66 protein-coding genes (1 of these 66 running past the window's edge) are annotated in these 54,353 nt (G+C 63.3%); 55 read left to right on the top strand and 11 right to left on the bottom strand.

All coding sequences use genetic code 11. The features are described from left to right. From PGW49_RS05795 to PGW49_RS05780, 4 genes are all read right to left on the bottom strand, one after another. A protein-coding gene (locus PGW49_RS05795) for a site-specific integrase (RefSeq protein ID WP_270225894.1) crosses the window boundary here: on the bottom strand, positions 1-499 show its 5' end (the start). The gene continues 593 nt to the left of window position 1, outside the view; 499 of the gene's 1,092 nt are visible here — the first part of the coding sequence; it begins with the start codon at positions 497-499; its stop codon lies beyond the left edge, outside the window. A 445-nt stretch (positions 500-944) separates the two neighbouring features. Next, a complete protein-coding gene (locus PGW49_RS05790) occupies positions 945-1,484 on the bottom strand; it encodes a hypothetical protein (protein ID WP_270225893.1) in 540 nt (179 codons plus the stop codon). Continuing rightward, positions 1,484-2,182, bottom strand: a complete 699-nt coding sequence (locus PGW49_RS05785) for a DUF3800 domain-containing protein (RefSeq protein WP_270225892.1) — start codon at positions 2,180-2,182, stop codon at positions 1,484-1,486. The genes PGW49_RS05790 and PGW49_RS05785 overlap by 1 nt, the downstream gene beginning before the upstream one ends. Before the next feature lie 3 nt (positions 2,183-2,185). Next, positions 2,186-2,809, bottom strand: coding sequence for a helix-turn-helix domain-containing protein (locus tag PGW49_RS05780; protein WP_270225891.1), 624 nt, complete (start codon positions 2,807-2,809; stop codon positions 2,186-2,188). Positions 2,810-2,926: 117 nt separating this feature from the next. Here PGW49_RS05780 and PGW49_RS05775 point away from each other — a divergent pair, with 117 nt between their 5' ends. From PGW49_RS05775 to PGW49_RS05545, 47 genes are all read left to right on the top strand, one after another. Beyond that, positions 2,927-3,130, top strand: a complete 204-nt coding sequence (locus tag PGW49_RS05775; protein WP_270225890.1) for a helix-turn-helix domain-containing protein — start codon at positions 2,927-2,929, stop codon at positions 3,128-3,130. A 152-nt stretch (positions 3,131-3,282) separates the two neighbouring features. Further along, positions 3,283-4,254, top strand: coding sequence for a prohibitin family protein (locus PGW49_RS05770; RefSeq protein WP_270225888.1), 972 nt, complete (start codon positions 3,283-3,285; stop codon positions 4,252-4,254). Positions 4,255-4,265: 11 nt separating this feature from the next. Then, entirely contained in the window at positions 4,266-4,478 is a 213-nt protein-coding gene (locus PGW49_RS05765; protein WP_270225887.1) for a hypothetical protein, read from the top strand. Positions 4,479-4,761: 283 nt separating this feature from the next. Next, on the top strand, positions 4,762-5,010 hold the full coding sequence (locus PGW49_RS05760; protein WP_006234222.1) for a hypothetical protein: 249 nt from the start codon (positions 4,762-4,764) through the stop codon (positions 5,008-5,010). Further along, the gene (locus PGW49_RS05755; RefSeq protein ID WP_270225885.1) at positions 4,991-5,131 is read left to right on the top strand and encodes a hypothetical protein; all 141 of its coding nucleotides are present in this window, start codon (positions 4,991-4,993) and stop codon (positions 5,129-5,131) included. Before PGW49_RS05760 ends, PGW49_RS05755 begins: the two co-directional genes overlap by 20 nt. Beyond that, entirely contained in the window at positions 5,128-5,598 is a 471-nt protein-coding gene (locus PGW49_RS05750) for a RusA family crossover junction endodeoxyribonuclease (RefSeq protein ID WP_270225884.1), read from the top strand. The genes PGW49_RS05755 and PGW49_RS05750 overlap by 4 nt, the downstream gene beginning before the upstream one ends. A gap of 3 nt (positions 5,599-5,601) precedes the next feature. After that, positions 5,602-5,949: a hypothetical protein gene (locus PGW49_RS05745; protein WP_270225882.1), complete on the top strand. Its 348-nt coding sequence runs from the start codon at positions 5,602-5,604 to the stop codon at positions 5,947-5,949. Next, positions 5,942-6,841: a phage recombination protein Bet gene (gene bet, locus PGW49_RS05740; RefSeq protein WP_270225880.1), complete on the top strand. Its 900-nt coding sequence runs from the start codon at positions 5,942-5,944 to the stop codon at positions 6,839-6,841. Before PGW49_RS05745 ends, bet begins: the two co-directional genes overlap by 8 nt. After that, the gene (locus PGW49_RS05735) at positions 6,841-7,827 is read left to right on the top strand and encodes a DUF1351 domain-containing protein (protein ID WP_270225879.1); all 987 of its coding nucleotides are present in this window, start codon (positions 6,841-6,843) and stop codon (positions 7,825-7,827) included. The genes bet and PGW49_RS05735 overlap by 1 nt, the downstream gene beginning before the upstream one ends. Before the next feature lie 3 nt (positions 7,828-7,830). Continuing rightward, positions 7,831-8,172: an integration host factor, actinobacterial type gene (mihF, locus tag PGW49_RS05730; RefSeq protein WP_270225878.1), complete on the top strand. Its 342-nt coding sequence runs from the start codon at positions 7,831-7,833 to the stop codon at positions 8,170-8,172. After that, positions 8,169-8,645, top strand: coding sequence for a single-stranded DNA-binding protein (locus PGW49_RS05725; RefSeq protein ID WP_270225877.1), 477 nt, complete (start codon positions 8,169-8,171; stop codon positions 8,643-8,645). The genes mihF and PGW49_RS05725 overlap by 4 nt, the downstream gene beginning before the upstream one ends. Before the next feature lie 109 nt (positions 8,646-8,754). Continuing rightward, a complete protein-coding gene (locus tag PGW49_RS05720; protein ID WP_270225875.1) occupies positions 8,755-9,627 on the top strand; it encodes a hypothetical protein in 873 nt (290 codons plus the stop codon). Next, a complete protein-coding gene (locus PGW49_RS05715; RefSeq protein WP_270225874.1) occupies positions 9,624-9,866 on the top strand; it encodes a hypothetical protein in 243 nt (80 codons plus the stop codon). Before PGW49_RS05720 ends, PGW49_RS05715 begins: the two co-directional genes overlap by 4 nt. Positions 9,867-10,088: 222 nt before the next feature. Next, on the top strand, positions 10,089-10,391 hold the full coding sequence (locus tag PGW49_RS05710) for a hypothetical protein (RefSeq protein ID WP_270225873.1): 303 nt from the start codon (positions 10,089-10,091) through the stop codon (positions 10,389-10,391). Then, a complete protein-coding gene (locus PGW49_RS05705; protein ID WP_270225872.1) occupies positions 10,388-10,699 on the top strand; it encodes a hypothetical protein in 312 nt (103 codons plus the stop codon). Before PGW49_RS05710 ends, PGW49_RS05705 begins: the two co-directional genes overlap by 4 nt. Then, positions 10,692-10,997 (top strand): hypothetical protein, encoded by a 306-nt coding sequence (locus tag PGW49_RS05700; protein WP_270225871.1) that lies wholly within the window; start codon positions 10,692-10,694, stop codon positions 10,995-10,997. The genes PGW49_RS05705 and PGW49_RS05700 overlap by 8 nt, the downstream gene beginning before the upstream one ends. After that, positions 10,994-11,404 carry a hypothetical protein gene (locus tag PGW49_RS05695; protein ID WP_270225869.1) on the top strand — a complete coding sequence of 137 codons (411 nt, stop codon included), beginning with the start codon at positions 10,994-10,996 and terminating at the stop codon, positions 11,402-11,404. The genes PGW49_RS05700 and PGW49_RS05695 overlap by 4 nt, the downstream gene beginning before the upstream one ends. A gap of 61 nt (positions 11,405-11,465) precedes the next feature. Further along, positions 11,466-11,597, top strand: coding sequence for a hypothetical protein (locus PGW49_RS05690; protein ID WP_270225868.1), 132 nt, complete (start codon positions 11,466-11,468; stop codon positions 11,595-11,597). Beyond that, positions 11,587-12,072 carry a hypothetical protein gene (locus PGW49_RS05685; RefSeq protein WP_270225867.1) on the top strand — a complete coding sequence of 162 codons (486 nt, stop codon included), beginning with the start codon at positions 11,587-11,589 and terminating at the stop codon, positions 12,070-12,072. Before PGW49_RS05690 ends, PGW49_RS05685 begins: the two co-directional genes overlap by 11 nt. 122 nt (positions 12,073-12,194) lie before the next feature. Then, on the top strand, positions 12,195-12,548 hold the full coding sequence (locus PGW49_RS05680) for a hypothetical protein (protein ID WP_270225866.1): 354 nt from the start codon (positions 12,195-12,197) through the stop codon (positions 12,546-12,548). Between the two features lie 148 nt (positions 12,549-12,696). Then, positions 12,697-13,092, top strand: a complete 396-nt coding sequence (locus PGW49_RS05675) for a helix-turn-helix domain-containing protein (RefSeq protein WP_172678005.1) — start codon at positions 12,697-12,699, stop codon at positions 13,090-13,092. 3 nt (positions 13,093-13,095) lie between these two features. Then, positions 13,096-14,292: a PBSX family phage terminase large subunit gene (locus PGW49_RS05670; RefSeq protein WP_270225865.1), complete on the top strand. Its 1,197-nt coding sequence runs from the start codon at positions 13,096-13,098 to the stop codon at positions 14,290-14,292. Between the two features lie 4 nt (positions 14,293-14,296). After that, positions 14,297-15,739, top strand: coding sequence for a phage portal protein (locus PGW49_RS05665; RefSeq protein ID WP_270225863.1), 1,443 nt, complete (start codon positions 14,297-14,299; stop codon positions 15,737-15,739). Continuing rightward, entirely contained in the window at positions 15,739-16,641 is a 903-nt protein-coding gene (locus PGW49_RS05660; protein ID WP_270225862.1) for a hypothetical protein, read from the top strand. The genes PGW49_RS05665 and PGW49_RS05660 overlap by 1 nt, the downstream gene beginning before the upstream one ends. Further along, the gene (locus PGW49_RS05655; protein WP_270225861.1) at positions 16,642-18,279 is read left to right on the top strand and encodes a hypothetical protein; all 1,638 of its coding nucleotides are present in this window, start codon (positions 16,642-16,644) and stop codon (positions 18,277-18,279) included. A gap of 347 nt (positions 18,280-18,626) precedes the next feature. After that, positions 18,627-19,658, top strand: a complete 1,032-nt coding sequence (locus PGW49_RS05650) for an RNA-dependent RNA polymerase family protein (protein ID WP_270225860.1) — start codon at positions 18,627-18,629, stop codon at positions 19,656-19,658. A 10-nt stretch (positions 19,659-19,668) separates the two neighbouring features. After that, positions 19,669-20,010: a hypothetical protein gene (locus tag PGW49_RS05645; protein WP_117790599.1), complete on the top strand. Its 342-nt coding sequence runs from the start codon at positions 19,669-19,671 to the stop codon at positions 20,008-20,010. Between the two features lies 1 nt (position 20,011). Further along, on the top strand, positions 20,012-20,122 hold the full coding sequence (locus tag PGW49_RS05640; RefSeq protein WP_253279184.1) for a CD1375 family protein: 111 nt from the start codon (positions 20,012-20,014) through the stop codon (positions 20,120-20,122). 78 nt (positions 20,123-20,200) lie between these two features. Further along, the gene (locus PGW49_RS05635; RefSeq protein ID WP_270225855.1) at positions 20,201-21,946 is read left to right on the top strand and encodes a phage minor head protein; all 1,746 of its coding nucleotides are present in this window, start codon (positions 20,201-20,203) and stop codon (positions 21,944-21,946) included. After that, on the top strand, positions 21,939-22,172 hold the full coding sequence (locus PGW49_RS05630; RefSeq protein ID WP_117790601.1) for a hypothetical protein: 234 nt from the start codon (positions 21,939-21,941) through the stop codon (positions 22,170-22,172). The genes PGW49_RS05635 and PGW49_RS05630 overlap by 8 nt, the downstream gene beginning before the upstream one ends. Before the next feature lie 82 nt (positions 22,173-22,254). Next, entirely contained in the window at positions 22,255-22,476 is a 222-nt protein-coding gene (locus PGW49_RS05625; RefSeq protein WP_270225854.1) for a hypothetical protein, read from the top strand. Continuing rightward, positions 22,476-22,898, top strand: a complete 423-nt coding sequence (locus tag PGW49_RS05620; protein WP_270225853.1) for an HK97 gp10 family phage protein — start codon at positions 22,476-22,478, stop codon at positions 22,896-22,898. Before PGW49_RS05625 ends, PGW49_RS05620 begins: the two co-directional genes overlap by 1 nt. A 109-nt stretch (positions 22,899-23,007) precedes the next feature. Further along, complete coding sequence (locus tag PGW49_RS05615; RefSeq protein WP_270225852.1) at positions 23,008-23,571, top strand: phage scaffolding protein; 564 nt, start codon at positions 23,008-23,010, stop codon at positions 23,569-23,571. A gap of 9 nt (positions 23,572-23,580) precedes the next feature. After that, complete coding sequence (locus PGW49_RS05610) at positions 23,581-24,462, top strand: P22 phage major capsid protein family protein (protein WP_270225850.1); 882 nt, start codon at positions 23,581-23,583, stop codon at positions 24,460-24,462. Positions 24,463-24,470: 8 nt separating this feature from the next. Continuing rightward, entirely contained in the window at positions 24,471-24,887 is a 417-nt protein-coding gene (locus PGW49_RS05605; RefSeq protein WP_270225849.1) for a hypothetical protein, read from the top strand. Continuing rightward, positions 24,884-25,237: a hypothetical protein gene (locus tag PGW49_RS05600; RefSeq protein ID WP_270225848.1), complete on the top strand. Its 354-nt coding sequence runs from the start codon at positions 24,884-24,886 to the stop codon at positions 25,235-25,237. The genes PGW49_RS05605 and PGW49_RS05600 overlap by 4 nt, the downstream gene beginning before the upstream one ends. Next, positions 25,227-25,595 (top strand): hypothetical protein, encoded by a 369-nt coding sequence (locus PGW49_RS05595; protein WP_270225847.1) that lies wholly within the window; start codon positions 25,227-25,229, stop codon positions 25,593-25,595. The genes PGW49_RS05600 and PGW49_RS05595 overlap by 11 nt, the downstream gene beginning before the upstream one ends. 8 nt (positions 25,596-25,603) lie before the next feature. Next, a complete protein-coding gene (locus PGW49_RS05590) occupies positions 25,604-26,173 on the top strand; it encodes a hypothetical protein (RefSeq protein ID WP_270225844.1) in 570 nt (189 codons plus the stop codon). Between the two features lie 2 nt (positions 26,174-26,175). Next, positions 26,176-26,601 (top strand): hypothetical protein, encoded by a 426-nt coding sequence (locus PGW49_RS05585; protein ID WP_270225842.1) that lies wholly within the window; start codon positions 26,176-26,178, stop codon positions 26,599-26,601. 125 nt (positions 26,602-26,726) lie between these two features. Further along, the gene (locus tag PGW49_RS05580; protein WP_270225841.1) at positions 26,727-26,897 is read left to right on the top strand and encodes a hypothetical protein; all 171 of its coding nucleotides are present in this window, start codon (positions 26,727-26,729) and stop codon (positions 26,895-26,897) included. Then, positions 26,898-29,321, top strand: a complete 2,424-nt coding sequence (locus PGW49_RS05575) for a phage tail protein (RefSeq protein ID WP_270225840.1) — start codon at positions 26,898-26,900, stop codon at positions 29,319-29,321. Between the two features lies 1 nt (position 29,322). Next, positions 29,323-31,509: a fibronectin type III domain-containing protein gene (locus PGW49_RS05570; protein ID WP_270225838.1), complete on the top strand. Its 2,187-nt coding sequence runs from the start codon at positions 29,323-29,325 to the stop codon at positions 31,507-31,509. Further along, the gene (locus PGW49_RS05565; RefSeq protein WP_270225836.1) at positions 31,502-33,067 is read left to right on the top strand and encodes a hypothetical protein; all 1,566 of its coding nucleotides are present in this window, start codon (positions 31,502-31,504) and stop codon (positions 33,065-33,067) included. Before PGW49_RS05570 ends, PGW49_RS05565 begins: the two co-directional genes overlap by 8 nt. After that, positions 33,064-33,321 carry a hypothetical protein gene (locus tag PGW49_RS05560; protein WP_270225834.1) on the top strand — a complete coding sequence of 86 codons (258 nt, stop codon included), beginning with the start codon at positions 33,064-33,066 and terminating at the stop codon, positions 33,319-33,321. The genes PGW49_RS05565 and PGW49_RS05560 overlap by 4 nt, the downstream gene beginning before the upstream one ends. Positions 33,322-33,398: 77 nt before the next feature. After that, entirely contained in the window at positions 33,399-33,812 is a 414-nt protein-coding gene (locus PGW49_RS05555) for a hypothetical protein (RefSeq protein ID WP_270225832.1), read from the top strand. Between the two features lie 10 nt (positions 33,813-33,822). Further along, the gene (locus tag PGW49_RS05550) at positions 33,823-34,128 is read left to right on the top strand and encodes a hypothetical protein (protein ID WP_270225831.1); all 306 of its coding nucleotides are present in this window, start codon (positions 33,823-33,825) and stop codon (positions 34,126-34,128) included. Continuing rightward, positions 34,128-35,201, top strand: a complete 1,074-nt coding sequence (locus PGW49_RS05545; protein ID WP_270225830.1) for a peptidoglycan recognition protein family protein — start codon at positions 34,128-34,130, stop codon at positions 35,199-35,201. The genes PGW49_RS05550 and PGW49_RS05545 overlap by 1 nt, the downstream gene beginning before the upstream one ends. 261 nt (positions 35,202-35,462) lie before the next feature. Here PGW49_RS05545 and thiD read toward each other — a convergent pair whose 3' ends face one another. Both thiD and thiC read right to left on the bottom strand, forming a co-directional pair. Then, positions 35,463-36,293: a bifunctional hydroxymethylpyrimidine kinase/phosphomethylpyrimidine kinase gene (gene thiD / locus PGW49_RS05540; protein ID WP_138112205.1), complete on the bottom strand. Its 831-nt coding sequence runs from the start codon at positions 36,291-36,293 to the stop codon at positions 35,463-35,465. 182 nt (positions 36,294-36,475) lie between these two features. Beyond that, entirely contained in the window at positions 36,476-37,810 is a 1,335-nt protein-coding gene (gene thiC / locus PGW49_RS05535) for a phosphomethylpyrimidine synthase ThiC (RefSeq protein ID WP_006234165.1), read from the bottom strand. A 171-nt stretch (positions 37,811-37,981) separates the two neighbouring features. Here thiC and PGW49_RS05530 point away from each other — a divergent pair, with 171 nt between their 5' ends. Continuing rightward, positions 37,982-38,497 (top strand): hypothetical protein, encoded by a 516-nt coding sequence (locus tag PGW49_RS05530; RefSeq protein WP_138112207.1) that lies wholly within the window; start codon positions 37,982-37,984, stop codon positions 38,495-38,497. A 23-nt stretch (positions 38,498-38,520) separates the two neighbouring features. On the opposite strand, the gene PGW49_RS05525 is transcribed toward PGW49_RS05530, so the two are convergent. Then, on the bottom strand, positions 38,521-39,330 hold the full coding sequence (locus tag PGW49_RS05525) for a YaaA family protein (RefSeq protein WP_138112209.1): 810 nt from the start codon (positions 39,328-39,330) through the stop codon (positions 38,521-38,523). Positions 39,331-39,454: 124 nt separating this feature from the next. Then, positions 39,455-40,852 (bottom strand): aminopeptidase, encoded by a 1,398-nt coding sequence (locus tag PGW49_RS05520; RefSeq protein ID WP_138112211.1) that lies wholly within the window; start codon positions 40,850-40,852, stop codon positions 39,455-39,457. Positions 40,853-41,018: 166 nt separating this feature from the next. Between PGW49_RS05520 and polA the strand changes: the two genes are divergently transcribed. Further along, positions 41,019-43,769 carry a DNA polymerase I gene (gene polA / locus PGW49_RS05515; protein ID WP_138112213.1) on the top strand — a complete coding sequence of 917 codons (2,751 nt, stop codon included), beginning with the start codon at positions 41,019-41,021 and terminating at the stop codon, positions 43,767-43,769. 273 nt (positions 43,770-44,042) lie between these two features. Here the strand turns inward: polA and PGW49_RS05510 are convergent, their stop codons facing one another. Beyond that, the gene (locus PGW49_RS05510; protein WP_117746767.1) at positions 44,043-44,870 is read right to left on the bottom strand and encodes a Cof-type HAD-IIB family hydrolase; all 828 of its coding nucleotides are present in this window, start codon (positions 44,868-44,870) and stop codon (positions 44,043-44,045) included. Positions 44,871-45,424: 554 nt separating this feature from the next. Between PGW49_RS05510 and PGW49_RS05505 the strand changes: the two genes are divergently transcribed. The 4 genes from PGW49_RS05505 (at position 45,425) to ndk (ending at position 49,394) form a co-directional block, all read left to right on the top strand. Further along, positions 45,425-46,651, top strand: a complete 1,227-nt coding sequence (locus PGW49_RS05505) for an argininosuccinate synthase (protein ID WP_035138001.1) — start codon at positions 45,425-45,427, stop codon at positions 46,649-46,651. Positions 46,652-46,884: 233 nt separating this feature from the next. Continuing rightward, complete coding sequence (locus PGW49_RS05500; RefSeq protein ID WP_161144721.1) at positions 46,885-47,055, top strand: hypothetical protein; 171 nt, start codon at positions 46,885-46,887, stop codon at positions 47,053-47,055. A 118-nt stretch (positions 47,056-47,173) separates the two neighbouring features. After that, positions 47,174-48,604 carry an argininosuccinate lyase gene (gene argH, locus PGW49_RS05495; protein WP_270225826.1) on the top strand — a complete coding sequence of 477 codons (1,431 nt, stop codon included), beginning with the start codon at positions 47,174-47,176 and terminating at the stop codon, positions 48,602-48,604. A 385-nt stretch (positions 48,605-48,989) separates the two neighbouring features. After that, positions 48,990-49,394 (top strand): nucleoside-diphosphate kinase, encoded by a 405-nt coding sequence (gene ndk, locus PGW49_RS05490; protein WP_035138006.1) that lies wholly within the window; start codon positions 48,990-48,992, stop codon positions 49,392-49,394. A gap of 151 nt (positions 49,395-49,545) precedes the next feature. Here ndk and rpiB read toward each other — a convergent pair whose 3' ends face one another. Then, complete coding sequence (gene rpiB, locus PGW49_RS05485) at positions 49,546-50,013, bottom strand: ribose 5-phosphate isomerase B (protein ID WP_117762860.1); 468 nt, start codon at positions 50,011-50,013, stop codon at positions 49,546-49,548. A 271-nt stretch (positions 50,014-50,284) separates the two neighbouring features. On the opposite strand from rpiB, the gene PGW49_RS05480 reads away from it, so the two are divergent. Beyond that, entirely contained in the window at positions 50,285-51,604 is a 1,320-nt protein-coding gene (locus tag PGW49_RS05480) for an L-cysteine desulfidase family protein (RefSeq protein WP_138374464.1), read from the top strand. A 189-nt stretch (positions 51,605-51,793) separates the two neighbouring features. On the opposite strand, the gene PGW49_RS05475 is transcribed toward PGW49_RS05480, so the two are convergent. Further along, positions 51,794-52,552 carry an HAD family hydrolase gene (locus tag PGW49_RS05475; RefSeq protein ID WP_138374463.1) on the bottom strand — a complete coding sequence of 253 codons (759 nt, stop codon included), beginning with the start codon at positions 52,550-52,552 and terminating at the stop codon, positions 51,794-51,796. A 315-nt stretch (positions 52,553-52,867) separates the two neighbouring features. On the opposite strand from PGW49_RS05475, the gene rpsA reads away from it, so the two are divergent. Continuing rightward, positions 52,868-54,034 (top strand): 30S ribosomal protein S1, encoded by a 1,167-nt coding sequence (gene rpsA / locus PGW49_RS05470; protein WP_022095232.1) that lies wholly within the window; start codon positions 52,868-52,870, stop codon positions 54,032-54,034. The last annotated feature ends 319 nt before the right edge of the window (positions 54,035-54,353 follow it).

Raw genomic sequence — 54,353 nt, 5'->3', positions numbered from 1 at the left:
CGCGCTTTGAGCGCTCGCGGGTCTTGCGGGTGGGCATGGTGTACCTGACGCTGGCGGCGAATGGGTCGAGCGGCAGGCGGATGAAGGTCGAGACGCAGGCGTAGACCTTGCGCAGGGTGAGCAGGGCGGTGTCGGCGGTGGCGGCGGGCAGCGTCAGCAGCCACCCCTGCAGCTCGACGGCTCGCAGCTGGTCGACGGGCGCCTGTCCCCATCGGGGGCCGACGTAGTTTCTCCACGAGCGCAGCACGAGGTCGCGGGTGTTGGGGGCGAGCGTCCCCGCCTCGACCTGCGCGGCCATCTTGGGGACGAGCCACGTCTCGTAGGCCTTGGCTATGGTGGGCACGGGGGCGTCGTCGGCGTGTTCGACGTGGATGCGGTCGAGTTCCGCGCACGCCTCGCGGTAGGTGCCGTACACGGTCTTGGTCTTGCGCCTGCGGCCCTGCGGCGTGTTCTGCATCCAGCGCAGGACGTACTTCTTGCCGCGCCTCATCTCGGTCACGGAGCCCCAGACGCGGCGGCGCTGCTTTCTTGTCATATAATCAGATCCGTTCAGATCGCGGGCTTATTCTCCGTTTCGCCCGGTTCTGACCTCGGCCCCGTCTCATGTTCCAAAGTGCAGGGGCCGTCTCCTTAGTCTCGGGGCCGCGGCATCAGCCTGCGGTCCCGAGATTTTTTGCTTTCATGTGCATCACCTCCCTAGATGTAGACGCTTGGAATTTCGCCGCGATGGGGCGATAATCGGGATAGCTCATCCACCGTGTGTGTGAAGGAGTCCTCTGGAGGCGCCCAAACAGCGCCTCCTGCTTTTCCCTTCGCTGTCTCCAATCTCCATAACTTGTTCGGTTTACTTTTACTGCCGCTGAGGCATAATAAGGACGAGCCCTTTGCTTAAAGCTCAGGACCTGGCCGCACCTCGGGGCCCGAAATCCGGGGTCTTCTTTTTTTCATTTCCTATATCTTTCGACTAGCTGGGTGATTCCGTCTTTCCGGTATTTTTCCGGGCGGTTCACCCTGTCCCATATTTTTCCTACGTACTTGCTTCCGGCGGGGTAAGCGCTTCGGAAAATGTACTTCCCGGGAAGAGCGCCGAGGGTGACGAGGTAGTTAATGTCTGGACCGGTTGCCACCACGCTTATGCTGTCCTCCTTGCCTCGCTTGTTCGTCTGACGGAAAATATCGAGGTCGATTCGTCTATCGAGAACCTTTGGAATGAGGGGAAGTCGCTTCACTCTTTCAAGCTCGATGTCCGTTATCGGGTTCAGAGGGAGCCCGTCGCGTCCGTGGACGCAAATCAGATGCCGCCACTTTGCTTCGCTGTTCAGTCCTATCACCGGCAACCCGTTCCAATATAGCGGCCTTGTGAGTTCGGCAAAGTAATAGTCGTGTGAGACGTCTCGCACTTGAAACATGTCATAGCCAAAACCCAAAAAATATCGCGATAGGTCGAGATGACCGTTCTGGTCGATGGAGTACCCCATAGCCATCACATGTTCCTGCGGCCGCGAAAATGGAATACATTGAATTTCTGCTCGGAGGGCCACGTCTCGTAGCTCGCGAGGGTGCTGATCCCGAGATTTCGGCAGATGTCTCTGCAGATTTGAAGCTTCGCCGCGCTTGAGCCCTCGACCTGCAGGTGCCCGTTCCTCGAAGCCGCAAGCGCCCCGATGAACAGGTCCGCCAGCTGAATCAGGTCGTTCTCGTGAGACTCGACCTCCTCGACGAAGCGGACAGCATCGCCGAACTGGAAGGTGTCTATCAGGCACCTCCTCAGCGTGTCGACCCTGTCGCGCTCGTCGATTCGGCGGTCGATGAACAGGCGGTATGAGTCCCTCCGGTCGAGCCAGTTGTTGAACACCTGGTAGTAGACCTTCTGGAACATCTCCTCGGTGTCCTCGAAGTTCGTCTCGCGCCTGCTGACGACGACCGCGCGGAACCTGAGCCCGGGGTCCGAGAAGAAGAGGTCGACCAGTGCCTGGAAGAAGGGGAGCCTCGACGGGCATACCGTCTTCCACCCGAATTCCCCCTGCACGTTGTAGTAGGCCCTGAGCAGGTCCACCTTCCTCACGATCTCCCTCTTCCGGTCAAGGAGGCACATTATCCCGCCTATGGCCATGAAGTCGTCCGAGGCCGAGGAGGTGACGCAGCTCTCGTCGCAGTAGACGTTGTAGGTCGCGCGCTCCACGCTCTAGCCCCTCTCGTCCCGCTCGCCCATGTACCAGACGACGCGGCCCTTGCAGACCACGGGCTCGTCGCCCGGCCCGGCGAGGATGTCGTCGTACTCGCCGCTGTGGCTGTCCGCCGTGAGCATCACGGTGGAGCGGCCCCGGGTGTAGTTGCGCACCACGGCGCCGTAGTCGGCCGTCTCGGCGAGCACCGGCTGGCCGTTCACCGGCTCCATGTCGGGGTCGACCAGCAGCAGGGCGTCGTGCGGGAAGCGGTTGTCCATGCACCCTCCCTGGGCGTGGACCATGAAGCCGCGCGGGTGCGCGTCGGCGATGGAGGCGGGGACCTCGACCTCGTCGGCGAGGCTGCCCTCGTCGCACGGCTCGCCCATGTGCGCGAAGCCCAGCAGGGGCACCATGTGCGACGCGCCGCTGATCGCGGCCTCGGAGGCGTCCTCTCCCATGAGGTCGGCTACCGTCGTGTCGAACAGTTCGGCAAGTTGCCCTAACTTGGTTAGGCGAGGTTTCGCCCGCCCGTTTTCCCATGCTCCGATGGCTGCTGCCGACACGTCGAGCTTTTCGGCAATGTCTAGCTGGGTCAATCCTGCTTTTGTGCGTAGCGACCGGAGCTTATCACCAAATTCCATAGTGCCTCCTAACTGGGTTACTTTCATCCTAAGCAAAAATAATTTTGGTTTAAAGCAAAAAGTAATTGTGGTTTGACCCAAATTAGATTATGATTAGGACAACGAAAGGAGGAGCGGATGCAGAACCTTAAGGAGTTTCGAGAAGCTGGGGCCAAGCGATTCCAGAAAAAGGAAATCGCCGCAGCTCTGGGAATTACCGAGCCGACGCTTACAGCCATTGAAGACGCACAGGCAGACAAGCTAACGGCCACGATGGCGGACAAGCTAGGCAAGCACTTCGGCATTGACGGCAATATTTTTTTGGGTATCGACCCTAAATAAATTAGGGTGCAAAACGAAACGGAGAGAACCATGAACGAGAACTACATCGACATCGAGCTGGGCGGCTGGAACATCCCCGAGGCCATCACGGTCGAGGCCGAGCCCGCCGAGGCCCGCGACTTTTCCGACTTCGAGCTGTAGGGGAGGGCGACATGATTCAACTGATTATCGGAGCGGGCCTTGGACTCGGCGGCGTGGCCGCCGCCGTCGCCATCAAGCGGTATAACGAGGCCGAGCGCGAGAAGGCCGCCGGGCCCGCGGACCATTGGGGCAACAAGTACGAGGCCCGCATCGTCTCGCCCGCGTGTGCCCTGCCCCTCGTCCTGACGGGTGCCATCATCGCCGCCACCGCCTGCTTCTATACGCAGGACACCGGCGAGGTCTGCGTCATCCGCAACCTCGGCGGCTCGCTCGCCGGCTCGACCTCCGAGGCCGGTTTCCACGCCAAGGCCCCCTGGCAGGACGTCGTGACCTACGACGTCCGCAACAACCTCATCAACTTCTACGGGGACACCGACTACGAGGTGGACGGCGGCTCCTACGAGGGCAAGCAGGTCTCCATCAACGACAAGTCGGGCGCCAGCGCCAACATCGACATCCAGGTCAACTACTCGCTCAACCCCGACGCCGCGCTCAGCCTCTACAGCGAGTACGGCACGCAGGAGAGCTTCGTGGAGAAGTACATCTCCAACGACGTCCGCGCCGTCACCCGCGAGGTCTCGGGCGGCTTCGACACGGTGACGATGCTCACCGACCGCTCCCAGTTCACCAAGGCCGTCCAGAAGGCCCTCACCGAGAAGTGGAAGGGCATAGGCCTCACGGTGGAGCAGGTGAGCGTGCAGGACGTCCGCTACCCGAAGAACATCACCAAGAGCTACAGCGAGGCGCAGGCCGCCGAGGTCGCGAAGCAAAAGGCCCAGAACGAGCAGGAGACTGCCAAGGTCGAGGCCGAGACCAAGAAGATCGAGGCCCAGGGCGAGGCGGACGCGAACGCCGTCCTCGCGAACTCGCTCAACGACCAGGTCCTCCAGCAGCACTACATCGACGCGCTCAAGAGCATCGGCAAGGACGGCAACCTCGTCGTCGTGCCCGAGGGCTCCCAGCCGATCGTGGGCACGAAGTAGGGGCGGCGGCGATGTTGGACCTTATCCATGCGGCCGTCCGGGTCTTCCTCGACGTTCTCGCGGTCGCGTTCGTGCTAGAGCACACCCGCGAGCTTCATGAGAAACATCGCGAGATCAACGACGCGCCCAAGCAGGTCGCAGGCGTCGTTGATGAACCCGGCGAGGACGATCGCGGCGCTGATGCGAGGGTGCCGCTCGACCCAGTCGACGAGCCGCACGAGTAGGGGGCCCGCTGGTCGGACGTGCTTCGGTCGGTATGTCGGCTGTCTTCAAATCATGCCCCGAAGCCTAACGCGTGTGTAACGCGTCAACGCGGGTATTGCCGCTCAGGCAGCCCGCGGGCCCCATCCCCGGGGCGGCACCGTTGCCCCGCGGCTCTCCATAACCATCCGCGGGGACGTTCCCTACCGGTGCCGTGCCGGGGGCGGGGCCCCGAAAGCAAGCAACAAAAAAGAGCCGCCCGGTGTGGAAAGCGGGGACGGCTCAAGACCTGAAAGGAGGTCACTCATGGATTCTAGCAGAGCCAAAACGTTCCAGCAGATGGCCGACGAGCTAGGCATCCGCCACAAGCTGATGTACACGCTGCGCGAGGCGTCGAGGGTGACGGGGGTGCCGTACGACACGCTGCGCATCGAGTGCAAGGCGGGCCGCCTGCGCTCGCAGCTGCCCGAGGGGCGCAAGGTGGGGCGCATGGTGCGCCCGGAATGGGTGGAGCAGTGGATCGAGGAGGGTACTCATGGCATCGAGGCTGCTTAGGTGCGCGGGGTACGTCGCGCTCACACTCGCGGTGTACGAGATCATGCCGTACGTCCTGCGGGCGCTGCTGCTCATGGCGGACGGCATCCGCGTCGTGCTCGGGATGGGGTCGATGCTGTGATCGGAAGGAACTTCGCGTTCACCGTCCCGTTCGTGGCCGGCAAGCTTCGCCACAGGCTCGACCGACGCCACTCGCGGATGTACACGCCCACCGAGACCATCCGCAACGAGGCCGCCATCCGCGACGCGGCGCTCAAGGCCATGCGGGAGGCGTACCCGGGTCTCAAGGGGATGCTGTTCCCGTTCAGGGTCCCCGTCGCCGTACGCATCGACGCGTACGGCCCGCTGCCGGAGTCGAGACCGAAGAGCGTCACGTCGGAGCCTTACACGTTCAAGCCGGACGCGGACAACATAGCCAAGCTGGTGCTGGACGGGATGAACGGGGCTGTCTGGGGTGACGACAACCAGGTGGTCGAGCTCCATGTCGTCAAGTGGCCCCGAATGCGCGGTATCGAGCCGCATATGGACATACGGGTCTACCGCGGCTGGTTCGCAGGCACCAGGGAGAAGAAGAGAAACGGAGATTAAGCAATGGAGTACACGCACATAGACGTCCAAGTCGGTGGCGATGCGTTCGAGGTGCTGGACGAGTTCGCCACGAACCTTATCTGCCTCGCAGACGAGGATGGCGCCGAGATAGGGAAGAGGGGCCTGAAGCCAGCGTGCCTGCGCGGCATTGCCTACGGGCTTCTGTACAGCATGAAGCTGCTGGGAGCCGATTCGCAGGACGCCGAGGTCTACGACTCCATCGTCGGCGGCGCCGGCCGCATGGAGCGCATCTACAAGCTGAACGGGCCGTGCGGCGTGTTCGCCGAGCTGGCGGGCGTGGACATCGAGAAGGTCGAGATCAATGACGAAGGGGTGACCATCAATGAGTAACGAGGTCATCGAGTTCAAGGACGATGCGGGCATGCCCGTCAAGTTCACCTCGCAGGACATCCGCGAGCGCCTGTGCCCCAACGCGACCGAAAGCGAGCTGGCGCTGTGCGTGGAGCTTTGCAACCGCCAGCACCTGAACCCCTTCACCAATGAGGTGTACCTGGTCAAGTACGGCAGCGCCCCGGCGAGCATCATCACTTCCTACCAGGTGTTCAACCGCCGCGCGAACAGGCAGCCCAACTACGGCGGCATCGAGAGCGGCGTCGTGGTGCTCCGCGACGGCGAGGTCGTCAAGAAGAAGGGCTCCGCCGTCTACAAGATGATCGGGGAGCAGCTCATCGGCGGCTGGGCAGAGGTCGCGTTCACCGACGGCAAGAAGCCCGCATACGTCGAGCTGGCGCTCACCGACTACAGCACCGGCAAGAGCAACTGGGTGAAGATGCCGGGCGTCATGATCGAGAAGTGCGCCAAGGCCGGCGCGTGGCGCCTGGCCTACCCCGACGAGTTCGGCGGGATGTACACGGGCGAGGAGATGGACCAGAAGGTCGAGCGCGACATGGGCGCCGGCACCCGGGCCGTCGAGGCCGAGAGCGTCGAGCCCGTGGCCGACCTGCAGCCCGTGCGCGACCTGTTCAAGCCGTTCATGGCGGCGACCGGGCTCGATAGCGCCGGGGCCATGGCGGCCATCTGCGCCGCCGTGGGCTGCTCGTCGGGCAACATGCACGACATGACGGTCATGCAGGCGCGCCGCGCGGCCTCGTGGATGGAGGAGGAGATCGCGGCCCGCAAGGCGCAGCCCGAGCCCGCCGCCCCCGAGCCGGAGCCCGCGCCCGTCTATGAGCTCGCGCCCGCCGAGTATGCGACCGACGACGACCTGCTGGAAGGCTTCTAATGGCAGACGAGGTTTTGGCGGTCGAGGCCGTGCCGCTCGAGGAGGACTTCGACACGCTGGTAGCGTCGCTCGCCATCGACGACACGCTCGAGGACAAGCTGGCGCGGCTCAAGAAGAACGTGGACGAGAAGCTGGCGGACTACGTGGACGTCAAGCACATCGAGAAGGACGAGGACTTCAAGGCGGCGAAGAAGTACCGCGCGGCGGTCAACGACGTGAAGAAGCCCATCGAGGCGCAGCGCAAGGCCGCGAAGAAGAAGTACAGCGACCTGCTCAAGACGTTCGACAAGACCATCGGCGAGATAACGGCGCCCATCGACAAGCTGTCCGATGAGTACAAGGCCGAGATCGACCGATACGACGGCGAGTGCAGGGCCCGACGTCTCGCCGCGCTCAAGGGCCACTACTACGACCTCGCGGGCGAGATGGGGCCGCTGGTGCCCTACGAGCGCATCGCCGACGACAGGTGGCTCAACGCGAGCTTCGGCGAGGTCAAGGCCAAGAACATCATCGAGCGCCGCGTGGGCGAGCTGCTGCACCAGTTCAAGTTCGTCAACGGCCTCGACTACGCGGACGAGTCCGAGAAGGCGTGGGCCGTGGCGTGGTGGGCGAGGACGCTGCCGGCGGACTCGGGCGAGGTGGCGGCGGCTGTCGCCGCGCACCGCGAGGAGGTCGCCGAGGCCGCCGCGCTCGTGTCGACCTACGAGCGGGCGACGGCGCCCGCACCGGAGCCCGAGCCGGAGCCCGCGCCGCTGCCGCCCGACCCCGAGCCGATGCCCGTCGAGGAACCTGAGCCGCCATTGGGCGTGCCGAGGTGCGTGCGGGTGGTGCCATCGCGCCCCGAGCCGGATGTGGCCGAGGATGCGGCACCGGCGCCGCAGAGGGGCTACCGCGTGGTCATCGAGTGCGCCACGGCGGACGAGCTTCGCCGCGTGAGGGCAGTCATGGTCGACAACGGCATTCACGAATACGTCGAGAGGATGTAGGACATGGAGGAGAAGAACCTGCCGCCGCTCCGAACGCCGGAGCAGCGCAAGGAGGCGATGGCGAAGGCCATCCACACGCGCCGCGAGCGTGCCGCGTTCAAGGCAGCGTGCAAGGCGGGGAACATCCCGCCCGAGGTGGCCATCGAGGCACCCACCGCGGCAAAGCTCAAGGTCGATGAGTTCGCCCGCTCGTTCCCGGGCATCGGCCCGGTCACGGCGAAGGTGATCGTCAAGGCGCTTGACATCCCCGATGGTCGCCGCGTGAGCGGCCTGGGGTACATGCAGGGGCCGCGCCTTGTCGCGTTTATCAAGAACAACATGACCGCGAAGGAGGACGGGCAGTGAGCATCAACCGAGTGAACATCAGCGGCAACCTCACCCGCGACCCCGAGCTTCGCGCCACCGCCGGCGGGACGCAGGTCCTGTCCTTTGGCGTGGCGGTAAACGACCGCCGCCGCAACGCGCAGACCGGCGAGTGGGAGGACTACCCCAACTTCGTCGACTGCACCATGTTCGGCAACCGCGCCGAGGCCGTGAGCCGTTTCCTCGCCAATGGGATGAAGGTCGCCATCGAGGGCAAGCTGCGCTACAGCTCATGGGAGCGCGACGGCCAGAAGCGCAGCAAGCTCGAGGTGATAGTCGACGAGATCGAGCTCATGGTGCGCCGCGAGGGGCAGGCGCAGGCCCAGCCGCAGCAGAGCCTCGCGGACACGGTGCCCGTGCAGCCACAGGCGCAGGCAGCGCCGCAGTGGAGCGCCCAGCAGGCCTACGCCGCGGTCCCGCAGTCCGAGTTCTACGACGAGGACGTGCCGTTCTGATGAGGCGCGTACCCGACATCATCCGCGACCACTGGGAGGCGGCCCTGTTCGCCGCCTCCTTCTCCGCGGGTTTCCTGTTCTTCTCTTCGCTTCTATGGGGGTGGTTCTGATGGCCTTCACCGTGTTCGACAGCTTCGCCGAGGTCTACGACGACTTCGATGAAAGCGACCCCGAGGACCTGCGCGACCGCGCGATGCTCGCCGACGCGATCATGATGTACGGGCTGCACGGCGTCGAGGCCGACCTCCCGAAGCACCTCCGCCGCGTTTTCAAGGCGATGAAGAACGCCATCGACAACTCCAAGGACGCGCGCGGCAGGGGCGGCAAGGGCGGCCGCCCGCGCAAGAAACCAGTTTCCGACAAACCCGAAACGCAGGTTTCGGAAAGTGAAAACCTAGGTTTTTCAAACGGGAAACCAGTTTCCGACAAACCCGAAACGCAGGTTTCGGAAAGTGAAAACCCTAACCTAACCTACCCTATCCTGTCCTGTACTGAACCGGATTGTACTGAACTGGCCTGTGATGGGGGCGATGCCCCCGCCGCGCCGCCCGAGTTCAAGCCGCCGACCCTCGACGAGGCCCGCGGGTACTTCGGCGCCAACTGCCTGAGCGGCGACCCGGACGCCTTCTGGGCCTACTTCGAGTCGCAGGGCTGGGTCAAGAGCAACGGCCAGCCGGTGAGCAACTGGGGCGCCCTCGCGCTCGACTGGTCCAGGCGCCAGAAGCGCATCGACGCCGACGACCGGGCGAGGGGCAAGCCGACCGCCTCGGAGGTCGAGGCCGCCACGTTCAAGCCGACGAGGACGCCGGAGCAGACGAGGGCGGAGCTCGAGCGCAGGTGGCGCGAGGACTACCCGGGCATCGACCCGGCGAAGGTGAAGGCCCCGAGGGGGACGACCGCCGACCCGGTGGCGCTCAAGGCGTACCAGGACGCGCGGCGCCTGCTGGACGCGAGGGCCGCGTGCGAGAGGAGGGCGTCATGAGCTTGGACGACGAGAGGAACGAGAACATGGGCAGACCGAAGGGGTCCGCAAGCATCTACGACGACGGGCCGCGCAGCGCCCGCTGCGAGACGTGCGGGTTCTGCGCCGTGAGCGAGGCGGTCATGACGGCGTCCGGCGAGGGCCGCAAGCGGTACACGTGCATGCGCTGCCCCGACTTCGTGCACGCCACGCAGGGGCTCGCGAGGTGCAACTACTGGGAGGCGCGACATGAGGGCTGAGTCGCTGGACGGGCGCGGGGGCTACGTGCTCGTGTGCGGGCAGTGCGGCAGGCGGTTCCGCACGGCGTACAGGAACCAGAGGTACTGCTGCGGGTGGTGCGAGAACGTGGCGCGGAGGGACGCGAGCAAGCGGCCCGTGGACGTGTACCTCGGAACGAGGAGTGAGTCGGGCCGAGAGGTCAACGCCATGCGTGCGGCGCTGGCGGAAGGGAGGCGCATCTGATGCGCGACGGATACAGGTTCGAGTTCGGGGCGTTCGACAAGCCGGACGAACCCAAGGCGCAGGCGCTCAAGCCGCTCGAGGAGGCGGCCGAGGTGTTCGGTGCGTGGCAGCTACACGACGGCATACGCCAAAGCCAGATCATGACGGCGCGCAGGGCGTACCGCCAGAGCCTTATCGACGAGTGCATGGACGCGGTCCAGGCGGTCGTCAACCTGCTCGATGCCGAGGGGTTCACGCAGGAGGACGTGGACGCGGCAATCGAGCGCTGCAACGAGAGGAACCGAGAGAGGGGACGTCTGTGATGGAGACTTTGGAGCAGATCAAGGCCGACGCGGTCGAGGTGTTCCATTTCGACCGCGAGTGCAGGCCGCAGGACAGGGCGCACGCCTACCTGGGGAAGTATCGCGTCAGGCGCGGCTACAACGACACGGCGATGCAGGTCGCGGTGACCAACATGATCGAGCGCGCCTACGAGGCGGGAAGGGCTGAGGTCACCGGCGCGAACCTCGTGCAGAACCTGCGCCGCCAGCTGACGAGCATCGAGGCGACCGTCGGGGATGCCATCGACCTGCTCGACGAGAGCGTAGGGGGGGCGGACTGCGATGAGTGACTCGAGGGTCGGAGGCTACCCGATGGGGGTGACCGACGCCGCCATCGAGCGCCACTTCGGCGGGGCCTGTGAGCCTAGGATGTGCGGGAACTGCAGGCATTTCTGCGGCTGCGACATCCACGTCGACTACGGCTACTGCCACCTCGGGTTCGAGCGCGCCTACGACACGGATGCGCCGGACCGCAAGGAGGGGCGCTGGCGCCTGGCGAAGTGGGCCGCGGCGTGGCTCACGGGGAACCTGCTGTACTGCGAGGACGAGTGCGGCGAGTGCCGCGACTACGAGGAGTTCGGGTTATGAGTATCGAATTGCCGAAAGATGCCGAGGGACGCGAGATTCCGCTTGATACCGTTGCACTGTTCAACCGTGTCGGGAACGTATACAGCATCGTGCGCTGGATATTCACCACGGACTTTGATTTGAGTGACGGATGGTCGAACAAATGGCGTGCGATTACCGACCGTGGATTTGCACTCGACCCAGCACTCGTGTACCTCACCACGCCCAAGACCGACACATGGGAGAAGCTGGAAGAGGACTTGGGCAGGGGCGCGGACGCGCTGAATTACGAAGCCTGCGCCTATTTTGGCAAGAATGCGTGCAGCTGCTCATCGTGCATCGCCGACAAAGGCGAAACCTGCGAAAGGGTTGCCATGCGCGACATCGCCGACCGCATCCGCAAGCTGAGGGGTGAGTACGATGCCTAGCAACTGTCCATATTGCGGAGAGCGACACCTCAACTTCGGCGATGCTGAAGAGGAAGTCGAAATGTGGATTAACGAGCCAAACGACGGCGAACACGTCATTGTTGTCGACCCTCCGTACGCATGGAGCATCCCGATCAATTACTGCCCGTTCTGCGGGCGCAAGCTGGAGAAGGTGAGGACTGATGTTGACTAGCAACCTTGTGCCGTGCTTCGTCCAGACGTTCAAGACGGACTCGAAGACCGGCTACGAGAAGGCGCTGCTCGTCGGCGTTTTCGACAAGACGACCACCGACCTCGACTGCTGCATATCCTCGAGCAGCAGGGATACGGGTAAAACCCGTCAGCCGGTTGCCGTGGTCATGCAAGAGGATGGCCGGCTGCGTGAGGTGAACGTATCGAATGTCATCATCAACGACTCGTATGAAGTGTTCGGCATGTACTCGTGGACGTTCAACGAGAACGACATAACCGAGCAGCTCGGGTTCCAGCGCAAGGAGGACGAGCAGGATCCGTTCATCCCGGGCAAGCGGATGGTCGACGGCTACTTCCACTGCTCCGACTGCGGATGGGATGGACAGATCTGGGAACATATCGGCTTTGGGGACATGCTGGCGTATGAGGCCGTCCATTGCCCGAAGTGCGGGGCGATAATCGAGCGCCGTGCGTGAGGTGGTCCCCGGCGCTTGGTATGGTAACCGAAGCAAACCGAGCGCGAGGGGGTATGCGAATGGCGTGTAGGCCACCTGCAGGAGATGGGCCAAAAGGCCCATCTACAAAGTCAGCACATCCGTTGAGGGACGAGTGGGCGCTCCGGAAGGGGCGCTCCTCTTACGTCCTATGGACGGACGAGATGATAAGGCGGATGCAGGCGCACCCGGAGCGGACGGCGGCGGAGATCGCGGCGGAGCTGAGGGTGACGCCGAGCGCCGTGAGGCACGCGCGGCAGCGGTACGGGCGCTTCTCGACCGGAACGGACGGTCTGTGCATCGTGTGCGACGCGCGGCCCGTGTTCGACACGTCGGTGCAGGCGAAGAAGTGGAGGCTGTGCAAGGGGTGCTATCTGGCGGAGCGGAAGAGGCGGCTCGAGGAAGAGGCCGAGAGCAACCGCATACGTCAGGCCGTGCACAGGAAGAAGGTCGAGTAGCCGAAAGGCCCCGGGAAACCGGGGCCTTTTCTTTAAACGTTACCCCCTTTTTACGCTCGTGGGCAAACGCACGCGCTTGTCCACGTGCGTAAAAAGGTGGGAACGTTCGCGTTTCCATATGGCTATCTACCAGCGGAAACGTGATTTTGTGGCGGGAAAAGGGCGTGAAAAACTGACCAAGGAGGGCATCGAGGATGCCGTCCGCCTGTGCCGTGCCGGAATGACCGACAAGGACATTGCCGCGTATCTCGGGGTCGCACGCGAGACATACAGCCGCTGGATCAACCACCCCAGAACCGACAATCAGCGTCAACTGTGTCACGTTCTAAAAAAGGCCGAGGTCGAGCGCAAGGCGACGCTCGTGGGCCGCATCATGGACGCGAGCGGCGACAGCTGGCAGGCGGCGGCGTGGCTTTTGGAGCGCAAGTACCCGCAGGAGTACGCCAAGGCGCAGCGCATCATGGATACCACCGACACGGCGGTGCTCAAGGCCGCCAAGGAGCTGGTGCTGTCCGTGCCGTCCTCAATCGGCGGGGACGAGTAGCCGATGCCGCTCACGAGGATGCAGCGCGAGTACCTCGCCAACTGCACACACCGCTACAACGTGAAGTGCGGGGCGACGGGCTCGGGCAAGAGCTACGTCGACATAGCCGTGACCATACCGCAGAGGCTTCTCGCCATGAGGGGCGAGGGGCTGGCGGTGATGATCGGGAACACCCGCTCGACGCTCGAGCGCAACATCCTCGAGCCGATGCGCTCACTCTACAGCGAAGACGTCGTCAGCCAGATCGGGCGGGACAACACGGCCCAGATTTTCGGGCGCAAGGTCTACTGCCTCGGGGCGGACAAGAAGACAAGCGTATCCAAGATTCAGGGCGCCACGTTCGAGTGGGTCTACGGCGACGAGGTCGCCACGTGGAGCGAAGACGTGTTCCAGATGCTCAAGAGCCGCCTGCGCTGCGAGCACAGCCGCTTCGACGGCACCTGCAACCCCGACAGCCCGAACCACTGGTTCAAGCGGTTCCTCGACGGCGACAGCGATATCTACAGGCAGGACTACACGATCTGGGACGGTGCGCTGGCACCGGATGTCATCGAGGCCCTCATCAAGGACTACGGCAGCGGCGTGTACTACGACCGCTACATCTTGGGCAAGTGGACGCTGGCCGAGGGCCTGGTCTACCCCGAGTGGGAGGGCGCCCTCGAGAGCCGGTATACGGGCGGCGCCGCCAAGCATGTTGTGTCTTGCGACTACGGAACTCAGAACGCCTTCGCGGCGCTGCTGTGGGCGTTTGACGGCAAGGTGTGGCACGTGGTGGACGAGTACCGCTACAGCGGCCGCGACACGGGCCACCAGAAGACGGACGCCGGCTACGTGGCCGACATGGCCGACTTCGTGCGCGGGCTGGGCAAGCCACCCACGTTCATCATCGACCCGAGCGCCACGAGCTTCATCGCCGCGATGCGGCAGGCCGGGTTCAAGACCAAGAATGCCCGCAACGACGTGGCGGATGGCCTACGAGAGACGGACGTGTGCCTGGGCAACGGCACGGTGCGCATCTCCGACGCCTGCGCGGGGCTGATAGGCGAGCTCGGCGGCTACTGCTGGGACGCCAAGGCGGACGGCGACAGGCCTGTCAAGGTCGAGGACCACAGCTGCGACGCGCTCCGTTACGGCGTGGCAACACTGCGCATGTACAAGCCTGCGAAAGAGCAGGTAAACCCATTCTTCGGAGGGAGGTAGCGGCTTGTCTAAGGGGCCTTTGGTGACCGATGGCGACCTCAAGGCGGCGGCGTCGGCGACGGCGTTCGCGGCAGATGCAATCGAGCGGCACATGTCGAGCGAGATGTACCGCAACGCCGTCACCGCGAACGAGTACTACCGCCAGCACAACGTCACGATCAACCGTTTCGTGCAGAAGATCTACTCGTGCTCCGGTGCCGAGGCCGAGGACTTCACGGCCTCGAAGCTGAGGCTGGCGAGTAACCTGTTCAAGCGCCTAAACGTCCAACGCTGCACGTACTCGCTCGGTAAGGGCGTGAGCTTCGTGGACGTCTCGGCGGGCGGCAAGGACACGACCAAGGAAGGGCTTGGCGACCGCTTCGATGACGACGTCATGGAGATGGGGCTCAAGGCGCTCATCCACGGTGTGTCATTCCCGTTTTGGAACCTCGACCACATCGACGTGTTCACCGCCGACGAGTTCTGCCCGGTGTGGGACGAGTACTCGGGGGCGCTATACGCCGGCGTGAGGTTCTGGCGGCTCGACTCCGACCACCCGTGGCATGCGACCCTCTACGAGCAGGACGGCTACACGGAGATGGTGTCGGGCGGCAGCGGCTTCGACTTCGAGGTGGCCGAGGCCAAGCGCGCCTACAAGGTCACGTATCGGGAGATACCGGCGGACGGGATGAAGCTGGCCGTCGATGCGGAGAACTACTCCCGCCTGCCCATCGTGGCGGTCTGGGGCAGCGACGCGCACCAGAGCACGCTCGTCGGCATGCGCGAGAGCATCGACGCCTACGACCTCATCAAGAGCGGCCTGGTGAACGACACGCGCGACTGCGCACAGATCTACTGGCTCATCAACGGAGCCGGCGGCATGGACGACAGGGACCTCGACCTGTGGCGGGCGAAGCTCAAGCTGACGCACGTGGCCGAGGTCGACGCCGAGCAGGGGCAGTCCGTGACGCCGTACACGCAGGAGGTGCCCGTCGAGGGCCGCAAGGAGACGCTGGCGCAGATCAAGGCCGACATCTACGAGGACTTCGGCGCGCTGGACGTCCACACCATCGCGGCGGGTGCGACCAACGACCATATCGACGCGGCATACCAGCCGATGGACGAGGAGGCCGCCGAGTTTGAGCGCCACATCCGCGAGGGTATCATGGACATCCTTGCCCTCCAGGGCATCGAGGACACGCCCGTGTTCACGCGCACTCGCATCAGCAACACCAAGGAGCAGGTCGAGACCGTGTGCCTGGAGGCCGAGTATCTGGACGACGAGACGATCCTGCGAAAGCTGCCGAACATCACGCCCGACGAGAGGGCGAAGATTTTGGAGCGCAAGCAGCGGGAGCAGGAGGAGCGCATGGCAGCACTGCCGCCCGCCCTGGCGGCTAACGCGAAGGGCGCCCAGGAGGGCGACGAGGACGACGACAACGACGAGGACGAGGAAGGTGATGAGTGATGGCGGCATTGCAGGTGCTTGACGGCGAGCTGTGGCAGTGGGACACCGGGCGCGAGGTCGAGGTTGTCGGCTGCGAGCAGGTGCATTTCGCCAAGTCGACCACGGGGACGTGCTACACGGTCGCGGTGGCCGACAGCAAGGCGAAGATTCCCGACAATCTGCTCCAGGCGGCTGGGCGCGTGTACGCATGGGCCTACATCACGGACGAGGCATACGGCGGGCGCACGCGCATCGAGGCGCTCTGGGACGTAAAGAGGCGAGCCAAGCCCGCCGAGTACATCTACGAGCCGAGCGACCAGCGCACCATCAAGGACGCGGAGACGGCGCGAGACGAGGCCAAGACCGCGCAGAAGGCGGCGGAGGCCGCACGAGACAGGGCCGTCGCCGCCGAGGTCAAGGGGGCACGCGCCACGACGCTCGCCTCGGGCTCGAAGGCAACGGCGACGATGGAGAACAACGTGCTGGTCGTCGGCGTGCCGAAGGGGGACGCGCTGAGATACAGCGACCTCACCGCCGAGCAGATCGCGGAGCTCAAGAAGCCCGCGACGGACGCGGCGGCTGGCGTGAACAAGGTCAACAACGAGTTCAAGCAGCTCAAGGCTTCTGTCGAAACGGCGGAGAAGGGCCGCGCCGACGCCGAGGCGGGGCGCAAGGAGAAAGAGACCGAGCGCGGGAAGAACGAGACGGAGCGCAAACAGGCTGAGGCCGGACGCAAGACCGCCGAGCAGAAGCGCGAGCAGGATTCGACCAAAGCCCTCGCCGACGCGCAGGCGGCGCTCAAGGACGCCAAGACGGCAGCCCTGAACTACCAGTCGATTATCGACTCGGCGGCTGCCGTGACGGCGCTGGGACTCAAGAAGGTAAACGGCAAGATTTGCCAGATGCGAAAGGTAGGTGCCTAAATGGCCGATACGCAGGCAACCGAGCAGGCAACCGAGCAGGCAACCGAGGGGTTCGAGTACGCGGACCCGCTGGCATCGGACAAGGCGGTGTGGGCGCTTGTCGGCGCGGTAAAGAATCTGGGCGACCAGAAGTCGCTCGAGCGCGACGCCTCGACGGGCCGCTACTCCAACGAGAGCGTCGCCGCGATGGTGGACAAGCACAAGACGGGGCTGGTGTACACGTTCCTCATCCCGGCGGGCAGCCCCACCGACATCAAGCCGATGAGCGCCGCCGCGAAGCGCGTGGCCTCCACCGAGTTCGTGCCCGCGACGGCGACGAGCGCGGCTGTCGACCCGTTCGACACCGAGGGCGGCCCGTGGTTCCACGTGTCCGCCAACGCCGGTGCCGACGCCGACGGCGTGCCGTGGGTCGAGGCCATCGACGGCGTCGACTACGGCTTCTCGCGCGTGGACAACGGACACGGCAACAACGTCTACGAGATCGCGCCGGTCGTTTGGCAGGCGGTCGAGGTGCTGACGAACGGCAACCTGCTCGTCTCGTGGTCCGACAGCCGATTCAGCGGCTCGCAGCCGAACCCCAAGGCGTTGCTGCCGGACGGCACGCTGCGACCGTACATGCTGACGCCGACATACCCCATGAGCATCGACGCTGACGGGCGCCCGCGCTCCGTCTCGGGCGCGAAGGTCGCCAACCGCACGACGTCGCACGACTCGCTCGTCGACCTTTGCAAGACCGCGACCACGGGCTACTCGGGCATGAGCGCCTACGACCAGTGGTATATCAACTTCCACCAGTTGACCAAGACGCTGTGCAAGTCCTCCCAGGTGGACTTCCCGGGCTGCACGGACTTCAACATCCAGATCCACCCCGCGCTCGCCGAGACGGGCGTCACGCGCGTGGTCGTCACCGCCGAGCAGGCGGCGAAGATTCCCGTGGCCGCGTCGATGATGTACGGCACCGACACGGGCACCACGTGCCCAGACCGAGGCGCCGCGGCGGCGTACGACGTGTTCGACGGCGCGGTCGTCGGCGGCAAGGAGACGCTCGCAGACGGCAACGTGGCGCTTCTCATGGACGTCGCCAAGGCGTTCGACACGACCGTGAACACATGGCTCCAGAGCGCGCCGTGGCGCACGGGCAACACCGATGCCCTCGTGGGCGACGGCCAGGTGGCGAAGGACGGCAAGCACCCGTTCAAGGTCGGCGGCGTCGAGACGGGGCTGGGCCTGTGGGAGTTCATGGGCGATACGCTCTTCGTCTCCGACGGCACGGGCTTCGGCATCGCGGTCAACCCCGACACTCGCAATGAGAAGAAGAACGCCGTGGCGGACGGGGTGACCCCGACGGCGGCGTGCATGCCGACGGCAGATGGCTACATGCTCGACATCCAGTTCGTCAACGGGCTTATCTTGGGAAAGGGGCTCGGCGGCTCGGCGACGACCGGTGTCGGCGACTACTTCTACTTCGACACATCCGGCGGTAAGGTCAAAGGCACAATCCGTCTGGTTCGGTTCCTCGGCAACCTGGGGATCGGCTCGTGGGCCGGTCTTCGTTGCGCGTGCTCGGGGAACTGGTCCGGTGGGGCCGCTTGGTACTTCGTCTCCCGGCTTTCTGCTACGGGCCGTAGCCGGGGGTGAATCAGGGCGTAGCCCTGAGAGGGGGCTGGCCCCCTCCTAACCCCAAACAGGGATTCACGGTGAGGGCGGCGCTGGTTTCTGGTTCAGTTCCTCGGCAACCTGGGGAACGGCTCGAGGGCCGGTCTTCGTTGCGCGTACTCGGGGAACTGGTCCGGTGGGGCCGCTTGGTACTTCGTCTCCCGGCAATCTGTCTATAAATCTCTTCTCGCACCGTGTCTACCGCGCCCGCCGCTTTCTGGCGGGACGCGGCTCAGCCTGACTCCTTTGAGTGAAATTTGTCCGCAAGGCTCACGGGCTGGTAGCCGCAAGGCGAACGCTCGTATGACAGACAGAAAGAGCTTTGATCTATGAAAACCTACTGCAAGGGCCTCGAGTTCACGCGCAAGAGCGTCGTCGAGACCCTGCACCGATGGAAGAAAAGCGACTCCGGCAAGGAGAACGGCTGGCGCGTCGCCGACGAATACGGCACCGAGACGGCGTTCGTCGACCGCATCTGGCTAGAGCTCTCGACCGAGACGCTTGCGTTCGAGCCGATTCGAACCTACCTGAAGCACGACCCGAACAGCGGCAAGCTGCGCGAGATAAGCGTCGAGAGCATCAAGCGGCAGGTGTGCAACTATCTGTGCGTTGGGGCGCTCGAACCGCTCCTTGCCGCCAAGGTCGGCTTCTGGCAGGTGTCGAGCGGCGTCAAGGGCAAGGGCGCGGCGCTTGGAATGCGCAAGCTCAGGCGCGAGGTCCATCGCTTCGCCTACCACATACACGTCGACATCCGCAACTGCTACGGCTCGATGCGGACGGCGGTGGTGGAGGGTCTGGTGGCGCGCTACGTCAAGAACAGCCAGGTCCTCTACCTGCTCCATTCGCTGCTGTCGACGATGGATGGCGTCCTTATCCTCGGCAGCTACCTGTCGCTTCGGTTGGCGGCGCTCGTGATCTCGTTCGCGTACCACGCGGTCGAGGAGGCGGCGAAGGAGCGGCGCGGCAAACGCGTGAGGCTCGCGGGATGCCAGGTGTGGTACGCCGACGACGGCTATTTTCTCGGCAACTCAAAGCGTTCGCTCAGGAAGGCCGCGGCCATCGCCGCGCGCGTTTTGGGGCGGCTAGGATTGTCGCTGAAACCGTGGAAGGTGAGGCGCAACGGCGCCGAGCCCATCGACTTCGCGGGCTATCGCATCTGGTGCGCTCACGGGCGCCGGGTCGACTTGCGAAAGAGGCTCTGGAAACGGCTGCGACGCGCGTTCGCGCGCTACATGCGCAGGCGCACCGAGCGCTTGGCGAGGCGCGTGTGCTCTTACTGGGGCTGGCTGAAAACGGCCGTCATGGAGCACCAGATGAACGTCAAGCGGTGCATATTCAACGCGGCGAGGGCCGTGGGTTAGGAGGAAAAATATGGTTGTGAAGTCGGAGCGAACGGGCGAGAGGCCCGAGACGGTCGAGATCGCGGGGACCGACGTCTGGCTGCGCCGCGGCATCGCCGAGGGCGAGCGCGAGGAGCAGGGCGGCGAGGGCGGTTCCGTCAAGGTGAAGGTGTTCACCTACGAGGAGCTGCACTTCACCGACCCGACTGGCGAGCTGACGGTCGAGGGCGCAAAGGCCGACTTCGACACCGTCTGGGCGGCACACGAGGCGGACGGCATGAGCATGGAGGAGCAGATCGCATCGCTCCAGCAGCAGGTCGCCGACTCGCAAGCGGCCCTTCTCGAGCTCGGCGACATCGTTGGGGGTGAGTAGCTTGGCGAAGATCTACTACCGCGCCGTGAAAAGCGGCAAGCGCACGCTCGAGAGCGTTCCCGAGCGCTGGCGCGACGAGGTACGCCAGATGCTAGAGGCGGACGGCGAGTAGGGAAGGGCCCCGGCTTCGGTCGGGGCCCTTTTCCGTTATGCGCGGGCGACCATGCGTGCCGACGATTGGAGGCGGCGCATGGCGAAGGATAGCGCTCACGAGTTCTCAGACGCCGAGATTCGGGCGTTCGAGCGCGAGGTGGCGGGAGTGTACGGCGAGGCGAGCAAGACGGCCTACGACAACCTCAAGCGCTATCTGGCGCAGTTCGAGGCCGACGACGAGAAGATGCTCGAGCGGCTCGAGGCCGGCGAAATCACCAAGGCTCAATACGGGTCTTGGCGAAGCGGGAAGATAGCGGCGGGCAGGCGCTATCGAATCGTCCTCAAGCAGTGCGCCGAGGCCATGACGCATGCGAACGTCGTCGCTGCCGCCGCCATCGAAGGCAGGCTGCCCGAGGTCTACGCCGAGAACTACAACTACGGCACGTGGCAGGTCGAGAGCGCAGTGGGCGTTGACACGGCCTACGCGCTGCAGGACGCGTCGACCGTCCAGAGGCTGCTCACCGACCACGACAGCTACCTGCCAAAGCCGTCCGTCAACGTCGCCAAGGACGTGGCGTGGAACCGCCGGCTCATAGCCAACCAGATCACGCAGGGCGTGCTGCTCGGCGAGTCGATACCCAAGATAGCCAAGCGTATGCAGGACGTGACGGGGGCGAACCGCGCGGCGGCGGTGCGTCTGGCGCGGACCTCGACGACGGCGGCGGAGAACGCCGGGCGCGTCGACAGCTACAAGAGGGCCAAGGGGCTCGGCATCAAGGTGCAGCAGGAATGGGTGGCGACGCTCGACCTGCGCACGCGCTCGAGCCACAGGGAGATTGACCGCGAGAAGGTCGAGGTCGGCGAGAAGTTCAGCAACGGGTGTCGCTATCCCGGCGACCCGGAGGCGCGGTATGCCGAGACGTGCAACTGCCGCTGCACGCTGGTGGCGTGCTGTGACGGACTCGACGTGCTCGACGGCGAGCGGTTTAGCCGCCTGCCCGAGGGCATGACCTACGAGGAATGGAAGGCGGGCAAGCCCGCCGTCAACGGCACCAAGCCCGCGAACCGTACCATCTCCGAGTTCATGGAAATGCCCGGAACCAAGCGCAAGCTGGATACGGCGGGCGTGTCCAAGACCGAGGCGCGAAAGCGGCTCTCGCGCCAGCTCGAGGACTACGGCATACCGTCGAGCGGCTTCAGGAAGATGTCGGCGGGCGACCAGCAAAAGGTGCTGGACTCGGCGCTCGGCACGGTTTACGAGGGCGGCGGGAAATCGAGGGCTAAGCCGGTAGAGCACTCAAAGGCGTTCGCGGTGGACATGGGGAAGATCGAGAGTAGGGACTACCGGGCTAAGGTCTCCAGGGCTGTCGGCAAAGATGCCGCGGACGGCGTGCACGCGAGCATAAGGCGCATCCTCAACCACCGAGGTGGCACGAACGGCGAGGATCTTTACGCCATCGACTTGTCAACGGGCAAGACAATCACGAGCTGCGTTAACTCGACCGTCGGCAGCACCGTGGTCCCTCCGGCGAAGTTTGGCAAGAAGGTCGAGGCGGCAATCGGGGACGGTCGGCGCGTAGTGCTGCTCCACAACCACCCGGCCTCTGGCATCCCTAGCGCGGCTGACCTTTTGGTGGTTGGCGGCAAGGGCTGCGAGATGGGGATAATCGCAGCTCACGATGGAAGTATCTACACGTTCGAGAAGGTTTCCGAGCCGGATGCGTCCTATAATGTCGATGAGGTGAAGTACCTTAGAATCCAAAGGCTTTACGGCGGCAACGAGGACAGGCTGTTTCGGGCGATTGAGGAGAGGTTCGGTTTCAAGATTGAGCATCATGAATGACATACTCAACGAAGCCGTTAGCTATCTCGACGGAAGAGACGACGTCGACGCTATAGGCCACGTTCTCGATTCCAAGCCTAAAGCCGTTCAGGAGCTATGGCTTAAAGAGGCCAAATACGACGACGAGAATCGCAGGGAGTACTACGAGCTGTTTGGCCCGGATAAGTTCGAGGATGCTCTTGAGGCCGATATAGTCGAGATATTCGAAAGCGAACTAAATAACTAGCCAACAGGCCCCGCCACGGCGGGGCTTTTTTCATGCCGCGTGACCGTGCCGCGACACTGCCCGCAGAGAGATTGGGGCAGGCATGAAAGAGCTATTCACTTGCGCGAACTGCGGCGACTGCGCCGTAAAGCTAGGTTTCGGCTTCACGTTCCCGGATACCTACATCTGCACGCAGCGCGGCGACGAGGTCGAGCCCGACGACGGCTGCACGCTCGGGTGCGAGGGCGTTCCGGTGCAGGCCATCGAGGCCATCGAGGCGGACGTCGACGGGCGCGTGGGCTACGGGTGCGAGGTGCTCGACTGATGGCTTACGGGCTCGTCGGCGGCATCGGCGACCACGGCCGGCACGGCACCCTCATCACCGAGGAGATCGTGAACGCTGCGAAGCTGGATACCGCCGAGTGCATCGAGATACGGCAGAACAACATCGAGCAGGTCGAGAAGGCCCTCCTGCGCGCCTATAAGACGGGCCTAGAGGAGATAGGCCTCGTCGCGGAGGGCTACGCCAAGGCGACGTGCCCGGTCGACACGGGCAGGTTGCGCAACTCCGTCACGCACCTCCTCAAAGGCTACGACTGCTTCATCGGGACCAACGTCGAGTACGCGCCATACGTCGAGGAGGGGACCTCCCGCATGAAGGGCAAGCACTTCCTGCGCAAGGCGGCAACGGGCCACGGAGACACGTACCGGGCGATTCTCGAGAAGCACCTGAGGGGTGGCGCGTAGGGCCGCGTTACTCCGCCTGGATACTCACCCTTGCCGCGAGGTATTGCGGTGCGGGCCCTGCCGAGGCAACAGGCTGGGACCCGCCCATTCCGAAGCAAGGGAGATTCTGTTGGCACTCACGCGAAAGATGCTCAAGGCAATGGGCATCGAGGACGAGAAGATCGACCAGATCATCGAGGAGCACGCCGAGAGCGTGGACGCGCTCAAGGCGCAGCGCGACGAGCTCAAGGAGGCCGCGGGCAAGGCGGACGGCTACAAGAAGGAGCTGGACGCGCTCAAGGCCAAGGGCGAGGGCGCGGGCGAGTACGAGGAAAAGTACAAGGCCGCCGTCAAGAACCTAGAGGACTACAAGGCCAAGGTCGAGGGCGAGAAAGCCGCAGCTGAGAAGCGCAGCTTGTATCGAAAGCTGCTCAAGTCGGCGGGCGTCGACCCCAAGCGCATCGAGACCGTTCTCAAGGTCTCCGACCTCGAGGGCGTGACCGTCAAGGACGGCGCTATCGAGGACGCGGACAAGCTGACCGAGGGCATCAAGGCCGACTGGGCCGACTTCATCGCAACCACGACCGTCAAGGGTGCCGACGTGGCCCACGCCCCCAAGGGCGAGGGCGGCAAGGACATCAACGAAATGAGCACCGCCGAGTACATGAAGTACAAGGCGGAGCAGAGAGGCTAAGGGGTATCTATGTCGAACACCATCCTTACACCCAACATCATCGCCAACGAGGCGCTGGACGTTCTGCGCACCAACGCCGTCATGGCCAACCTCGTCCACCGCGACTACTCCTCCGAGTTCGTCGCCGGCGTGGGCGACACCATCACCGTCCGCAAGCCCGCCACCTTCGAGGCCAAGGAGTTCACCACCGAGGTCGAGGTGCAGGACGCCACGGAGGGCAAGGTCCCCGTCAAGATGGACAAGCTGCTCGACGTGACGTTCGCCGTCACGTCCAAGGAGCTGACGATGGGCATCGTCGACTTCTCCGCGCAGTTCCTCGTCCCGGCGATGCAGGCCTTCGCCGACAAGATCGACGGCTACCTGCTCGCGCTCGAGAAGGACGTCACGAACCGCGTCGACCATGCCAAGGGCGCCATCGCCGTGGCGGACATCATCGCCGCCCGCAAGTTCCTCGTGGACGCCAAGGCACCCTCCACGGAGCGCCGCTTCGTCTACGGCTCCCAGGCCGAGGCCGACCTGCTCAACACCGAGGCGTTCACCAATGCCTCCGCCGTCGGCGACAACGGCACCGCCCTCAAGGAGGCGTCGCTTGGCCGCAAGTACGGCCTCGACTTCTACTGCGACCAGAACGTTCAGAAGACGACCGCCGAGACGGCGAACTACACGCCGTCCATCGCGTTCCACAAGAACGCCTTCGCGCTCGTGACCCGCCAGCTCGAGATGCCGCTCGGCGCGCCCAAGGCCTTCTCCACCTCCTACGACGGCTTCGGCCTGCGCGTCGTGCAGGGCTACGACCAGAAGACCAAGACCGATACCGTCTCCATCGACATGCTATGCGGCGTCAAGACCCTCAGCCCCGAGCTCGCCGCAGTCATCACCGATAAGCGATAGGCGCAGAGATGCTCGAGCAGGTGCTTCTGTCGCTGCGCAACTGGTTCGTCGCCGACAAGCGCACGGGGCGCGTCCGTATCGAGGACGGCCGCCTCGTGCCGCCCGCGGCCCTCGGCCTCAAGGAGGGCCAGTACGTCCGCATCACGGGCTCGACCTTCAACGACGGGCTGCACGCGTGGCCCTACAACGGACTCACGGACGAGGAGTTCGTCGGCACCGTCTGGGCGCTCGCCATCCCGCAGGCCGTGGTCGACCTCGCTGACGAGATCGCAGCGTGGCAGACCGAGCACGCCAAGGAGCTGGACAGCCCCTACGCATCCGAGAGCTTCGGCGGCTACAGCTACACGCGCGTCGGCGGCGACGGCTCGCCAATCACGTGGCGACAGCAGTTCAAGGCGCGCCTCGACCCTTGGAGAAAGCTGTGAGCCGCCTGTACGAGCGCATGGCGGTGGCGTGCGCGAGGCTCGTCTCAAAGACCGAGCCCGACGGCGAGGGCGGATTCAAGACCGTCCTCGCCGTCGGCGACGGCTTCACGGCGGCGATTGTGCGCGACAGCTCGACGGCCTCGCGCATCGCGGAGCACGACGGCGTGAGGAACGTCTACACCGTGACCACCGGCGAGCCGCTACGGTACGGCGACCTCTTCCGGCGTGCGTCCGACGGACAGGTTTTCCGCTGCACTTCGAACGCGGACGACGGGGCCGCGCCGCGCTGCGCGTCGTTCGGCTTCGGCCAGTGCAGCGCGGAGGAGTGGGAGGTGCCGGATGGCGACTAAGGCGGCGGCGCTGCAGGCGTGGCTCGAGGGCTTCGGGCTGCCCGTGTACCGCGACTCGGCGGTGCCGGGCGAGGCGAAGATGCCCTACATCACCTACGACCTGCCGACCGCGGCGTTCGGCGCGCAGTGCAACTCCGAGGTGAACCTCTGGTACCGGACCTCGTCCGAGGCCGCGCCCAACGTCAAGGCCGAGGAGGTCGCCCGGACGCTCGGGCTCTCCGGCGTGTTGCTGCCGTGCGACGGCGGCGGCATGTGGGTGATGCAGGGCGAGCCGTTCTGCAACGCCATGGCCGACGAGGACAACGCCGTGAAGCGCCGAATCATCAACCTGACCATTGAGTACATGACCAGCTACTAGGAGGTCATATGTCTAAGTTCACGCGCATCCCCGAGAACACGTTCAAGGAGATCGTCATCAACGCGGGCCTGCTCGCCACGAATTTCAACCCCAAGACCGCCGAGGTCGCGGAGTCCGAGCTGATGGGCGCGACGAGCGGCGGAACCAGCTTCGCCGCCACGCCCAGCTTCATCGACTACGGCGAGGACATCGACAACTGCCCCGCCAACACGATGGAGCTGAAGCGCATCGACAGCATCGAGGCCAAGCTGAGCGGCACGTTCGTGACGCTGAACACCGCGCTCGGCAAGAAGCTCGCGGCCGCAGCCGACGAGACCGAGGGGAAGATCGTCCCGCGCTCCGCGCTCTCGGAGGAGGACTTCGCCGACATCTGGCTCATCGGCGACTACTCGGGCGAGAACGGCAACGGCTATATCGCCATCCGCCTCATCAACGCGCTCAACACGGGCGGTCTGCAAATCACGACGCAGAACAAGGCCAAGGGCCAGTTCGCGTTCGAGTTCACGGGCCACTACTCAATCAAGAACCCCGAGATCGTGCCCTACGAGCTGTACATCAAGCAGGAGATTGGAGCCTAACCATGAAGCTGGAGAACCTTACCGCCGACGAGTTCCAGAACGCCATGTGCATGCTGGCGGACGTCGCGGAGGACGTCATGAACGGCGAGCTTGGCGCGAAGGCCAAGGCCGCCTACGCCAAGTTCCGCGCCGACTCCGCCAAGGCCAAGGCCAAGGCGAACACCAAGGCCAAGGGCGACCCCGAGGCCGCGAAGGCAGCAGCTGTCGCCGAGGTCAACGGCCTCGCCGTGGACATGGTGGCGGGGCTGCTGCCCGACGTGCTGCGCCAGGGCGGCGAGATCAGCTACAAGCTGCTCGCCGCGCTCGACGGCCAGACACTCGAGGAGTACAAGGCCGCGTTCACCGTGAAGAAGTGGGTGAACGACATCAAGGATGCCATCGACGGCATCGACGGCATCAAGGACATCCTGGCTCCTTTTTTTGGATAGCCGCCGAGGACCCATCCCACATATGGCTCTGTCTGGGCGAGTACGTCGGGCCACGGCGTGCTCGCCCTTTCTGTAGGTACATGGTCGCGCGGTGGCGCGAGCGCGACGAGCGGGAGGCGTTCCGCGTGTACCTGAGCGAATCGGTTCGCCTCATGGCTCAGGGGAAGTGGCTCAAGGAGCCCTTCCTGAGCATCGTGAACGGCGGCGCGGGCGATGGGTCCGAGGCGGAGGACACGCGCGGCGGCGACGAGATCGCCGCCGACATCATCGAGCGGATGGGATTGAAGGTGGTCTAGGTGAACCTTCTCGATCTGATGATTAAGGTCGGCCTCAAGGACGAGGCCAGCGGAAAGGCCGAGGGCGTCGCCTCGAAGATCGTCGGCACGCTCGGCAAGGCCGGCGCGACCGCCGCCAAGGCAATCGGCGCGGGCGTCGCCGCCGTGGGTGCGGGCGTCGCTGCCGTCACGGGCATGAGCATGAACGCCTATGCCGCATACGAGCAGAACGTCGGCGGCATCCAGAAGATTTTCGGCAACATGGGCAAGTCACTCGAGGACTACGCCGCCATGACCGGGCAGACCGTCGAGCAGTGTTCCGGCAAGTGGGAGCAGCTCGAGCAGGCCCAGACGACGGTGCTCGCCAACGCGGACGCCGCCTACAAGACGGCGGGCCTGAGCGCCAACCGGTACATGGAGCAGGTGACCGGCTTCTCGGCCGCGCTCGTCTCCTCGCTGGGCGGCGACACGGTCAAGGCGGCCGAGTACGCCAACACGGCCATGGTCGACATGAGCGACAACGCGAACACCTTCGGCACGGCGATGGATGACCTGCAGAACGCCTACCAGGGCTTCGCAAAGCAGAACTACACGATGCTCGACAACCTGAAACTCGGCTACGGCGGCACCAAGGAGGAGATGCAGCGCCTCGTCAAGGACGCGCACGCCGTCAACTCCGCCGTGGACGAGTCGAGCCTGTCGTTCGACAACATCGTGCTCGCCATCCACACGATGCAGGAGCAGATGCAGATCGCGGGCACGACCTCGCGCGAGGCCGCGACGACCATCGAGGGTTCCTGCAACATGGCCAAGGCCGCCTGGGAGAACTGGGTGACCGAACTTGGCAAGGACGACGCCGACATGGGCAAGCTCACCTCAGAGCTGGTCGAGTCGGTCGAGACGGCGGCCTCCAACATCGTGCCGCGCGTGGCGACCATCGTGTCCACGGCCGTCGAGCAGCTGCCGGGGGTGATCTCGACGCTGGCACCGGTCGTCGGCGAGGCGTTCGTCGGTGTCTTCACGCAGGCGCTCGACAGCGCGGCTGAGGCCGTGCCCGGGCCCATGGGCGACATCCTCTCCGCCGTGTCTGACGGCGTGGACGAGATCGGCGAGCGCTTCAAGGGCCTGCGCGAGATCTGGTCGGTCGGGGACAACCCGCTCGAGTCTTTGCACCTCGCCATGGTCTACGGGCTGACGCTGCTCGACGGCGACCTGTCCACGCTGCAGGAGAACATCACCTCCTCTCTCCCCGGCATCGCCGAGGGCTTCGCGGGCGTCGGCGGCGAGATCGTCCCCAGGCTCGCCGAGGGAATCGAGATGGGGCTGTCTTTCCTCTCCGAGACGGCGGCGTCGCTCATGACCTCGCTCGGCGGGTACCTGTCCGAGAACCTTCCCTCCATCATGGAGAGCGGCCTGCAGATTCTCACCGGCCTCTCAGAGTCCATAGCCGAGAACGCGGGCGTCCTGGCAGAGGGCGCGGCGAACCTCATCGTGGGGCTGGCGCAGGGAATCGCCGACAGCCTGCCGACGATCATCGAGCAGGCGCCGGTCATCGTGCAGAACCTCGCAAACGCTATCAACGACAACGCGCCGACGCTGCTGGGTGCCGGCCTTCAGGCGATAGCGACGCTCGCAATGGGAATCGTGCAGGCCATACCGACGCTCATCGCCAACATCCCGGCCATCTTCTCGGCCTTCGTCTCGGTGTGGTCGGCGCTCGACTGGCTGAGCCTAGGCAGGAACGCCATCACGTTCCTGGGCAACGGCATCACCGGCATGGCCGGCTTCGTCAGCACGTGCGGCACCAACATCGTGTCCGCCATCCGCGGTGCCATCGCCAACCTGCCGTCCACCCTGGCGAGCATCGGCCGCAACGGAATCAGCAGCCTGGGCTCCGCCATCCGCGGCGCGGTCGGCTTCGTGACCTCGGCGGTCTCGAGCATCGGCAGCTCCATCATGGGCGCCCTGTCCTCAATCCCCGGCCGCGTGGCCTCCATCGGCTCGCAGATCGTGCAGGGCATCGCAAACGGAATCAGCGGCGCGGCTGGCGTGGTCGTGAGCAAGATTACCGGCGTGGTGGGCGGCGCCATCGACGCGGCCAAGAACCTGCTGGGTATCCACTCGCCGTCGCGCGTGTTCCGCAAGATTTTCGGCTACGTCATGGAGGGCGCGGCCCTCGGCATCGACGACACGGCGGACGAGCCGGTTAAGTCCATGAGGTCGGCGGTGCGCAACGTCGAGAAGGCCGCCGTGTTCGGTGCGAGCGTTACCGGCGGCGGAGCATACGGGGCGACCGCCAGCGGAGCCGCGGGCATCGCGGGCGGCGGCAACGTTTACAACCTCTACCTCGACGGCGACCTGCTGGGCGTCGACGGGCGCGTGGCCTCCGCCTTCAGGAGCTTCGTCGCGGCGGTGGAGCAGAGCATGGCGATGGGGGTCGCGTAGTATGGCGCAGGGAAACTGGGTTCAAGGCGGCAGTGGCTATAGAAAGTACTGCTGGTGCGCGTACGTGGACGTTGCTGAGGTCGGGCGCACGGACACCACCGTGACCTACCGCGTCACGCACGGATACGGCACGCGCTACGCCATCGACTGCTACGCAAACGGCAGCTCGTCGGCGGGCGGCTCGTGGAACGGCTCGGTCTACTCGACGAACAACTCCGGCTGGGTGTGGGTCCAGTGCACGTCGCGCGACGTCGAGCTCGCGCGCGGCAACGGCGACGCCTACAACCACACCTTCACTGGCCAGATTAACGTCACGGGCGGCTTCGGCAACGGAACGTCGAACGCCTCCAACACCGTCACGGTCCCGTGCCGTGCCTACCACACGCCGCACACGCCGAAGAACATCAGGGCGGAGCGCCTGAGCGACACCAGCGCGAAGGTCAGCTGGGACGTCGACTACACGGGCATGAACGGCGACTACCCCTGGTCGACCGTGACCGTCGGCGTGGTGAAGAACGGCCCGGGGAAGTTCACCGACGTCGGCACCGTGAACTGGGATACCACGAGCCACACCTACAACGGCCTCGAGCCTGGCTGCATGTATATCTTCTCTGCCAAGGCGACGGGCCCCGGCGGCACGTCGGACTACGGCGTGAGCGCGCCGGCGATCTATACCACGCCGACGGCGCTCGGCATGCTCGAGGCCGTCAAGGCGGAGGCGGCGAAGGTCGTGCTCAAGGGGCACGACGCGCCGGCCTTCGTCGACAGCTGGGAGTTCCAGCTGTCGACCGACGGGCGCAAGACGTGGGTCGATGCGGACGTGAACGCCTCATGGGAGGACGAGGAGGCACCGGCGGGTACGGTGCGCTACCGCGCCCGCGCGGTCAAGAGCGGCCTCAAGGGACCGTGGACCGAGTCAAACGAGGTCACGACAATATGCCCGCCGCTCGCACCGTCCATCAGGGGCGTCAGGGCGGCTTACGCCACGGGTTCGACCGCGACACTCGAATGGGTGCCCAACCATCCGGACGGCTCGGCGCAGGCCTCCGCGGAGGTGCAGATCACGACCCCTGCGGGCACCACTGCCACGACGGTCGAGGGCTCGGCTACGAGCCTGAAGTTGCCGACGGACGCCAAGGGCATGTACACCGCGCGCGTGCGCACCAAGGGCCTCGACGAGGACTGGGGCGCATGGTCGAGCGCGGCGGCATATACCGTGGCGGACGCGCCCCAGGCATTCTTCACCGACCCGGCTGCGGACGGGGCGACCCTGCGCGCGGTGCCGCATACCTTCACGTGGAAGGTGGCCGACGAGACGGGCGTCAGCCGACAGTACCTGTCTTTGTGCGACATCAGGGGCAATCTCCTGTGGAGCGGGACTGTGGACAAGAACGCGCGCTCCTTTGGCCTCGGCTACGCGCAGCACGCCTTCGTCAACTTCACGCCGTACAGGGTCATGCTCACGGTCACGGCCGGATCGTCGCTATCGGTCACCGTCTCGAGAACTTTCCGGACCGACTGGGCACCGCCAGCCAAACCGTCGCTCAACATCTTCGTCGACGAGAGGCTGGGATGCCAGCTGTCGGTATTCCCAGGCAAGGCCGACAGCGACGACACGCCCGGGACGTCCCACTTCACCGTGTCGCGCGTCCTGCCCGACGGCTCGACCCTGCAGCTCGGCTCGCACCTTGCGGCGGGCGAGGGTGCGAGCGACCCGCTGCCTCCGCTCAACAGCGAGTTCGAGTACGTCGCGGTCGCCTACGCCGCGACGGGCGTGAGCACGGCGACGAGGGTCAAGACGACCGTGGCGAGCCGCGCGGTGGCTCTCAACTGGGGGGCCGGCGCTGAGAGGACGTGGCTCGGGCGCTATCTCAAGAAGGGCTCGAGCCGCAAGGTGACGCACGGGTACAAGATGCTGCACTTTGCCGACGGCGGGGAAGGGCTGCCCGTCTCGTACGGCATCAACGAGAGGGACGTCAATGACAGCATGGACTTTCTGCTGCTCGACGAGGAGGACTACAAGTCATTCCTCAAGGTCATGAACACCGCGGGGCGCTTCTGGGTGCGCGATCTTTACGGCGAGCGGTTCCGCGCCCGCCTGAGCTGCAGCGTGAAGCGCTCGGATGGCGCGTGGGTGGCTTCGTGCGACCCGACGTGGGAGACGTGGGAGGAGCCCGCCAATGGCTGATAGCTGGATAAGGCCGTTCGACGCCTCCTACGACTTCGTGCGCGTCTCGCGCGAGACGGGGCTCGAGCTCGAATTCGTGCGCGACATCGAGAACGGCGGCTCCATCGAGCGCAATGCGAACACGGCGCTCTATGAGACCGCATCCCTGGACTTCGCCGACAAGTTCGACGTCGGCAACGACTTCCTGCGCGTGTACCTCAACGCCTCCTTCTCGGACGGCAGTAAGAGGCGCGAGTGCCTCGGAACGTTCATGCCCGTGGTGGACTCGGTGGACATCGACGGCGCCTACCGCGAGGGACAGATCAACGCCTACGGCCTCCTGAAGCGGCTCAAAGACGACGACTTCGACGGGCCGTACGTGATCGTTGCTGGCAGCAATCTGGTTGATGAAGCCGTCAAGATAGCCGAATCGGTCGGCCTCACCGTCTACGCCGACCCCAGCAGCCTCCTTCTGGGCAGCACCTTGGTTTTCGGCGTGGGCAGGGACAACGACGCCAAGAACAAGCTGGACGCGGTGGACCTGCTCCTCAAGGCGGCCGGGTTCCGCTCGCCGGCGACCGACCGAATGGGCAACGTGCTCTACAGGCGCTACGTCGAGCCTGCCGACATGCCCATCTCGGCGGAGTTCACCGAGGGCAGGGACGCGCGCTTCATGCCGGACATGACCGAATCGACCAACCGCGCCGAGGTCTGCAACGTCGTGCACGTGGACTTCAGCACGCAGGACGCATCGGTGCGCGGCACGGCGGTGGACGACTCGCCCGACTCCGACCTGTCGACCGTCTCGGTCGGGCGCCGCATCGTCAAGAGCTACAGCTACGACAGCCTGCCGGGCGTGGACACCGAGGACAGCAACCTTGTCGAGGGCGCCGCCAACGCCCTCATCGGCACCGGCAAGAAGTCGGATAAGAGCTTCAGACAGAGCGATTCGCACGGCAGCATCCAGACCGTCTACGTTCCCGACTCGCCGCAGACGGGTGTTCTCTTCGGCATCAAGGTCGTTTCGAGTGGCGGGCGTATCGGCTTCTGCCAGGACGAGGGGCCGAGTGTCAAGGAGGACACGGACTACACGCAGAGCGTGTGGGTCAAGGGCACCAAGGGCGCGACGGGCATCATACAGTCCTTCTGGGACCAGGAGAGGGCGCTTGGCCCGGTGACCGAGGGCTTCACTCTGACTGGCGAGTGGCAGAAGGTCAGCTACACCTATCACGCCACGGAGAACCACAGCAAGGTCAGCTGGGGCTACTGCTACATCGACGGCGGCGAGGCCATCTTCGTCGCCGACAAGGTCGAGGAGGGCTCCACAGCCACGCCTTGGCCCCAGGACGCCATGCAGTCGGCGGCGGACCGCAAGGCGGCGGAGCTTCTCGCCACCGAGCGCTCAGTGACGCGCACGGACGAGTTCAGGAGCGTATACAAGCCCGTGGAGCCGTGCATGGCCGTGGCGATGAACTACAGGACCGGCGGGGTGGTCGGCAAGCTGGCGATCCAGAAGCAGACGCTGACGCTTGACGCCGGCTGCGTCATAAAGCACACGGCGAGGAGGTACGAGCGATGAGCGATTCGGCGGTCGAGATCAAGGGCGCGGCGGCGCGGCTGGCGGCGGCGATGCCGTCGGGCGGCAAGCGGCTGACGATGGAGTTCGGCACGGTCGTGGGCGTCCACGACACGGCGCTCGACGTGATGCTGCGCGGGACGGTCGTGACGGTCCCGATGGTGCGCTCCTGCACCGGGTGCGTAATCACCGACCGCGCCGTGATCCTGTCGCAGGGGCCGCTGGCCGTGTGCATCGGCACGATGGCGGCGGTGTAGGCCGGCGTTACGGGGGCCCGAACCTGCAGTGTGGCGGGGGATGGGCCCCGCAGTCGATTGAACGGGAAGGAGGCCGGATGGAGGTGCTCAAGCTGTTCGCTCCGTACGGACCCGGCTGGCTTGGCGGCGTGCTACTGGCGCTGATTGCCTTCTATTTTGGGCGGCAATTTTTGGCCGAGTACAAGGTCCAGAACGAGCGCAAGGCGAACCTCGACCTCAAGCGCGAGGAGCGAAAGCAGGCCGAGGTGGATGAGCGCGCACAGCGAGACCGCGAGCGCTCGCAGATGGAGGGCCGCATCGCCGCGCAGATGGAGCGCAGCAACACCCTGATTGAGGGGATGAAGACCCTCATGGAGTCGGTCGTCGCGTCAAACGACGTCTTGCATGCCGATCTGGTCAACAGCCAGGCACGCAGCCAGGGGATGGCCGAGAAGGTCGACCACATCTACGACCGTGTCGACCTCATGTACAACAAGGAGACAAGCAGATAGGAGCAACAGAATGACTGAGATTCAGGCCGGCCTCACGGTCGCCACGGTGCTCGTGGTGCCCTACATCGTGCAGGCCATCAAGACCAAGGCCATGACGGGCAATGCCGCCCGCTGGACGGCCATCGCCGTCTCTGCGGGATGCGGCGCCCTCACGGCCATGTCGGGCGGCATCCCGACCGAACCTTCGGCGTGGGTGACGTCCGTCTTCGCCGCAGTCGGAGGCGTGCAGGTGGCCTATGCGGCCTTCAAATCTGTCGGCATCACGGACAAATGGCTGGACGCCCTGCTGGCGCTTGGCGACATCAAGGAGGACTAATGGCAGACTTCGCTAACGTCCAACCGGACGAGTACAAGCTGTTGGGCTGCAACTATTCGGCAGGCCGCCCGTTTGGCATCAAGGGCGTGACCATCCATCACATGGCGGGCGACCTCAACGCCGACCAGTGCAACGGCATCTGGGGTGCCAACGGCTGCTCGGCGCACTACTCGGTCGACCGCAACGGCTACATCGTGCAGCACGTCAACGACACCGACCGCGCCTACGCTTGCGGCGACGGCATCGGCACGGGCGGCGGCAACGACACCACGATCTCCATCGAGCACGCCAACAGCGCGCGCGGCCCGTGGACGGTTCACGAGGCCGCTATCGAGAGCGGTGCGCACCTCGTGGCGGCGCTGTGCCTGTACTACGGGCTGGGCCGCCCGGCATGGATGGTGAACGTGTTCCCGCACAAGCACTGGTCGTCCACGGCCTGCCCCGGCGAGCTGGCCGGCTCGCAGCGCGACCACTACATGCAGCGCGCCGTCGAGTGGTACGACGCGATGGTCGGCGGCACGCAGCCGTCCACGCCGACTGTGCAGCCCGCGGCGACCCCCGCTGCGCCTTCGGCGTCGCAGGGCGCGCCGGGCGGTTTCCCTCGCTCCACTGGCGCCCGTGTTCCCGTACACTACTCGCTGCACCTCAAGGGTGGCGGCTGGCTGGACGAGGTGACTGACTTCGGTGCCGGCGACGACGGCTTCGCGGGCTACCCGTGCCGACAGCATGACCTCCTTTGCGCCCGAGTTGATCGCGGTACGCTCAAGTATCAGGTCCACACCGTCGAGGACGGCTGGCTCGACTGGGTCGCCAAGGGCGACCGCAACGACACCGTAAACGGCTGCGCCGGTATCGCCGGCCATACCATCGACGGCGTACGCATGTACTACGTGACGCCGAGCGGCGAGGAGTACAAGCAGGCGTGGTACCGCTCCCAGACCACTGCGCGCGCCGGATGGCTGAACACTGTGTGCGACGACGGCTCTACCTATAGCGGCGACAACTACGCCGGTATCTACGGCGAGCCGCTCGACCGTCTGCAGGTCTGCGTCACCGACGGGGTGCCGTGGTAATGGCTTTCGTCATGGGCGCGGCGCTCGGCGCGATTTTGGGCAGTTTCGTCACGGTTGTCGCGCTCGCCCTGATCTGGGGCGGGAGCGACCGCGGGCGATAACAGCAAAAGGGGCCGTGGCGGTTCGTCGCCACGGCCCCTTTCTCGTATCCCTCGAATATCCCAAGTGGGCGCAAAACCCCAAGTACGGTCAGCGTGTTGCGGTGCCGTCAGCGAGTTTTGCCTGATGGTCAGCATCAATAGCGAGCTGCGGCAAACTGTCTCAGTACTGCCACATGTGGTTGACGGGGCCGGAACCTTTGCCCATGTTCAGGCCGGCGGCCAGAGCGCCTGTCAGGTATGCCTTGCCTGCGTTGACGGCGTCGGCAAGATCCATGCCCTGGGCCAGCGCGCAGGCGATGGCGGACGAGAGCGTGCAACCGGTGCCATGCGTGTTGCCGGTCTCGATGCGCTTGTGGCGGAACCACGTGGTGAGCGGATCGCCCAGGTGGTTGCCCTCGTCATCGAGCGGCGCGGGCTCTGCTAGCACATCGTTGGCCTCGTTGACAAAATGCCCGCCCTTAACGAGAGACGCGCAGCCAAAGCGGCGGGTGAGAAGCATGGCGGCATTTTGCTGAGTGCGCTCGGAATCGACCTCATAATCGAGCAACGCCATGGCCTCGGGAATATTGGGCGTGATAACCGTCGCTAGCGGGAACAGGCGGCGGGTGAGCGCCTCGGCGGCATCTTCGGCAATCAGCCGTGCGCCCGAGGTGGCTACCATGACGGGGTCGACTACCACGTTTGTCGCGTTCCAGGCGCTCAGGCGGTCGGCGATAACATCGATAATCTCGACAGAAGAAACCATGCCGATCTTGACGGCGCTGGGGCGGATATCGTCAAAAACGGCGTCAATTTGCGCGGCTACGATATCTGGTGAGATATCCTGCACGGCGGTGACGCCCAGTGTGTTTTGCGCTGTGATGGCGGTGATGGCCGTCTCGGCATACAGGCGGTGCGCCGTGATGGTCTTGATGTCGGCCTGAATGCCGGCGCCACCGCTGGAATCGGATCCCGCGATGGACAGGACGGTAGGTACCTTACTACGATCCATGTTCGCTCCCTTGTTCGGTCGGAATCAAATGGGTCTTTAAGCCAGCATTATAAAGATGCCCGGGCCGACTCTATGTCGAACCCGGGCGGGCGATGCAATCTTTACGCAAATGCAAGCAAATGTTCACACGTCAACAATTGACAGGCACCAGCTCGCCGCCAGAGGCGGCCGCGGCGACAGGGTTAGTCCTCCATGCCGAGGTCGATCGTGGTGCCCTCGAAGATCTTGTTGACGGTGCGGACGGCGCACATCTTGCCACACATGGTGCAAGTGCCCTCGGTGGCGGCGGGGGACTCCTCGTAGCGCTTCTTGCCCGTAACCGGGTCGAGCGCGCACTCCCACATGGCGTCCCAGTCAAGCTTGCGGCGTGCCTGGCCCATCTTGTCGTCCATGTCGCGGGCGTGCGGCACCTTTTTGGCGATGTCGGCGGCGTGTGCGGCGATCTTGGTGGCCATGAGGCCGTCGAGCACATCCTGGGCGTTAGGCAAGCATAGGTGCTCGGCCGGCGTCACGTAGCACAGGAAGTCGGCGCCGGAACTGGCGGAGATAGCGCCGCCGATGGCAGCGGTGATGTGGTCGTAGCCCACGCCGATATCGGTCACCAGCGGCCCGAGCACATAGAACGGGGCATTGTGGCACAGGCGCTTCTGCAGTTTCATGTTGGCGGCGATCTCGTCGAGCGCCATGTGACCCGGGCCCTCGACCATGACCTGGACGCCGGCGGCCCAAGCGCGCTTGCACAGCTTGCCCAGCTCGATCATCTCAGCGGTCTCGGTGGCGTCGTTGGAGTCGTAGAGGCAGCCCGGGCGGCAGGAGTCGCCGAGCGAAATCGTCACGTCGTACTCGTGGCAAATCTCGAGCAACTCGTCGTAGAACTCATAGAATGGGTTCTCGTTACCGGTGACCTCCATCCAGCCAAACAGCAGTGAGCCGCCACGGCTCACGATGTTCATCAGGCGGCCGGTCTCCTTAAAGGTCTTGGTGACCGACTTGTTTATGCCGCAGTGGATGGTCATAAAGTCCACGCCGTCCTCGGCATGCGCGCGCACGACTTCGAACAGGTCGTCCTTGGTGAGCTTGACCAGCGGCTTTTCCATGTAGCCGATGGCGTCGTACATGGGGACGGTGCCTACCATGAGCGGTGTCTCGTCGATGAGCTGCTGGCGGAACTGGCGCGTCTTGCCCGAGTTGGAGAGGTCCATGATGGCGTCGGCGCCAAAGTCCTCGGCGATCTTGACCTTCTTCCATTCCTCGGCGGCATCGGCCTTGTCGCCCGAGATGCCCAGGTTGACGTTGACCTTGGTGGAAAGGCCCTCGCCGACGCCAAAGGCGCGCATGCCCTTTTTGATGTGCACGATGTTGGCGGGAATGGCGATGCGGCCGTCGGCCACGCGCTCGCGGATGTACTCGGGGTCGCGATGCTCGCGCTCGGCGACCTCCTTCATCTGCGGTGTGATCTGCCCGGCGCGGGCGAAGTCGATTTGCGTGACGAGCTTGGGCTCGGTCTGTGTGCTCATTGGCACGGCTCCCTTCGTTGGCATTACCCATATCAGGTTTGCGGGTCAGGGCGGGCGCGCCCAATCTCAGCCTGCCGTCTTGTCCTGCAAGCTCCCCGTTTATGTAATGGGCTCAAGTATAGCTCGAATGGGTACGATTGGCCTAACGAGCGTGCCTGTGGGGAGGCGTACATGGAAGACAAGCATCTATATCGAGAGACGCAATGGGATGTATCGGCCGAGGAAAGCCGTGCGCACCATGGGTTGGTTGCGATTGGTTTTGCGGTGCTTGCCGTGCTGGTGATTGCCTTTTGTATTTGGACGTTCGGCGGTCCTGGCGGCGCTACCTGGGGGTTTGAAGCCGACGAGGGCCTGCCGATTATGACCATGAAAGTTTCTGGTGGCAACACGGTTGCCGCACCGGGCGACTATTGGTATCCGCGCGACGAGTTTGTGCAGCTGCAGCTGAGCGGCGGGTCTATTCCGGGCGAAGAAATCGAACGCGTGACGTTTGATGCGACGCTCAAAACGCTGACGGTGAAGCTCAAAGATCAAGGGGACGTGCCCACGACCATGGACATTGCGCTGACGGAATGGCGCTTGGAGCCCCCGGCGGGCGCTGCGGTATCCGAGGTGGAGCACGTTAAGATTACCTACCAAGATGGCTCGACGAGCGAGATTGCAAAGGCCGATGGCTTGGCGGAGTAATGGGGTGTTTGGAAACGGCGGGCCTATTGTGCCTGCGCGTTCATGAAAACCAGGGTGTTTTTGTCTGAAAGCTCGGGGATGTGCCGATAGCCGATGTTGAATGCGGTGAGTTCGCTTGCATCCTCGAGCTTGTTTTCTGCCATCCACCGCACCATGGAGCCGCGCGCCTTTTTGCTGGCGGTCGACCGTTGGATGGGCTTCCCGTTGCGGATGCCCTCGCCAAAGAGGCATGTGACGGCCGTGGCGTCGTCCGCGAGGTGGGGCAGAACGGCTTTGGCATACTCTACGCTGGCGAGGTTGACGATCGTGGTGTTTGAGCCTGCCGGGGCGATAGCCCGCGCGAGCTTGTCGCTCCAAAACGCGTAGAGGTCTTGGGCATCGTCAACGGCGAGCTTCGCGCCCATCTCCAGTCGATACGGTTCGACGGCATGGAAGGGACGAACGCACCCGTAGAGGCCGGAGAGGATCCACAGATGGTCTTGCAGCCATGCGAGCTGCACTGAATCCATCACCTCGGGTGCCATGCTCTGGTACTGAATGCCGTGATAGGACATGATGGCGGGGGAGAGGTGACGGGCGAGTGCGGGATTGTCGAGATCGCCGTTCCCCAAGATGGGCTCGAACTCATGCAAAATGTCGAGACAAGGGGCCAGCAGCTTGTCGCTGACGTTCCACAGAGCTTGTAGGCCGCTGTCGCCTTCGGTTCGTTCGATGTCCAAGAGCGCATGGTGCAGCTGAGCGGTCTCGCGCGCAAAGGGCGGAATCCCCTGAACTTCAAAAGCATCTTGTGCCGCGCGCATTTGCTTGGCGGGTGAAACGATGACCTGGAGCATGAACTCTCCTCTGCCAAAAAAGTCGCGGCGGAATACGGTCTGCGCGAGCCGGTTGAAGGCCAGGTTAGTCCGTATTCCACCGCAAGTTATAAAGGGCTGGTTTGGTGCGCCTTACAAGGGTTGGTTAGGCGCGCTCGAGGAAGGCTTTGTACCCGCGATAGGCCTCGTAGATATCGGCCTTGTTGGCGACCTCCCACAGGGCGTGCATGGACAGGACGGCAACGCCGGAGTCGATGACGTTCATGCCATACTTGGCCATGATGTAGGCAATGGTGCCGCCGCCGCCCGCGTTGACGCGACCGAGCTCACAGGTCTGGAAGTCCACGCCGGCCTCGTCCATGATGTCGCGGACGAGGGCCACGTACTCGGCATCGGCGTCGTTGGAGCCGCCCTTGCCGCGGCTGCCCGTGTACTTGTTAAAGCACAGGCCGCGACCCATAAAGGCCGCGTTCTTGGTCTCGAACTTGCCGGCATAGCCCGGGTCGAAGCCGGCGGACACGTCGGAGGAGAGCATGCGGCTGCGGGCGAGTGCGCGGCGCAGGGCCAGCGGGCTATCCTCGCCGGCGAGCGTCATGATCTCGGCGACGGTGTTCTCGAAGAAGCGGCTCGTCATACCGGTGGCACCCACGGAGCCGATCTCCTCCTTGTCGACGATGAGCGTGATGCTCGTGCGCTCCACGTTGGCGACGTCGATCTGGGCGAGCATGGAGGGGTAGGCGCAGACGCGATCGTCGTGGCCATAGCCCAAAATCATGGAGCGGTCGAGGCCCATGTCGCGGGCGGGGCCGGCGGGCACGACCTCGATCTCGGCGGAGAGGAAGTCCTCCTCCTCGACGTCGTACTGCTCCTTGAGGATGTCCAGGAACATCTGCTTGACGGGCTCCTTGGGGGCGTCCTTGTCGTCCCCATCGAACTTGACGGGACGACCGCCCACGATCACGTCGAGGATCTCGGCATCGACGGCGTCCTTGGCAGGCTTGGACATCTGCTCGCTCGAGAGGTGGATCAGCAGGTCGGAGATGGTAAAGACCGGGTCGTCCGCCTTGTCGCCGATATTGATGTCGACGGTGGTACCGTCCTTTTTGCAGATGACGCCCACGAGTGCGAGCGGGGAGGCTACCCAGTGGTAGCTCTTGACGCCGCCGTAGTAGTGCGTGTCGAGGTAGGCCATGTCGCCGGCCTCGAAGGCGGGATTCTGCTTAAGGTCCAGGCGCGGCGAGTCCACGTGGGCGCCCAGGATGTTAAAGCCCTGCTCGAGCGGGGCGGTGCCCAGGTTGACGAGCATAAGGTCCTTGCCGTGGTTGGCGGCGTACACCTTGTCGCCTGCCTTGAGCTCGCGGCCCTCGGCGATCACGGTCTCCAGGTCGACGTATCCCGCCTCCTCGGCCATCTTGATGCCGGTCTTGACGCACAGGCGCTCGGTCTTGTTCTCGCTCAAAAACTGCTTATAGCCGCGGCAAAGCTCCTCGAGCTCCTCGACTTGCTGTGGCGTGTACTTTTTCCATGCGCAGGGACGCTCCATGACGCAGGCTCCTTTCGGATCGATTGTGCTGGTTGATGTACCGTGAGCCATCGTATCACGCGCGGGCCCGCGGCGGCAGGGAAGCCTGATGTGCGGTGGCCGCGGGGCGGGGAGCGTGTAAACTGGTGTGAGCAAACCGTGCCCAGCCCAAAGCGAGGTATTCAATATGTCTGACAAGCGCCGCACCTTTGCCGTTATCGACGGCAACTCGCTCATGCACCGCGCCTTCCACGCCGTGCCGCCCACCATGAATGCGCCGGACGGCCGCCCCACCAACGCGATCTTCGGCTTTCTGAACATGTTTCTCAAGATGATCGATGCCTTTAACCCCGACGGTGTGGTCGTGGCGTTTGACAAGGGCAAACCGCGCGTGCGCATGGAGATGCTGCCGCAGTATAAGGCGCAACGCCCGCCCATGGACCCCGATCTGCATGCGCAGTTTCCGATGATCAAGGAGCTGCTCACCGCGCTCAACGTGCCGATTCTGCAGTCCGAGGGCTGGGAAGGCGACGATATCCTGGGAACCATGGCGCGCCTGGGTGAAGAGGCCGGCTGCGACATGCTGCTGGTGACCGGCGACCGCGACATGTATCAACTCGTGACCGAGCACGTCAACGTGGTCTCGACCCGCAAGGGCCTGTCCGACGTGGCGATCATGACGCCCGAGAGCGTGGACGACCTGTATCACGGCATTACGCCGGCGCTCGTGCCCGATTTTTACGGTCTAAAGGGCGATACGTCGGACAACATTCCCGGCGTACCGGGCATCGGCCCCAAAAAGGCGAGCGCGCTCATCGCACAGTACGGCAGCTTGGACGAGGTCATCGCGCATGCCGACGAGGTCAAGGGCAAGATGGGCGAGAACCTGCGTGCGCACATCGACGATGCGCTGCTGAGCCGCAAGGTCGCAACCATTCGCACCGATGCGCCCGTCGAGCTCGACTTTGACGAAACGTCCTTCCCGGCGTTTTCTGCCGACGAAGTGTCCGCGGCGCTGGGCACACTTGGTATCACCGCCATGCAGAACCGTTTCTTGGCGCTGGTCGGCGGCGAGGGCGGGGCTGCTGCTGCCTCCAGTGTGGTTGAGATACCTGCTATGGTTCGCGCAGCCGCCGGCGATGCCGACGCGCTTGGTGCCGTTGCGGCTGAGGTCTCCCGCGCGATTGATGCCGGCGAGTGGGTCGCCGCCGTGGTGGACGACGACAAGGAAGAGGGCGCGCTCTTTGGACTGACGCGCACGCTGTGGTTGGCGACGTCCAAGGGCCTGTTCGCGCTCGAGGAGGGCGACAGCTGTGCGGCGGCTGAGGTTGAGGGCTTCAACTTCGTTCACGGCGTGATTGCCGGCGTGCTCGCGCGTCTGTTTATGGAGGGTCGCGTGGCGAGCCCGGATATGAAGGCGCTGTTGCACGAGCTTTCGCCCGTCGATTCTTCTGAGCCCGAGCTCATGGATCCGCTCGCTACCGATTCCACGCGTATCTTCGATACCGTGGTCGCTGCCTATCTGCTGGATTCCGATCGCTCCGAGTTCGATGAGGCATATCTTGCCGATACGTATCTGCAGATGGCGCTGCCTGCGGCGCGCGGCGCAGAGGGTGCCGGTGAGGACGCTCCGGCGCCTGCCGCCCGTACTGCGGCTCTGACGCTGGCGCTCGTGGCACCGTTGCGCGAGTGCATGGCCCGTGAGAATGCCGCCAACGTGTTCGATGGCATCGAGATGCCGCTCGTTCCGGTACTTGCCAAGATGGAGCGCGCGGGCATGCTCGTGGACCCCGACCGTCTGCACAGTCTGTCCGAGGGTCTGGCGACCCAGATTACCGAGGTTGAGCGCAGTATTCGCGACCTGGCGGGTGACGAGACCTTTAATATTGGCAGTCCCATGCAGCTGTCGCACGTGCTCTTTGATGTGATGGGGCTTCCGACCAAGGGCCTCAAGAAGACTAAGCGCGGCTATTATTCGACCAACGCCAAGGTGCTGAGCGACCTTGCGCGTGACCACGAAATCGTGCGTCTGATCTTGGACTGGCGTGAGAAATCTAAGATCAAGTCCACCTATCTGGACACGCTGGGCCCGCTACGCCGTGGTGACGGTCGCGTACACACTACGTACAACCAGACCATCACGGCAACGGGGCGTCTGTCCTCGAGCGACCCGAACCTGCAGAACATCCCGACGCGCTCGGAGCTGGGTCGTACCGTCAAGACGGCGTTTTCGGCAGGCGAGGGAAGCGTCTTTTTGGCGGTGGACTACTCGCAGATCGAGCTGCGTCTGCTGGCGCATCTCTCAGGTGACGAGCACTTGGTGCGCGCCTTTAACGAGGGCGAGGACTTCCATGCCGAGACGGCGGCGCGCGTGTTCGGTGTGCCGGTGTCCGAGGTAACGCCCGACCTGCGCAGTCGCGCCAAGGCCGTGAACTTTGGCATCGTGTATGGCCAGCAGGCCTACGGCCTGTCGCAGTCGCTGCATATCTCGATGGCCGAGGCACGCGACATGATCGACCGCTACTACGAGGCCTACCCGGGCGTGCGTACGTTCCTCGACAACGTAGTGGCGCGCGCCAAGCAGACGGGCTACGCCGAGACCATGTATGGCCGCAGACGCCATATTCCCGAGCTCAAGGCCAAAAACCCGCAACTCCGCGGCTTTGGCGAGCGCACGGCCATGAACCACCCCATGCAGGGAACCGCCGCCGACATCATCAAGATCGCCATGGCCCGCGTAAGCCGCCGCCTGGAAGAGGAAGGCTTTGCCGCCCACATGATCCTGCAAGTGCACGACGAACTGGACTTTGAGTGCCCCATCGACGAAGTCGAGCGCCTAACCACCATGGTCCGCGACGTCATGGAACACGTAGTAGACCTCCGCGTCCCCCTAATTGCCGAAGCCAGCACCGGCATAACCTGGGCCGACGCCAAATAGGGAAGTGCCCACAACCCCAAAGTAACCAAAACAGAGGGGAGCCCCTTCCAAAAAGGGGCTCCCCTCTGTTCAAATAAATTCAGCCAAGTATCTAGACACTCAAGAGGCCATCTTGGCGGCAAGTAAAGTCAACATGGCCATGCCCGGGGCCGACCGCTTGATTTTTGTAGATTCCGCACGAGCCGAAGAGCACTAAATGTGCTCTTCGTGCGAGCCCAGGACTTGACCGAGCAAAAATCAAGCGGTCGGCCCCGGGCATGGCGACGGGATAGATTAACGAGCCGCCAAGATGGCGTCGATGAGCGTCAGTACGCCCCCGTCGTTGTTGCTCGGAATGCGCCACTTGGCGTGCGCGTTCATGTGCTCTTCGGCATTGTCCACGATAAAGCTGTGACCGACGCGCTCCAGCATGGGGATGTCGTTGTACGTATCGCCCACGGCGGCGGCGTCGGCAATATCGATGCCCAGGTGCTCGCACAGGTGCGCGACGCCGGCGCCCTTGTCGACACCCAGGTTCATAAAGTCGATCCACTCGCGCCCGGCGTTGGTGACGTAGAGCTTGTCCGAGAACTCGGGGCTATAGGTCTCGCGGAAAGCGGGCTCGGCGTCGTAGCCGGGGAAGAAGACCGAAATCTTGTTGGACTCGAAATCAATGCCCTCAAAGCTGTCGACGTAGTTGATTGTGTTGTAGTAGACGCTGATCTCGTCGTGGTATTGATGGTCGCGGGCAAGCACGTAGAACTCGTCGAAGCAGCACAGGACGGGGACAGCGCGAGGATCCTCCGAGGCACGGTTCAAGACCTGCTGATACAGCTCCACGTCAATATTGCTTTTATAGATATAGCTGCCGCGATAGATCACGCAAGCTCCGTTGTCGGGACAAAAGGCGAGGCGGTTCTTGATGCCCTCGAACATCTCCTCGAGCTTGGGGGCGGGACGTCCGCTGGCGGGGCAGAATACGATGCCGGCGTCGGCGAGCTTGTCCAGGCGCTCATCAAGACCCTGGGGCAGCACACGCTCGTCGGTCAGCAGCGTCTTGTCCATATCGACGGCGAGAATCTTAATGTTGCCGATGTTGGCGTCCGATTCGTAAGTTTGCATAAAAATGCGCCTTTCGTTTCGAGATTGTTTCAGACGTTATAACCATCAACTAGTAGTCGAGCGTATTTTCGCAGGAATGGTGCGTATTTGCACCACGCTTCACAAAGTAATGAAAAAACTTTTCAGAAATTTGAATTTGTCGCTTGTGCTGCGGGCACTTTAGCGTAATATAGCGACCATCGAAAACGGAGACGGAAAAACAACCGCTTACCGAGTAAAAGGTACCGTTTACGATATTTGAATTGCGCCCGGCGATACGTGAAAGGAGAGGCAGATGCAGTTCGTAAAGATCATCACCACTGCAGACAATGCCATCCGACGCCAGCGCGCAATTTCCCGACGACGATAACAATCGTCTCTGTCCGCATGGGGCGAATTGCCTCAACAGAGTCATTTTGAGGTCGTTGGGTTTTAGCACGACATTGCTGCATGTTTCTAGGGCATGTATGTGCTGATTTTTGCTATTTAACCTGATATTGCACGGTATATGACCTTGAAATGACTTGCAACTGACCGATGTTCTAACTAGCTACCAAGGGCGAAAGGAAACAGCCATGAGCAAGGAAAAAGTCGTTCTCGCATATTCCGGTGGTCTTGATACATCCGTATGTGTCAAGTGGCTCCAGGACGAGAAGAATCTCGATGTCGTTTGCGTCTGCGGCAACGTGGGCCAGGAAGAGACCGGACTGGATGCCAAGAAGCAGAAGGCGCTCGACCTGGGCGTTCTCGATTGCCAGGTGCTCGACCTGCGCGACGAGTTCTCCGATGAGTTCCTGACCAAAGCCATCGCCGCAAACTCCATGTACGAGAATAAGTATCCGCTGCTCTCCGCCCTGTCTCGCCCGCTGCTTGCCAAGAAGCTTGTTGAGGTCGCCCACGAGTTTGGCGCGACCTACGTCGCCCACGGCTGCACTGGCAAAGGTAACGATCAGGTCCGTTTTGAGGCCGCCGTCAAGGCCCTCGACCCCGAGCTCAAGGTTATCGCCCCGGTTCGCGAGTGGGACCTGAAGTGCCGTCCCGACGAGGTCGCCTATGCCCACGCCCACAACGTGCCGGTTCCCGAGGGTGCCAACGACAACCCCTACTCCATCGACGACAACCTGTGGGGTCGCGCCATCGAGTGCGGTCACCTGGAGGACCCTTGGAATGAGCCGCTCGATGACGCTTGGGTTATGACCAAGAACCCCGAGGACACGCCTGACACCCCGACCTATACCGAGATCGAGTTTGAGGCCGGCAAGCCTGTCGCCGTCGACGGCAAGAAGATGAAGCTCTCCGAGATCGTCATCGCCCTCAACAAGATTTCGGGCGACAACGGCTTTGGCCGTCTTGACCTGGTCGAGGATCGTCTGGTGGGCCTCAAGAGCCGCGAGTGCTATGAGGTTCCCGGCGCCCTGACGCTCATCACCGCCCACAAGGCGCTCGAGGACATCTGCGTCGAGGGCGACCTGCTCAAGACCAAGATCAAGCTCGAGCAGGATTGGGCCACCGCCGTGTACAACGGCCAGTGGTACAGCCCGCTCAAGAACGCGCTCGACGCCTTTATGGCCGATACCCAGAAGTTCGTGACCGGCACTGTCCGTCTGAAGTTCTTTAAGGGCAACTGCCATGTCGTCGGCCGCAAGAGTCCCTTCAGCCTCTACGACTACGGCCTGGCTACCTACGACCGCGACACCACGTTTGACGAGAAGGCCAGCGCCGGCTTTATCGAGATCGATACGCTGTCGCTCAAGACGTGGGCAAAGGTCCAGGGCCCCAGCTCTGCTGCTGCCCAGGCCTAGCGCCTCCTTCCCTTGGTATCCGCGCGGCCCATCCGCGTGATACATAACGGGCGCACGGGGTCCCTACCTTTCGTTATGCTTGCTGACACTTCTTAACATCGGTGGCCCCTACGTTCCGCCCGCATATATGATGCCGCGTCTGCGGCTGAGTCCGAGCCCCGTCGGGGTTGTCCGGCGGGGCTCCTTCTATCAATTTGGCGGCTCTGTGCCTATATATATGAGGAGTATCCATTATGTTCAATGCTATCGCGCATGCTTTGCTTGCCCTCGCGCCCGAGTTCGATGCTGTAAGGGTCGAGGACGTTCCTATGAGCCTGAAGGCCTGGATCGATGGTTCGCAGGGCAACATCCGGAGGGAGACGTTGGGCGCCAAGTGCATGGTGCGTCACTTCTTTGCAAATTAGCCACATGGCCCCGCGCGCGGCAGGGAGTGTGTAAAACTAGCGGTTGATAAATCGCTTTAGCGACAGGGCACATTGCTTTGGACGCTTGTTTTGGTATTTGGAGAAAGGAGACGGTTCCATGGCTCTTTGGGGCGGTCGTTTTGAGGCGGGCGTGGCCGAGGTCACGCAGGAGTTTGGCGCGTCGCTGCCGGTCGACAAACATCTCTATAAGCAGGATATCGCCGGCTCTAAGGCGCATGCCAAGATGTTGGCCGCCCAGGGCATCATCAGTGCCGAGGACGAGCAGGCGATTGCCAAGGGCCTGACCGGAATCGAACAGGATATCGATGCCGGCAACTTTACCTTCGACATCAACGATGAGGACATTCATATGTCCATCGAGAGCGAGCTGACGCGTCGCATCGGCGAGGCTGGCAAGCGCTTGCATACTGGGCGTTCGCGCAACGACCAGGTGGCGACCGATACGCGCCTGGGCGTCAAGGCGCTGGCCAAGGAGCTCATGGAGGCCAATCTTGAGCTGCGCCATGTGCTGGTGGATGCGGCCAAGAAGTACGACAAGGTGATTCTGCCGGGCTACACGCACATGCAACATGCTCAGCCCGTGCTGCTGTCGCATCACCTGCTGGCGTATTCCTGGATGTTCGCGCGCGACTTTACGCGTTTGAAGGCCGCCTTTGATGCTGCCGACAACTGCCCGCTGGGTGCCGCTGCGCTTGCCGGTACGAGCTATCCGCTCGATCGCCAGATGACGGCTGCCGAACTTGGCTTTGCGGGCGTGATCCCCAACTCGCTCGATGCCGTTTCCGACCGTGATTTTCTGCTCGATCTGCATTACGCCGGATCCGTCATGGCGATGCACCTGTCGCGTCTTTCCGAGGAGATCGTACTGTGGTCGAGCTCCGAATTTGGCTTTATCACGCTTTCCGACTCGTACTCCACTGGCTCGTCCATCATGCCGCAGAAGAAGAACCCCGACTTTGCCGAGCTTATCCGCGGCAAGAGCGGTCGCGTGTACGGCAACCTGGTGCAGCTGCTGGTAACCATGAAGGGCCTGCCGCTTGCTTATAACAAGGACTTGCAGGAGGACAAGGAGGGCGCGCTCGATACCGCCCATACGCTCATGCAGTGCCTGTCCGTTATGGCTGGAATGATTTCGACTTGGACCGTCAACGAGGATGCCATGGCGCGCGAGTGCGGCGTGGGGCACCTTGCCGCCACCGATGTTGCCGATTACCTGGCCAAGCGTGGCCTGCCGTTCCGCGAGGCACATGCCGTGGTGGGCCATCTGGTCCTGATGTGCGAGAAGCGCGGCTGCAATCTTGAGGACCTGCCGTTTGAGGTGTTCCAGGAGGCAAGCCCGCTCTTTGAGCGCGACATTACCGAGGCGCTCGATATCCCGTCGATTGTCGCCGCGCGCACGACCGAGGGCGGCACCGCTCCTGCTGCCGTTGCCGTGCAGTTGCAGCGTGCCGAGGCACAGCTCGTGGCTGACGAGGGCGTGTTTGGATCGCTGACCAAGGTCGTCGAGATGGGTCACGGGGCAAAGTAGAGGTTTGGCTGAAGCCGTTTTGGCCATGTATTGATAAATCGTTTTCGCTTTACGGGCGCCTGCTGATGTGGGAGCCCGTATTTTGTTGCTATGGGGGAGGGGCTTGTCGAGAACTTCTGTAGGACCTTTGGGCAGGTTGTGAAGGGGATACGTTCGCGGGCGGCAACCGACCGCCTGCTCTGTTCGGCGCGGTTGATGGGCGGTCGGATGGTACTCTAATCGGGCTTCGAAACAGAAGTGACACATATGGAGCGCTTTAATAAATTGCAACGTTTCAATAAACAGCTTTTTGTTTAACTGCAGCTAAAACTCTGTTACGATGCAGTCCAGGCGGGTGCCGGAATGGGACTTGGGCACGCGCGAACCTACTTGAAAGGCTACTTTTATGGCTATCGAGAAGACCTTCATCATGATTAAGCCCGACGCCGTGCGCGACCGCAAGATCGGCGAGATCGTTGCTCGCATTGAGCGCAGCGGCCTTGTCATCGAGCGCATGGAGATGACCACGCTCGAGCGCGCTACCGTCGAGGAGCACTACGCCCATCTGGCCGACAAGCCCTTCTTTGGCGGTCTCTGCGACTTTATGACGAGCGGTCCGGTCGTCAAGATGGTCGTTTCCGGTCTCTCCGCTGTTGCTAAGATGCGCACCCTCATGGGCGCTACCAACCCGCTTGAGGCTGCTCCTGGTACCATCCGCGGCGACTTTGCCGTCGATGTCAACGCCAACGTGATCCACGGCTCCGACTGCCTGGAGAACGCCGAGATTGAGATCAAGCGCTTCTTTGGCTAAACCAGCTTTGACTCCTTAAAGCTGTTAGCGTGTGGCTTGGGCGCCGCGGAACTCCATCCGCGGCGCCCTTTTATTCCAAAATCTATGCAGGGGCCCGCTCGGACATGTGTTCCGAGCGGGCCCCTGCTGTTAGCTTGTGGCACTGAATAGTTTAGGCTTCGTCGACGATCTTAAGGGCGCGCGTGTGATCGATCTCGTTGAGGAGGTTAACGCGACGCTCGTGACGACCGCCCTCAAACTCGGCGTCGAGCCACTCGTCGACGATCATCTTGGCGAGCTCGGAGCCCACGACGCGGGCGCCAAAAGCGAGCACGTTGGTATTGTTGTGCATGCGGGAGAGCTTGGCGCTGAAGGGCTCGGAGCACACGACGGCGCGTACGCCCTCGACCTTGTTGGCAGCCAGGCTGATACCGACGCCGGTGCCACAGATCAGGATGCCTAGATCGACGTCGCCGTTGGCAACGGCCTTACCCACCTTGTAGCCGGCGATGGGGTAGTCAAAGCTCTCGGAGGTGTCGGTGCCAAAGTTCACGACCTCGCAGCCGCGCTCCTTCAGGTGCTCGGAGATGATGTTCTTGAGCTCGACGGCGGCGTGGTCGTTACCGATACCGATCTTCATGGATAGTTCCTCTCTGGTCTGTGCGGCGAGATTGCTAAAGGTTTTACCGCGTTCGACTGCATGATAGCGCGACTTTTGTGTAAACGCTTGGGCGTTTTTTGGTCAAACGCTTTAGCATGCAACAAGACCGGTTTCTCATGAATGAATGCCGTCAGTTTGCGCCTGAATGCCGTCTACCGGAACCTGGGTTGCGGTTTTTGATGCATTGTTATCAAATAAAAGAGCTAATTATTATTGAGAGCCCAGCCCGTTATACAAGTAGGAGATACCTATGCCTGCCGATTCCCTTCGTGATGCCGCGTTTTGCGATGTTTTGAACCGCGAACTTGTTTGTGCACTCGGCTGCACCGAGCCCATTGCCGTTGCTTATGCAGCGGCGCTGGCGAGCCAGACGCTCGGTTGCGAACCCGATCATATGGATGTTGCCTGCTCGGGCAACATCATCAAGAACGTCAAGAGCGTGACCGTGCCCAACTCGGGCGGTATGCACGGTATTGAGGCCGCGGCCGTGCTGGGTGCCGTGGGCGGCGACGCCAAGAGCGCGCTCGAGGTGCTCGAGAGCGTCGATGACGCGGACCGCGCCCGCGTGGCCGAGCTGCTTGCCGATGCGGACTACTGCGATGTGTCGCTTGTCGAGGGTGTGCCCAACCTCTACATCAAGGTGACTGCGACGGCCGGGGGCCATACCGCGGTCGTCGAGATTACCGATCACCACACTAATGTCACGTGCCATACGCTCGACGGTATTCCGGTATGCGGTAAGTCGGCGGGGGAGTGCGCCGCCTGCGCCGAGCGCGTGGTGGCCGAGCGTGCGGCAGATAACGCCGACACGCCCATGTCGATCGAGACCATCATCGACTTTATCGAGGACGGTGACATTGAGGACGCCCGCGCTGCCGTTGAGCGTCAGATTGAGCTGAATGGCGCGATCAGTGCCGAGGGTCTCGCGCACGCTTGGGGCGCCGAGGTGGGCCGTACGCTGCTGGGTGCTCGTGCCGATGACGTCGCCTGCCGCGCCCGTGCCCGTGCGGCCGCCGGGTCCGACGCCCGCATGAACGGTTGCGCGCTGCCGGTCGCCATTGTGTGCGGCTCGGGCAATCAGGGCATTACCTGCGCATTGCCCGTCATGGAGTATGCCGAGTACCTGCGTTGCGACCACGAGCGCCTGGTGCGCGCCGTGATGCTGTCCGATCTTATCGCCGTGCATATCAAGAGCTATATTGGTGCGCTTTCGGCGTTTTGCGGTGCTATTTGCGCTGCGTGCGGCGCCGGCGCTGCGATTACCTGGCTGTGCGGTGGCACGCGCGAACAGATTGGCGCGACCGTCTCGAACACGCTCGGTAACGTGGGCGGCATCGTGTGCGACGGCGCCAAGGCGAGCTGTGCCGCCAAGATCTCGGCTGCCGTCGATGCGGCGATTCTGGGCCATGATATGGCCATGCAGGGTCGCGGCTTCCGCGCCGGCGAGGGCCTGATCCAAGATACCGTTGAGCAAACAATCGCCAGTATGGGCTACGTAGGCCGCGTGGGCATGAAGGACACCGACATCGAGATCCTCAACATCATGATCGGCAAAACCCAGGTGTGCTAGTTACGCGGTTTTACCAAACCGCGTAACCAGTCGACGCTGCAAATGCCCCTAAGCGGCAATCTGCCTTTCAATCGTCGGGCATGGCCAGAAGGCCTATGCCCTCCTCTTTCAAGGCACATTGCTCGCTTAGGGGCATTTTCGCTGACTTGTGCTCAACCTGCGGCGATATTTGGTTTGGAGCGAGGGGTCCTACGACAGTTCGTCGGCTACTTGGTGTTCGTAGAAGGCTTCGATTACGGCGTTAAAGTCGCGGGCGAAGTCTTCCATGGTTCCGCGCCAGGTGGCTCGGCCGGGTTTTCCCTGGCCAACATAGGCAGTTTGAATGCCGCAGGCGGGACTGGGGAAGTCGCGCTTGGGATCGTTGCCCACCATAAGGACCTCGTGTGGCTCGAGCCCCATCACCTGAAGCTGCTCTAGATAGTAGGTGGCATCGGGCTTGCAGCGGGTGGCGTTTCCCATGTGCGTCACGAGTTCAAAGGGGGCGTCGGCCAGGTCGCCCCAACCCATGCGGCACTCGATGGCCCCCTGGGGAAAGCTGGGGTTGGTAAAGAGCGCGCAGCGCAGCCCTGCGTCCTGTACGGCCTGGAGCGCGGCGTGTGCGCCCGGCATGGCGTGGGCGTTAATGATATCGTCGTTCTTGTACGGAAGAACTTCGCGGTCATAGTAGGTAAACGCCTCGTAGATGAGGGGATCGGAGAGGCAGATCCCGCATCGGCGCTCGACCTCTTCTTGGTAAAACTCAAGATTGGTGCGGTTGTCCGTGCCGCTGCGGCGATTGGCGTTGAGGTCGACCAGGATGGTGCCGAGGCGCGCCATCGTGCCACCGCGGCTGCGGCGCCCGATATCCGCGAGCATCGAAGAGACATCCTTAAAATAGCGAAGGATGAACGCGTTGAGGTTGATGCTGAGAAGCGTTTCGTCCATATCGAAAACGACTGCTTTGAGCACGCGGGCACCTTTCTCGAAAAATCGATCTAGAATCGTTGGCTCCGGATACTTTACCCCAAAGCCGAATGCCTGGCTGGTTATCGTCAAGTTGCGGAGACGTGTGTTCATAAGATTACGAAAAAGTCTCCACACGAGTAAAAAATCGCAGTTCACGCTTGAAATCGAACTCATTTCCCCGTAACCTATACGAACGTGATTGCATAAGCGTCACATTAGTATCTGTCGGCTCCCGAGTGTTCCTAAACGTTGTGTGCTTGTCGCACCCTTCTGTAGGTCCTAGCAATCGGGGCCCCGTAGTTCGAAAGGGGTCCACCTTTGAGTGAGATTCAGAACTCGTCCATTTTCTCTCTTGACGATGTCAACGAGGAGGAGATGAACAACCTCATCGACGGTACGATTACCGACTTTGATGAGGGCGATCTCGTTAACGGCACTGTCGTTAAGATCGAGCATGACGAGGTGCTCGTTGACATCGGATTCAAGTCCGAGGGCGTTATCCCGGTCCGCGAGCTGTCCATCCGCAAGGACGCTAACCCTGCAGACATCGTTGCACTCGGTGATCCCATCGAGGCTCTGGTACTCCAGAAGGAGGACAAGGACGGTCGTCTGGTCCTGTCCAAGAAGCGTGCCGAGTACGAGCGTGCTTGGAACCGCATCGAGGAGAAGTTCAACTCCGGCGAGAACGTCGAGGGCGAGGTTATCGAGGTTGTCAAGGGCGGCCTGATCCTCGACATCGGCCTGCGTGGCTTCCTGCCCGCCTCCCTCGTCGACCTCCGTCGCGTCAAGGACCTCACCTCCTACATGGGCACCCGCATCGAGGCCCGCGTCATCGAGATGGACCGCAACCGCAACAACGTCGTCCTCTCCCGTCGCGTCGTGCTCGAGGAGTCCCGTAAGGCCGAGCGCTCCGAGATCCTGTCCAAGCTCAAGTCTGGCATGCGTCTCCAGGGCACCGTTTCCTCCATCGTCGACTTCGGCGCCTTCGTCGACCTCGGTGGTATCGACGGCCTCATCCACATTTCCGAGCTCTCCTGGAACCACGTCAACCATCCTTCCGAGGTTGTCAAGGTCGGCCAGGAGGTCGAGGTCGAGGTTCTCGACGTCGATCTCAACCGCGAGCGCATCTCCCTGGGTCTCAAGCAGACCACCGAGGATCCGTGGCGCGCACTGGTCAAGAAGTACCCCGTCGGCGCTATCGTCGAGGGCACTGTGACCAAGCTTGTCCCGTTCGGCGCTTTCGTCGATCTGGGCGAGGGCATCGAGGGCCTGGTGCACATCTCCGAGATGGCCAACAAGCACGTCGATCAGCCTTCTCAGGTCACCCACGTGGGCGACAAGGTTCAGGTCAAGGTCATGGAGATCGACCTCGACCGTCGTCGTATCTCCCTGTCCATGAAGTCCGCTGCTGAGACTCTGGGCGTCGAGATCGAGGTTACCCCGCTGCCTTCCGAGAAGAAGGACGAGGAGACCGACGCCGAGTAAATCGGTTTGACGATCACTTGTTTTAAGGGATCCGTCCGCAATGGACGGGTCCCTTTTTGCATTTGGTGCCGAGATGCGCGATGCTGCCCGGGCTGTCCACAGGCTATTGGGTTGTCAGTGCATGAAAAATGCCGACATCCCGCCTCGGGGAGGAGGCGGGAACACACCGAGTAGACGGAGGGGTGTGGAGCGCGGTCGCGTCTCGACTGACGACGTTGCCCATCGACAGGACCATTGTAGCGCATGGCGGTTCTTGGTTTATGGTTGATTTCCGATCTCAGCCGAACACATTGAGCGAATAGGCCATTCCCGCAGTTAG

Origin of the sequence: Collinsella aerofaciens, from assembly GCF_027679495.1 — a bacterium.
Lineage (GTDB): Bacteria > Actinomycetota > Coriobacteriia > Coriobacteriales > Coriobacteriaceae > Collinsella > Collinsella aerofaciens_AK.
This window is presented reverse-complemented; position numbering and strand designations above follow the sequence as displayed.

What these genes read in the sequence shown, in the direction of transcription:
- argH (WP_270225826.1), top strand. Translation starts at nt 47,174, where the DNA reads ATGGCTCTTTGGGGCGGTCGTTTTGAGGCGGGCGTGGCCGAGGTCACG.
- PGW49_RS05700 (WP_270225871.1), top strand. Translation starts at nt 10,692, where the DNA reads ATGAGTGACTCGAGGGTCGGAGGCTACCCGATGGGGGTGACCGACGCC.
- PGW49_RS05660 (WP_270225862.1), top strand. Translation starts at nt 15,739, where the DNA reads ATGGCGGCATTGCAGGTGCTTGACGGCGAGCTGTGGCAGTGGGACACC.
- PGW49_RS05765 (WP_270225887.1), top strand. Translation starts at nt 4,266, where the DNA reads ATGTTGGACCTTATCCATGCGGCCGTCCGGGTCTTCCTCGACGTTCTC.
- thiC (WP_006234165.1), bottom strand. Translation starts at nt 37,810, where the DNA reads ATGAGCACACAGACCGAGCCCAAGCTCGTCACGCAAATCGACTTCGCC.
- PGW49_RS05605 (WP_270225849.1), top strand. Translation starts at nt 24,471, where the DNA reads ATGCTCGAGCAGGTGCTTCTGTCGCTGCGCAACTGGTTCGTCGCCGAC.
- PGW49_RS05520 (WP_138112211.1), bottom strand. Translation starts at nt 40,852, where the DNA reads ATGGAGCGTCCCTGCGCATGGAAAAAGTACACGCCACAGCAAGTCGAG.
- PGW49_RS05555 (WP_270225832.1), top strand. Translation starts at nt 33,399, where the DNA reads ATGGAGGTGCTCAAGCTGTTCGCTCCGTACGGACCCGGCTGGCTTGGC.
- rpiB (WP_117762860.1), bottom strand. Translation starts at nt 50,013, where the DNA reads ATGAAGATCGGTATCGGTAACGACCACGCCGCCGTCGAGCTCAAGAAC.
- PGW49_RS05655 (WP_270225861.1), top strand. Translation starts at nt 16,642, where the DNA reads ATGGCCGATACGCAGGCAACCGAGCAGGCAACCGAGCAGGCAACCGAG.
- PGW49_RS05710 (WP_270225873.1), top strand. Translation starts at nt 10,089, where the DNA reads ATGCGCGACGGATACAGGTTCGAGTTCGGGGCGTTCGACAAGCCGGAC.
- PGW49_RS05670 (WP_270225865.1), top strand. Translation starts at nt 13,096, where the DNA reads ATGCCGCTCACGAGGATGCAGCGCGAGTACCTCGCCAACTGCACACAC.
- PGW49_RS05560 (WP_270225834.1), top strand. Translation starts at nt 33,064, where the DNA reads ATGAGCGATTCGGCGGTCGAGATCAAGGGCGCGGCGGCGCGGCTGGCG.
- PGW49_RS05545 (WP_270225830.1), top strand. Translation starts at nt 34,128, where the DNA reads ATGGCAGACTTCGCTAACGTCCAACCGGACGAGTACAAGCTGTTGGGC.
- PGW49_RS05720 (WP_270225875.1), top strand. Translation starts at nt 8,755, where the DNA reads ATGGCCTTCACCGTGTTCGACAGCTTCGCCGAGGTCTACGACGACTTC.
- PGW49_RS05510 (WP_117746767.1), bottom strand. Translation starts at nt 44,870, where the DNA reads ATGCAAACTTACGAATCGGACGCCAACATCGGCAACATTAAGATTCTC.
- PGW49_RS05585 (WP_270225842.1), top strand. Translation starts at nt 26,176, where the DNA reads ATGAAGCTGGAGAACCTTACCGCCGACGAGTTCCAGAACGCCATGTGC.
- polA (WP_138112213.1), top strand. Translation starts at nt 41,019, where the DNA reads ATGTCTGACAAGCGCCGCACCTTTGCCGTTATCGACGGCAACTCGCTC.
- PGW49_RS05570 (WP_270225838.1), top strand. Translation starts at nt 29,323, where the DNA reads ATGGCGCAGGGAAACTGGGTTCAAGGCGGCAGTGGCTATAGAAAGTAC.
- PGW49_RS05525 (WP_138112209.1), bottom strand. Translation starts at nt 39,330, where the DNA reads ATGCTCCAGGTCATCGTTTCACCCGCCAAGCAAATGCGCGCGGCACAA.
- PGW49_RS05690 (WP_270225868.1), top strand. Translation starts at nt 11,466, where the DNA reads ATGTGGATTAACGAGCCAAACGACGGCGAACACGTCATTGTTGTCGAC.
- PGW49_RS05685 (WP_270225867.1), top strand. Translation starts at nt 11,587, where the DNA reads ATGTTGACTAGCAACCTTGTGCCGTGCTTCGTCCAGACGTTCAAGACG.
- PGW49_RS05650 (WP_270225860.1), top strand. Translation starts at nt 18,627, where the DNA reads ATGAAAACCTACTGCAAGGGCCTCGAGTTCACGCGCAAGAGCGTCGTC.
- PGW49_RS05505 (WP_035138001.1), top strand. Translation starts at nt 45,425, where the DNA reads ATGAGCAAGGAAAAAGTCGTTCTCGCATATTCCGGTGGTCTTGATACA.
- thiD (WP_138112205.1), bottom strand. Translation starts at nt 36,293, where the DNA reads ATGGATCGTAGTAAGGTACCTACCGTCCTGTCCATCGCGGGATCCGAT.
- PGW49_RS05745 (WP_270225882.1), top strand. Translation starts at nt 5,602, where the DNA reads ATGGAGTACACGCACATAGACGTCCAAGTCGGTGGCGATGCGTTCGAG.
- PGW49_RS05760 (WP_006234222.1), top strand. Translation starts at nt 4,762, where the DNA reads ATGGATTCTAGCAGAGCCAAAACGTTCCAGCAGATGGCCGACGAGCTA.
- mihF (WP_270225878.1), top strand. Translation starts at nt 7,831, where the DNA reads ATGGAGGAGAAGAACCTGCCGCCGCTCCGAACGCCGGAGCAGCGCAAG.
- PGW49_RS05695 (WP_270225869.1), top strand. Translation starts at nt 10,994, where the DNA reads ATGAGTATCGAATTGCCGAAAGATGCCGAGGGACGCGAGATTCCGCTT.
- PGW49_RS05790 (WP_270225893.1), bottom strand. Translation starts at nt 1,484, where the DNA reads ATGGCTATGGGGTACTCCATCGACCAGAACGGTCATCTCGACCTATCG.
- PGW49_RS05635 (WP_270225855.1), top strand. Translation starts at nt 20,201, where the DNA reads ATGGCGAAGGATAGCGCTCACGAGTTCTCAGACGCCGAGATTCGGGCG.
- ndk (WP_035138006.1), top strand. Translation starts at nt 48,990, where the DNA reads ATGGCTATCGAGAAGACCTTCATCATGATTAAGCCCGACGCCGTGCGC.
- PGW49_RS05565 (WP_270225836.1), top strand. Translation starts at nt 31,502, where the DNA reads ATGGCTGATAGCTGGATAAGGCCGTTCGACGCCTCCTACGACTTCGTG.
- PGW49_RS05770 (WP_270225888.1), top strand. Translation starts at nt 3,283, where the DNA reads ATGATTCAACTGATTATCGGAGCGGGCCTTGGACTCGGCGGCGTGGCC.
- PGW49_RS05530 (WP_138112207.1), top strand. Translation starts at nt 37,982, where the DNA reads ATGGAAGACAAGCATCTATATCGAGAGACGCAATGGGATGTATCGGCC.
- PGW49_RS05630 (WP_117790601.1), top strand. Translation starts at nt 21,939, where the DNA reads ATGAATGACATACTCAACGAAGCCGTTAGCTATCTCGACGGAAGAGAC.
- PGW49_RS05645 (WP_117790599.1), top strand. Translation starts at nt 19,669, where the DNA reads ATGGTTGTGAAGTCGGAGCGAACGGGCGAGAGGCCCGAGACGGTCGAG.
- PGW49_RS05620 (WP_270225853.1), top strand. Translation starts at nt 22,476, where the DNA reads ATGGCTTACGGGCTCGTCGGCGGCATCGGCGACCACGGCCGGCACGGC.
- PGW49_RS05610 (WP_270225850.1), top strand. Translation starts at nt 23,581, where the DNA reads ATGTCGAACACCATCCTTACACCCAACATCATCGCCAACGAGGCGCTG.
- PGW49_RS05480 (WP_138374464.1), top strand. Translation starts at nt 50,285, where the DNA reads ATGCCTGCCGATTCCCTTCGTGATGCCGCGTTTTGCGATGTTTTGAAC.
- PGW49_RS05755 (WP_270225885.1), top strand. Translation starts at nt 4,991, where the DNA reads ATGGCATCGAGGCTGCTTAGGTGCGCGGGGTACGTCGCGCTCACACTC.
- PGW49_RS05595 (WP_270225847.1), top strand. Translation starts at nt 25,227, where the DNA reads ATGGCGACTAAGGCGGCGGCGCTGCAGGCGTGGCTCGAGGGCTTCGGG.
- PGW49_RS05500 (WP_161144721.1), top strand. Translation starts at nt 46,885, where the DNA reads ATGTTCAATGCTATCGCGCATGCTTTGCTTGCCCTCGCGCCCGAGTTC.
- PGW49_RS05590 (WP_270225844.1), top strand. Translation starts at nt 25,604, where the DNA reads ATGTCTAAGTTCACGCGCATCCCCGAGAACACGTTCAAGGAGATCGTC.
- PGW49_RS05735 (WP_270225879.1), top strand. Translation starts at nt 6,841, where the DNA reads ATGGCAGACGAGGTTTTGGCGGTCGAGGCCGTGCCGCTCGAGGAGGAC.
- PGW49_RS05780 (WP_270225891.1), bottom strand. Translation starts at nt 2,809, where the DNA reads ATGGAATTTGGTGATAAGCTCCGGTCGCTACGCACAAAAGCAGGATTG.
- PGW49_RS05775 (WP_270225890.1), top strand. Translation starts at nt 2,927, where the DNA reads ATGCAGAACCTTAAGGAGTTTCGAGAAGCTGGGGCCAAGCGATTCCAG.
- bet (WP_270225880.1), top strand. Translation starts at nt 5,942, where the DNA reads ATGAGTAACGAGGTCATCGAGTTCAAGGACGATGCGGGCATGCCCGTC.
- PGW49_RS05625 (WP_270225854.1), top strand. Translation starts at nt 22,255, where the DNA reads ATGAAAGAGCTATTCACTTGCGCGAACTGCGGCGACTGCGCCGTAAAG.
- PGW49_RS05715 (WP_270225874.1), top strand. Translation starts at nt 9,624, where the DNA reads ATGAGCTTGGACGACGAGAGGAACGAGAACATGGGCAGACCGAAGGGG.
- PGW49_RS05550 (WP_270225831.1), top strand. Translation starts at nt 33,823, where the DNA reads ATGACTGAGATTCAGGCCGGCCTCACGGTCGCCACGGTGCTCGTGGTG.